Genomic DNA, 45,324 nt, shown 5'->3' with positions numbered 1-45,324 from the left:
GTTCGGGGGAACGGCCCGCGCCCGGGGGATCAGTCCTCGGCCAGCTTCTTCAGGTCGCCGACGCTGCCCTGGAAGTGGTTCTGGTCGACCGAGCCGTTCACGCCGGAGACGGTGCCGTCCTCGGTGTACTGCCAGAAGTTCCAGTCCTTGAAGCCCTTGGGCACGGTGGGCTCGTCGACGCCGTAGGAGGCGAGCCACAGCGGGTGGTCCGAGTAGCTGTCGGTGCCGCCCATGCACTCGTTCCAGAACGAGGGGTTGGCGTAGATGATCGGGTCGGTCCCGGTCTCGGCCTTCACCTTGCCCGTGAAGGTGTCGGTCCACTCGTGCATCTCCGGCACGGACAGGCCGTAGCAGCCACCACCGGACGGGTCGACCTCCAGGTCGAGCACCGGGGGCAGGCTCTTGCCGTCCCGCTGGTAGTCGGCCACCTTCAGCAGCTTGTCGGCCTGCGCCTCGGCGGACTCGTCGGGGCGGGCGAAGTGGTACGGCGCGGCCAGCAGGCCGGCGTCCTTCGCGCCGTGGTACTGCTCGGCGTACTTCGGGCTGGTGAAGTCGGTGCCGTCGGTGGCGAGCACGAACGTGAAGTTCTGCCCGGACGCGGCGACCTTCTTCCAGTCCACGGATCCGTTGTGGTTCGAGACGTCGATGCCCTTGGCGGGCGGGCCGGGCACCGGGCCCGAGTCCTCGTCGGAGTCGTCGTCGGGGGTCTCGTCGAACAGGTCCGCCGGGTTCTGACCGGCCTGGTTCGAGGACGCGGGGATGTCGTCCACGTGCGCGGCGGCGCGGACGTCGTCGTGCGTACCGGTGCTCACGCTGAGCACCGCGACGCCCACCACGCCCAGCGCGGCGAGTCCGGCACCGGCCTTCATGGCCCGCAGCCGCGGCTGCTGGGTGCGGTGCTGCCCGCCGTGGCCCTGCTCGCGGAACTTCGCGGCGGCGCGGTCGGCCCAGGGTCCGACGGTCTGCTCGACGCGGCGACCGGCGGTGGAGTTCCGCGCCTTGCTCAGCAGCGGCAGCACCGCCAGCCACAGCCGGCGCAGCAGCGGCAGGATCTTCTGCCAGACCTGGTGGGCGTAGGGCCGCACCCGGTCCACACCGGAACGCACCGCGCGGTCGGCGCCCAATGCCGTGTCCCGCCATGCGTTGCTGTTCGCCGAAGCGGCCCGCGTCGTCTCGGGGGTCTGGTTCTCGGGGGTCGGGGTCTCGGGGTTCTCGTGTCGATCGGGGGGTGTCACGTGGACCCACACTCCGGAACGGAGCGTGTACGTGCATCGCGGTTTCTACGTAGGGAGGTACCTGGTTCCGGCTCTTCAGGCCACCGCCACCCCGGCGGTCCGTCACCCACGGTGCAAATTCCCGGGCGATCCGGAGAGGTGGCTCACTTCCGGGGGAACTCGGCGAGCCGCTCCGGAGGGCCACCGGACCGTACGATCGACCGGCGCGCCATCACCCTATCGGACGACCCCGATCGTTACGCGGAGCGCCGCCGGACCCAGCCGGCGAGCTCGTCCCGGTCGGCGAAGCCGAGCTGCTCCAGCACCTGCTCGGCCTCCACCTCCCCGGCCAGCGGTTCGACGCCGAGCCGCTCGGCGATCTCCGCCGCGGTCATCCCGGCCGCGAGCAGCACCGCCGTCTCCACCTCCCGCGGCGACAGCTCGGCCACCCCCGCGCCGAACGGCACCTCGGGCGGGGAGCCGCCTTCGCCGAGCGCGTAGGCGACCATCTCCGGCAGCTCCCACCCGGCGCCCTCGCGGGTGGCGGCCCGGAACTCCTCCTCGCCGAGCACCTGCCACGCCCACGCCATCGCCACCGCGTCGTAGTCGTCGAAGTACACCGAGTCGCCCATCTCGCCGCCGTTGGCCTTGCGCAGCGCCTCCGAGGCCCCCATCAGCCGCGCCGCCCGCCGCGGCTGGCCGGTGGAGGTGGCGCACCAGGACAGCACCTCCAGGTACACGCCGAGGCCGGCCAGGTCGTGGGCCAGCTGCTGCAACCGGATCGCCTGCTGGATCAGCAGCGACGCCTCCCGCGGGTCGCCGCCGCGCCAGCGGTGCAGGGACACCACCCACAGCACGTAGCTCTTGGTCCACGGCGCCCCGAACGTCTCGCACAGCCGCAGGCACTCGGCGGCCGATTCGGCGCCGCGCGGGTCGTGCCGGTAGAACCCGAGGCAGGCCAGCAGGATCATCGCGTTGGTGTAGCCGAACAGGTTCCCGGTGGCGGTGTTGCCGATCGCGGCGCGCTCCAGGTAGCCGGCCGCCTCGTCCAGCCGCCCGCGGAGCATCACCACCATGCCCCGGGTGCCGTCCACCCTCGCCTGCAGCCCGCGGTCCCCGATCCGCTCGGCGATCTCGACGGCCTCGGCCAGCGCGGTCTCCGCCGCGTCGAGGTCACCCACGTGCAGCGCGAGGAACGCCAGCGTGGACAGGCAGTCGGCGCGTTCGGCGACGGGCTCGGGCACCGCCGCCACCGAGCTCCGCAGCCACTCGTACCCCTCCCGCAACGCGTTGCCGGAGAACCAGAACGACCACAGCTTCGCCGCGGTCGCCGCCGCCACCCGCGCCCGCTCCGGGTCGGCGAGGTCGTGTTCCAGGACCAGCCGCAGGTTCGGGTGCACGTGGATCATGTGGTGGATCCACTCCAGCTGGCGCGGCCCGAACACCTCGTTGCTGTAGCGGTCGGCGAGCCGGTGGAAGCAGACGGCGTGCCGGGCGCGGACGGCGGCCTCCTCGCCGGTGTCGTGCAGCCGGGACAGGCCGAACTCCCGGATGCTGTCGAACATGCGGTAGTAGTCGGTGCGCGCCATCTCGTCGTGCTCGCGCACCACCACCGATTTGGACACCAGCACGTCCAGCGCCTCGTCCACGTCGGTCGCGGTGAGCCGTTCGTCGCAGCACACTTCCCGGACGGCGGCCGCGTCCCACTCGCCGACGAAGCAGGACAACCGCGCCCACAGCAGCTGCTCGCCCGGGGTGCACAACCCGAAGCTCCAGCCGATGGACTCCTCCAGCGCCTCGTCCCTGGAAGGCTGGTCCCCGCTGGTGAGCAGGGCGAACCGGTCGTCGAGCCGGTCCAGCACCTCCTCGGGCGTGGATTCGCCGAGCTGGGCGGCGGCGAGTTCGATGGCCAGCGGCATCCCGTCCAGCCTGCGGCAGATCCGCACCACCGCGTCCCGGTTCCCCTCGTCGAGGCGGAAGCCGGGAACGACGGCGGCGGCCCGGTCGGTGAACAGGCTGACCGCGTCGGCGAACACGTCGCCGTAGGCGCGGTCGGGCGCGTCGGTCTCGGCGGGCAGCGACAGCGGCGCCACCGGCAGCACCAGCTCCCCCGCCACGCCCAGCGCCTGCCTGCTGGTGGCCAGCACGTGCACGTGCTCGTGCTCGGTGAGCAGCTCGCGCGCCAGCCGGGCGGCCGCGCCGAGCACGTGGTCGCAGTCGTCGAGGATGATCAGCACCCGTTCGCCGCGGAGCCGGGACACCAGGCCCTCGGCGGGGTTGCCGGGGCCCGGCCTGCCGCCGAGCGCGGCGGCGACGGTCTGCGGCAGCAGGGCCGGGTCCTGCACGTCAGAGAGCCCGACCAGCACCACCCCGTCCGGGTAGGCCCGGCGCAGCTTGCGCGCCAGGCGCAGCGCCAGCCTGCTCTTGCCGACCCCGGCCGGTCCGGTGAGCGTGAGCAGCCGTCCCGAGTACATCTGCCTGCGAGCCTCGGCGAGCTCCCGGCGCCTGCCGATGAAGCTCGTCGTCTCGGGAGGCAGCCTGCCCCGGGAGCCACGCGTGACGTCCGCAGCTTCCACGTGCCCACCTCCCGCGCCGAGCGTATGCCCCCGCGGCCCACCGCACCGGGTGCGGAACCGCAGGCCACGGGCCGTGCCGACACGCCGACGCGCGCACCGGGCGGGCTTGATCGGGACGTCGGGCAGAATGCACGGACGGTTCTGGGCGGAGATCAGGAGAGGTGTCGGGACATCGTGACGACGGCTGTGCATCAGAGGATCGCCGAGGAGCTCGGCGTGCGGGAGCGGCAGGTCGAGGCCGCCGTCGGCCTGCTCGACGGCGGCGCCACGGTGCCGTTCGTCGCGCGGTACCGCAAGGAGGCCACCGACGGGCTCGACGACGCGCAGCTGCGCACCCTGGAGGAGCGGCTGCGCTACCTGCGCGAGCTGGAGGAGCGGCGCAGCACGGTGCTGGAGTCGATCCGCTCGCAGGGCAAGCTCGACGCCGAGCTGGAGGCCCGCATCAACGCGGCCGACTCGAAGGCCCGCCTGGAGGACATCTACCTGCCGTACAAGCCGAAGCGGCGCACCAAGGGCCAGATCGCGCGGGAGGCCGGGCTCGAACCGCTCGCCGACCTGCTGCTGTCGGACCCCGAGCAGGACCCGCAGGCCCGCGCCGCCGAGTACGTCGACGCCGACAAGGGCGTGGCCGACGCGGGCGCGGCGCTGGAGGGCGCCCGGTCGATCCTCGTGGAGCGCTTCTCCGAGGACGCCGACCTGGTGGGCGAGCTGCGCGAACGCATGTGGACCCACGGCCGGGTGACGTCGCGGGTGCGCGAGGGCAAGCAGGACGAGGGCGCGAAGTTCGCCGACTACTTCGAGTTCGACGAGCCGTTCGAGCAGCTGCCCTCGCACCGCATCCTGGCGCTGTTCCGCGGGGAGAAGGAAGAGGTCCTGGACCTCGGCCTGGAACCCGACGACGGCAGCGAGCAGGAGGGCCCCACCCCGTACGAGCGGGAGATCGCGCGGCGCTTCGAGATCTCCGACCTGGGCAGGCCCGCCGACCGCTGGCTCGGCGAGGTGGTCCGCTGGGCGTGGCGCACCCGCATCCTGACCCACCTGGGCATCGACCTGCGGCTGCGGCTGCGGCAGGCCGCCGAGGACGAGGCGGTGCGGGTGTTCGCGGCGAACCTGCGGGACCTGCTGCTGGCCGCCCCGGCGGGCACCCGCGCCACGATGGGCCTGGACCCGGGCTTCCGCACCGGGGTGAAGGTCGCCGTGGTCGACGGCACCGGCAAGCTGGTGGCCACCGACACCATCTACCCGCACCAGCCGCAGCAGCGCTGGGACCAGGCGCTGGCCTCGCTGGAGAAGCTGGCCCGGGCGCACGGCGTGGACCTGATCGCCATCGGCAACGGCACCGCCTCCCGCGAGACCGACCGGCTCGCCGCCGACCTGATCAAGCGGCACCCGGACCTGGGGTTGACGAAGATCTCGGTGTCCGAGGCCGGCGCCTCGGTGTACTCGGCGTCCGCCTACGCGTCCCGGGAGCTGCCGGAGCTGGACGTGTCGCTGCGCGGCGCGGTGTCCATCGCGCGCCGGTTGCAGGACCCGCTGGCCGAGCTGGTCAAGATCGACCCGAAGTCGATCGGCGTCGGGCAGTACCAGCACGACATCACCGAGACGAAGCTGTCCCGCTCGCTGGACGCGGTGGTGGAGGACTGCGTGAACGCGGTGGGCGTGGACGTGAACACCGCATCGGTGCCGCTGCTGACCCGCGTGTCCGGCATCGGCGAGGGACTCGCCGAGAACATCGTGGCGCACCGCGACGGCAACGGGCCGTTCCGCTCCCGCAAGGGCCTCAAGGACGTGGCGCGGCTCGGGCCGAAGGCGTTCGAGCAGTGCGCGGGCTTCCTGCGCATCCCCGACGGCGACGACCCGCTGGACTCCTCCAGCGTGCACCCCGAGTCCTACCCGGTGGTGCGGCGCATCCTGGAGTCGACCGGCGCCGAGCTGGGCGCGCTGATCGGCAACGAGCGGGTGCTGCGCGGCATCAAGCCCGCCGACTTCGTCGACGACTCGGTGGGGTTGCCGACGGTCACCGACATCCTCTCCGAGCTGGAGAAGCCGGGGCGCGACCCGCGGCCGACGTTCAAGACGGCGACCTTCGCCGACGGCGTGGAGAAGATCGGCGACCTGCAGCCGGGGATGCGGCTGGAGGGCGTCGTGACGAACGTGGCCGCGTTCGGCGCGTTCGTGGACGTCGGGGTCCACCAAGACGGCCTGGTGCACGTCTCGGCGATGTCGAAGAACTTCGTCAACGACCCGCACGACGTGGTGAAGTCCGGCGACGTGGTGAAGGTGAAGGTCCTCGACGTCGACGTCCCGCGGAAGCGGATCTCGTTGACGCTGCGGCTGGACGACGAGGTCGGCGCCGAGCGCGGTCAGAGCTCCGGCGGCCAGAGCTCCGGCGAGCGCCGCGGCGGTCGCCCCGGTGGTGGCGGCGGGAACGGCCGTGGTGGCGGTAACGGTGGCGGCGGGAACGGCCGTGGCGGCAAGGGCGGCGGTCAGCGCAAGCGCGACTCCGCTCCCGCGGGCGGGGCGATGGCGGACGCGCTGCGCCGCGCCGGCTTCAACAACCGCTGAGCGGGTTCGCGAGCACCGCGCGGCGCTCCACCCCGGAGTGCCGCGCGGTCCGCGCGACCGTTCCTCGTCAGCGGCGGAACCGCTGCGCCGCCGACCGGGTTCGCAGGCCGACCACCGGCGGGTTCTCAGCCGTGCCCCCGCGAGGACGGCGGATCACCCTGCGGCGCCGGGGTCCTCCTCGTCCCGCAGCAGGGCGACGAGCCGGTCGCCGAGGATGTCGGGGATGACGCGTTCCGCGGACCGGGCCGCCGCCGCGTTCAGCGCGGACATCGCCAGCGGCCGCAGCCGCCGCACCACCTCGGTGTAGCGCTGCACCTCCGAGTCGTCCCAGGCGGTGTCCGCGGGGGCGAGGACGTGGGTGCGCACCAGCGACACCAGCGCCTCGGAGACGTGGTCCACATCGGACTGCAGCTGCTCGGCGAGTTCGAGGACCTCGGCGAGCGGCACTCCGAGCCGCACCAGTTCGCTGCCCGCGTCGAGCAGCTGCGGGCTGGGCGCGACGAACCGGGCACCCCACCGCTCCAGCAGGCCCAGCTCGATGGCCCGGCGGATGTTCTGCTGGTTGAGCTGGCCGCGGAACATCTCGCGCAGCTGCGACAGCGAGTAGACGCGCGGCGACTGCTCCGCCCACGACTCCCCCATGACCTCTTCGAGGCCGAGCACGTCGGCGAGGCTGCGCCCCGATTCCCACGCCGAGAGCATCTCGCGGATCTGCGCGAACGCGTAGCCGCGGCCCAGCATGTTGATGATCATCCGGAGGCGGACCAGGTGCGCGTCGGAGTAGATCGCCAGCCGCCCTTCGCGGCGGGGCGCGGGCAGCAGCTCCCGGTCCTGGTAGACCCGCACGTTGCGCACCGTGGTGCCCGCGGCGCGGGCCAGGTCGTCGATCCGGTATTCGGCCACCAGCCGGAGTGTAGTTCGTCCGATGATCGTTCGGGGGCGGGTGACGGAGGTCCGCGCGGCCGGGGGTGCGGCGCGGACCTCCGTCGGGAGCGGAGATCGTTCCGGGGTCGCTAGACCTCCGCCCGCTCCTCCTCCCGCTCGCCGCCCTGCTCAGCCACCTGGCGGCGGGGCAGGAAGCGGGCCAGCAGCGGCCACGCCAGGATCAGCAGGACCACGGCGTAGACCCCGATGGAGAACGGGGTGTTGATCAGACCGGTGACCTGACCGTCACTGATCTGCAACGCGCGCCGCATCTGCTGCTCGGCGGTCGGCCCCAGGATCACCGCGATGATCGCGGGCAGCACCGGCAGCCCGTAGCGGCGCATCGCGAACCCGATGAGCCCGATGATGAACAGCACCAGCAGGTCCAGCGAAGACCCACCGACGGCGTACGCCCCGATGCTGGCGAAGAACAGGATGCCCGCGTACAGGTAGGGCCGCGGGATCTGCAGCAGCTTCGCCCACACCGGTGCCAGCGGCAGGTTCAGCACCAGCAGCAGCACCGAGCCGATGAACATGCTGGCGATCAGCGCCCACACCAGGTCCGATTCGCGTTGGAACAGCAGCGGTCCCGGCTGGATGCCGTACTGCTGGAACGCGGCGAGCATGACCGCCGCGACCGCCGTGGTCGGCAGGCCCAGCGTCAGCATCGAGACCATGGTCCCGGCAGCGGAGGCGCTGGCCGTGGCCTCCGGCCCGGCGACACCTTCGATGGCGCCCTTGCCGAACTCGTGCCGGTTGCGGGACAACCGCTTCTCGGTGACGTAGGACAGGAAGGTGGGGATTTCCGCGCCACCGGCGGGGATCGCGCCGAACGGGAAGCCGATCAGCGGACCGCGCAGCCACGGCTTCCAGGAGCGCCGCAGGTCGTCCTTGCCGAGCCACGGCCGCCCCACCGGGATCGGCTTGCCGGAGGTGTGGCGCAGGTGCGCGGCAACCCACAGCGACTCGCCGATGGCGAACAACCCGACCGCGACGATGACCACGTCGATGCCGTCGGCCAGCGACAGCAGCCCGAAGGTGAGCCGCTGCTGCCCGGTCATCTCGTCCAGGCCGATCAGCCCGATGGTGAGACCGATCAGCAGCGAGGCGAACCCGCGGATCCGGGAGTTGCCCAGCACCGAGGTGACCGCGATGAACGCGAGCACCATCACCGCCAGGTAGTCCGGCGCACCGATGTTCACCGCCGCCGAGGCGACCGTCGGGGCCAGCAGGGTGAGCAGCGTGATGCCGATGACGGCGCCGATGAAGTGCCCGATGGCGGCGGCGGCCAGGGCTTGCGATCCGCGGCCCTTGCGGGCCATCGGGTTGCCCTCCATGGCGGCGACGACGGCGGCGCTCTCCCCCGGCGTGTTCAGCAGGATGGAGGTGGTGGAGCCGCCGAACATGCCGCCGAAGTAGATGCCGGCGAACATGATGAACGCCCCGGTCGGTTCCAGCGCGTAGGTGACGGGCAGCAGCAGCGCTACGGCCATCGCCGGGCCGATGCCGGGCAGCACGCCGATGGCGGTGCCCAGCAGCACGCCCAACGCGGCCCACACCAGGTTCATCGGCGTCAGCGCGGTCGCGAACCCCTGCATCAGCAGGTCGAACGAGGATTCCACTTCACAGCACCCCCATCAGCGGTCCGCCGGGCAGGGGCACACCGAGCAGCTGGTCGAACACGACGTAGGTGGCGACGGAGAGCACCGCGGAGATCAGCGGGTCGCGCACCGGGTTCCGGCTGCCCAGCGCGTACGCGGAGCCCCAGAACAGGATCATCCCGGACAGCGGGAATCCGATGATGTTGATCAGCACGGCGTTCGCGAGGAACGCCGCGGTCAGCAGCAGCACCGTGCGCCAGTCGCTGGGTGCGTCCAGGTCGACGTCCTCGCCCGCCTCGGCCGAGCCGCGTCCGCCGCGGAGCACGTCGCGGGCGAGCAGGGCGGCCACGACGAGCAGCAGCCCGCCGACGAGGAACGGCACCGTCTTCGGGCCGATCGGTCCGCGCTGGGTGAAGTCGGTGGCGATGGTGGCGGCGTCCACGAGCACGACGACGCCGAGCGCGGCCAGCAGCACGCAGATGCCGAGTTCGGAGTGGTCCTTGAGCCACTGCCTGCGGGAGGTTCCGGTGGTGTTCATGCCAGCCCCAACTCCTCCAGCACCGAGACCACGCGGTCGTTCTCCTGCTCCAGGAAGCGGCCGAACTCCGGGCCGGGCTGGAACGCGGGCGTCCAGCCGTTGCGGCGCATCGCCTCCTGCCACTCCGGGGACCCGTTGAGCCGGGTGAACAGGCCGACGAGCTTCGCCCGGTCCACTTCGGACAGCTCGGGCGGGGCGACGATGCCGCGCCAGTTGGTGAACAGCACGTCCAGCCCGGCTTCGCGCAGCGTCGGCGCGTCCACCCCGGGCAGCCGGTCCGGTCCGGTCACCGCGAGCACCCGCAGCTCCCCGGCCTCGACCTGGTCGCGGTACTCGCCGATCCCGGAGACGCCGAAGTCGACCTTGCCGCCGAGCACCGACGCCAGCAGTTCGCCACCGCCGTCGAACGGCACGTAGTTGACCTGCTTCGGGCTGAGCCCGATGGCCTTGGCGATGAGCATCGGCGCCAGGTGGTCGGGCCCGCCGGGCGAGGAACCGCCGCCGACGGGCGTCTGCCCCGGATCGCGCTTCCAGTCCGCGACGAGCTGGTCGAACGTCCGGTACGGCGAATCCTTCGCGACGACGACCACTTCGGGTTCCTCGACGAGCTTCGCGACCGGGGTCGTGTCCTGCAGGGACACCGGCGAGTGGTTGGTGTAGACGCTGCCGACGACGCCGAGGCCCATGGACATGGCGAGCTTGCCGTTGCCCCGTTCGCCGACGACGCGGCCGAGGCCGACGGTGCCGCCCGCGCCGGGCAGGTTGAACACCTCGACGTTGCCGTTGAGCTTCGCGTCCTCCATCGCCTTCACGGCGGTGCGGGCGGTGATGTCGTAGCCGCCGCCCGGCGAGTTCGGCACCAGCATCCGCAGGCCGCGGATCTGCTGTTCGGTCTCGTCGCCGGAACCGGTGCTCACCAGGGGTGGCACCAGCAGCACGAGCAGCAGGGATGCGGCCACGGACAGCGCGCTGCGCAGGCGCACGGGGATCCCGCCTCTCCGTTGTGGTGGGAAGTGACCCGGATCATGCTGCACGGCGGGGTGTGCGATGTCCTCCTTGCGAACCTAACGGTGGTTGTGTTCGTTGTGTCACCGTTCCGAAGCCACCCTTCCACCCGCCGACGCAGGTCAGCGGGTTAGCGTCGGTCGGACCACGCGACGCGGCGAGGGAGGTGGAGGATGCGCGGACCGCTTTCGCGCCAGCTCCTCGGCTGGCAGCTGGCGATCATCCTGGTGCTGCTGGCCTCGGTCGCGGTGTTCTCGGTGTCGCAGTCCAACGCCGCGTTCCGCGCCACCGAGGGCAGGCGGATGCTGTCGGTGGCCGAAGACCTCGCCGCGACCGGCGGGGTGCGGCTGAGCCTGCAGGACCCGGTGAACCGGGACGCGCTGCCGATCTTCGCGGAGAGCGCGCGCAGCCTCTCCGGCGCCGACCAGGTGATCATCACCGATGGCCGGGGCGTGGTGCTGACCTCACCGGATCCCGGGCAGCGCGGGCAACCGCTGCCGATGGGCGCGAGCACCGCGCTGCGCGGCCAGGCCTGGGTCGGGGACGTGCGCGGCGCCGACGGCGTCGACTCGCTGGTGGCGCACGTGCCGGTGATCGGCGACGACGCCCGCATCATCGGCGTGGTCGCGGCGGGACGCGAGACTCCCGACTTCTTCGCGGGCATCCGCCGCGCGCCCGGTGATCCGCTGGTGCTGCTGGCGTTCGCGACGTTCCTGGCCGTGGCCGGCTCGATCCTGCTGGCGCGGCGGGTGAAGCACCAGACGCTCGGCCTGGAACCGCAGGAGATCACGCGGCTGGTGGAGCACCGGGAGGCGATGTTGCACGGCATCCGGGAAGGCGTGCTGGGCGTGGACCAGCAGGACCGGATCACGCTGGTGAACGACCAGGCCCGCGAGCTGCTGTCGCTGCCCGCGGACTGCGTGGGCAGCCGGATCGACGCCCTGGATCTCAACGACCGGGCGCGGGACGTGCTCACCGGCCGCACCTCCGGCGTCGACCAGATCGTGCTGCGCCGCGGACGCGTGGTGGTGCTCAACCGCATGCCGATCTCCACGGTCGGCGCCGTGATCACCATGCGGGACCGGACGGAACTGGTGGACCTGCGGGAAGAACTGGCCGCGCACCGCACCACCACCGACACGCTGCGGGCGCAGGCGCACGAGTTCAGCAACCGGCTGCACACCATCTCCGGGCTGCTCGAACTCGGCGAGCACGAGGAACTGGCGCGGTTCGTGGACCGGATCAGCCACCGCCGCGGCCAGTGGCAGGCGGAGGTCTCCTCCCGCATCGCCGACCCGGCGACCGCGGCGCTGCTGATCGCGAAGGCCAGCCTCGCCGCCGAACGCGGGGTGGGCCTGCGGCTGAGCGAGGGCAGCGCGCTCGGCGAGCTCGACGAGCAGCTGTCCGCGGACGTCACCACGGTGCTGGGGAACCTGGTGGACAACGCGCTGGACGCGGTGGACGGCGCCTCCGGTGACGACCGGATCGAAGTGGACCTGCGGCACGCGGGCGACGTGGTGACGCTGGTCGTGCGGGACTCCGGCCCGGGAGTGGCGCCGGAGATCGTCGAGGAGGTCTTCCGGCACGGCTTCAGCACGAAGGCGGCCCGGGACGGCGACCGCGGGCTCGGCCTGGCGCTGACCCGGCGGATCTGCCGCCGCCGCGGCGGATCGGTGCAGGTCCGCAACGAGCACGGCGCCGTGTTCACCGCACGGCTGCCGCTGGACGCGGAGGTGACCAGGTGATCACGGTGCTGGTCGTCGACGACGACTTCATGGTCGCGAAGATCCACAGCGGTTACGTGGACCGCGTCCCCGGGTTCGAGGTGGTCGGCGTCGCGCACACCGGCGCGGAGGCGCTGCGCGAGGTGGAGCGGCTGCGACCCGACCTGGTGCTGCTGGACATCTACCTGCCGGACGTGGACGGGCTGAGCGTGCTGCGCTCGATGCGCACCGGGGCGCGGCCGTCGGCCGAGCCGGACGTGCTGGTGATCAGCGCGGCGCACGACCTGGACACGGTGCGCGGCGCGGTGCGCGGCGGGGCGCTGCACTACCTGATCAAACCGTTCAGCTTCGACGCGCTGCGCGAGCAGCTGGAGCACTTCCGGGCGCTGCACGACCGGCTCAGCGAACTGCCCGGGGACGCCCCCGCCGCGCAGCAGGACGTGGACCGGCTCTTCGGCGCCCCCCCGCGGCCGGTGGTGACGCCGAAGGGGCTGGCGAGCGAAACGGCGGGGGTCGTGGAACGGGTGCTGCGCGAGGCAGCGGGCGGCGGCGAGGACCTGTCGGCGACCGAGTGCGCGGGGCTCGCCGAGCTGTCCCGGGTGTCGGCGCGCAAGTACCTGGAGCACTTCGTGGACACCGGGCGCGCCGAGGTGCGGCTGCGCTACGGCGGCACCGGCCGCCCGGAACGCCGCTACCGCTGGCTCTGATCCGGGCCGTCGTCCTGCTCGGCGGAGCCGACGGCGTGCGGGTGGCCGGCGCTCAACGACCGCCGGTGAGCGGGCCCGGGGCCGCCGGTCCGCCCCGGCCGGGGTTCGCCCGGTGGCGGGGCCTGCGTTGCGGGTGGGTGCTCGGCGGCCGAGACTGCGGCGTGGTCGAGGCGCTGGGAGGTTGCGGGATGACGCTCACCGAGGCGGGCACGGCGTGACCGCGGTGTCCGAGGACCTGCCCGGCGCCACCGGGCCCGCCCCGGAACCCGCGTTCACCGTGGTCGCCGCCGAACCCGCCCGTTCCGGATCGGGCCCCGCGCTGCGGTTCCAGCTCGCCGTGGACGCGCCGCCGGAGGTCCGGGTCCGCTCGATCAGCCTGTCCGCGGCGGTGCGGATCGTCCCGGCCCGGCGCCGCTACGACACCGCGGAGGCGATCCGGCTGGCCGAGGTCTTCGGCACCCCCGACCAGTGGTCCACCACGATGCGCGCGCTGCCGTGGGGCCGGGTGAGCACGGTCGTCGGCCCGTTCCTCGGCAGCACCGGCGCCGGCCTGCCGGTGGCGTGCGCCGCGGATCCGGTGGCCGCCCAGTACTTCCACGCGGTGCGGGACGGGGAGGTTCCGCTGGAGTTCCGGTTCGGCGGAACGCTGTTCTACCTCGGCGCGGCCGGGACGCTGCACGCCGCCCGGCTGTCCCGGTCCGCGGTGGCCGCGTTCGCGCTGCCCGCCGCGCTGTGGCACGCCGCGGTCGCCGGGCCACCGCGGCGCAGGCTCTCCCGGCCCCGCCTCGACGAGCACCGCCCGCGGCCGGAGCGCGGTGCGACGCTGGACGAGCTGCTCGGGCGGCCGGAGCGGTGAGCGGCCGCGGTGAACGCGTCCTCCCCCGGCGGGGTTCCGTGGTGTCCGGTCCGGCGCTCGCCGCGGCGGTGCTGCGCGCGGAGTTCGGCGGTGCGCCGGCCGCGCCGCCGTGCCGGGGGCCCGTGCTGGTCACCGATTCGTTCTCCTGCGCACCGCTGTTCTTCCCCGGCGGGAGCATCGGCGACCTGGCGGTCAACGGCACCGCGAACGGGCTCGCGGTCGCCGGTGCCGCACCCCGCTCGGTGTCGGCGCGGTTCGCGGTCGAGGTGGGGTTTCCGGTCGCGGAGCTGCGGCGGGTGGCGCGGGCCGTGGTGGCGGCGGCCGCAGCGGCGGGCGTGCGGATCGCCGCCGGCGGGGCGTCGGTGGTCGAGCGCGGACGGGTCCACGGCTGCGCGATCGACACGACGGGGGTGGGCGCGACGGCCGGGGCCCACCGGCTCGGCGCCGCCCGTGCGCGGCCCGGGGACGAGGTGCTGATCAGCGGGCCGGTCGGGGACCACGGGATCGGCGTCGCGCTCGGTGCGGGCGTCGTCTCGGACACCGCCCCGCTGCACGGGCTGGTCGCGGCGGTGCTGGCGGCGACCCCCGGCGTGCGGGTGCTGCGGGACGTGACCGGCGGCGGGGTGGCCGCCGCGCTGGACGAGATCGCGCGGGCCGCGGCCGTGCGGGTGCTGCTGGAGCGGGCCGCGGTGCCGGTGCGGCCGGAGGTGCGCCGGGCGGCGGAGCTGCTGGACACCGACCCGCTGCACGCGGCCTGCGCGGGTCGGCTCCTCGTCGTGGTCGATCCCCGCGAAGCCGCCGCGGCGCTCGCCGCCATGCGCGCGCACCCCCAGGGCCCGGCCGCCGCCCGCATCGGCCACCTCGCGGACCCCGCGACCGGACCGGCCGCCTGACCACCTCGGTTCCGGACCGGCGGCGCGGGCGCCGAGCCGCCGCTCGCGGAGGCGGGGTCCGCAGCGGGCGACCCCGCCCCGCGCGGCCCGGCAGGACGGCGGGGCGGCGGCTTGACGAGGCGGCGGGGCTCAGCCGAGGAGGACCGGGGCCAGCTCGCGCCACTGCTCCCGGGGCAGGACCGTCCCCCGGTCCAGCGGCGAACGTCCGGTGAGCACCTGCACGGCGACGTGGTCGGCCCCGGCGTCGTGGTGGGTGCGGACCCGGGCGGCGATGGCGTCGAGGTCGCCCCAGGCGACGAGGGCGTCGATGAGGCGGTCGCTGCCGCCGTCGCCGAAGTCCTCGCCGGTGTAGCCGAGGCGGCGCAGGTTGTTCAGGTAGTTCGGCAGCGCCAGGTAGGGCGCTGCCCCGGTGCGGGCGATCTCGCGCGCCTTCGCCGGATCGGTTTCGAGCACCACCTTCTGCTCGGGCGCGAGCAGCGGGCCGTCGCCGAGGACCTCGCGCGCCCACGCGGTGTGCTCGGGGGTCGTGAGGTACGGGTGCGCCCCGGCGGACCGCTCCCCGGCGAGCCGCAGCGCCTTCGGACCGAGCGCGGCCAGCACCCGGGCCTGCACGGGCAGCGGTTCGGGTGCGGCGTCGAGCTCGTCGACGAAGGAGCGCAGCTTGCTGAACGGCTTCGCGTAGGTCTGCCCGGTCCGCTCGACGATGGGGGCGTGGCTGGTGCCGAGCCCGACGAGCGCGCGACCGGGGGCGGCGCGGTCGACGCGCTGGTAGGCGGCGCCGATGTCGGCGGCCTCGTGGGTCCAGATGTTGGTGATGCCGGTGGCGACGACGAGCTTCTTGGTCCGCTCCAGCAGCCCCTGCACGAGCTGGAGGTCACCCGGGGCCATGCCGAGCCACAGCGTCCCGTACCCGAGCGCGTCCAGTTCGGCGACGGCTTCCCGGTGCTCCGCGTTCTCCAGGTCCCACGTCGGGGCCCCGGTCCACAAGCCGACCCGTCCTACGGCGATGGCCATCGTGCTCCTCCTCCAGCTCGGCGTTCCCCCGCCCCAACCACCCGTCGCGTGCGCTTGTTCCCAGTCCGGAACGGGCGAGCCCGATGCTCACCCGTTCCGGTCGGGTTCAGGCGGTCCTCCTCCTCGGCGTGCGGAGGTCGCGCGCGTCGTGTTCCGCTCACCGTCCGCCACCGTTCACCCGCTCGTGGGACGGGTGACGGGGTGCGGCCAGTCTCGGATCTCCCGCGCGCTGAAGGTCAACTTCCGCACGGGATGTCGCTGATCACTCCAACGGATGGCACTTGTCCTGCGGTTGGGTCACAACGGGCAAAACCGCGATTGGTAACGTGGCGCCGTGCCTGAAGGAACCACTGCGCCCGCACGAGCTCGCTCGGGCACGCGGAGCAACCGCAAGATCAGCTGGGATGTCGTGCGGGCCGGCTGCGTCGGGTTGGTCATGCTGTACCACGCGACGTTCCTGAGCGTGTTCCTGCATCCCGAGCTGATCCCGCGCAAGGTCGTCTTCCCGTACCAGGTCGGGGCGAGCCTGCTGCTGGTCATCTCCGCGTACTTCGCGTGCGTGACGATCGGCCGCGGAACCCTGCTGCGGTACTGGTGGGGCCGGATCGCGCGGTTGCTGCCGCCGTTCCTGGCCGCCGTCGTGCTGATCTACCTGGGGTTGCGGCTGCTGCCGATCGAGGGCTGGTTCGCGCCGACCGGCGAGGACCTGGCGGCGAACCTGCTGATGCTGTGGAACTGGCACCCCTCGGAGTACTTCTACATCGACGGCTCGCACTGGACGGTGCCGCTGCAGCTGATGGGCTTCAGCGCCGCCGCGATGCTGTACGCGAGCCGGTACGGGCACGGCCGCCGCCTGATCGCGGTGCTGTGGGCCGCGGTGCTCATCCCCGCCGCGCAGTGGCCGCTGCGCGTCTCCCAGCCGCCGGAGTGGTACCGGATGGTGGTGGACGGCTTCGGCATGCACCGCTGGCACCTGTTCGTGGTGGGCGTGGCGATCTGGATGTGGTCGACCAAGCGGATCCGCACCCCGCACTTCGCGCTGCTGCTGGCGGCCTGCATGCTCGGCCAGGCGCTGCACAACTACGCCGAGACCCCGGAGGGTCTGGTCGCGGACTGGGGCTCGACGGTGGCGGTGTGCGTGGGCATGGTGGCCGTGGCGCTGACCGCGCGCGGACCGGACTGGAACCGCGTGGTGCCGAAGTGGACGTGGCGGCCGATCCAGTGGTTCGCGGGCATCTCCTACGGCGTGTTCCTGATGCACCAGACCTTGGGCTACGTGGTGGCCCGGATGTTGCAGGACCTCGGGGTGGGGCCGACCTTGCAGACGCTGGCGTTCGTGGTGAACGGGGTGCTGCTGGGATGGGCGTTGACGAAGCTGGTGGAGCGGCCGACGCACAAGTGGCTGATGACCACCTACGACCGGCTCGCGTCGCGGCGCAGCTCGGCCAAGGCCGCCGCCTGAGCATCGCGCGCCGCGCACCCGGCGCGGCGCCTCCGTCCGGCTTCTCCGGGCCTCCCGGCGTCGCGATGCCTAGGACCGGTACCGCTTTCGCCGTGCCCGCGTCGCGCACCCGCTGCCGGGAGGCCGACCAGCTTCCTCCGCGGCCCCTGGCGGCTCCCGGCGAGGCGGGGCACCTGGCGGTGACTGCCACGCTGGAGCCGGGACCGGCCCGCCGCAGCACCACCTGACCGCGAGCACCGCGTCCGCGCAGCCGAACGGCCCACCACCCGGGGAGCCCGGGCCGGTGGGCCGTTCCAGCCGGTGCGACGGGTCAGGGCAGCATCGGCGGCGTGCGGGGGAAGTCCGCCGCGCGGTCCAGCGCGGTGCGGGCCTGCGCCGGCTGCTGGTCGACGCCCGCCCAGCGGCGGACCGTCGCCGCGGCCGCGGCGCGCTGCTGCGGGGGCAGGCCCTCGATCTTGGACCCGTGGTTGCCGCCCGGAACCAGGTAGCTGTAGGAGTCGCGGCTGCCCGGCCCGAGCTGGAACGGTTCCGCGCTCCACGGGTCGGCCTCGCCGTTGACGAACATCAGCTCGGAGCCCTGCGACGCGACCCACGCGGCGACGTCGGCCATCGCGCCCGGCCGGAACCGCATGTCGATCTCGCGCGGGACGAAGTTGCGCGGCTCCCCTATCGAGCGGTTGTGCAGCAGGTCGGCGAGCGGCTCGTCGGACACGTCGGGCCAGCCCAGCTGGGTGCCCGCCTGGTAGTAGTACGGCACGTACGGGTCGAGGCCCTGGTCGGTGTAGGAGAAGAAGTCGGAGGTCACCCCGAAGAACTCCCACAGGTCGTCGAGACTCGCGCCGGGCGCCGGGATCTGCGCGCAGTCCTGCTGTCCCCGGTACTGCCAGAACGCGAACGGCGCGTCGACGACCACGGCTTCCAGCGCCCGGTCCACGTCACCCATGATGCGGTCGAACGTGAACCCTCCCGCGGCCGCGGTGGCGGCGTACCGATCCCGCAGCTCGGTGCGCCGGGTCAGCGCGTCCCGCTGCACGGCCGTCAGCGCGGCGCGGCAGGACTCGTCGCCGACGTTCGCGAGGAACTCATCGTAGCGATCGTGCTCGTTGACGACGTCGTTCGGCGCCACGTACGCGATCGTCGCGTCCACGTCCTCCGGGTAGAACCGGCGGTGGTAGACGGCGGTCATGCCGCCCTTGCTGGCGCCGGTGGTGACCCAGCGGTCGGCGTAGACCGCGCGCAACGCCTCGATGACGCGGTGCTCGTCGGTGGCGGCCTGCCAGATGTTCAGGTCCGTCCAGTCCGGCTGGTCGGGGCGGGACGGGGTGAAGAAGCGGTGCTCCATCGCCACCTGGTTGCCGTCGAGCAGCCGGGTCGGCTCCGTGCGGCTCGCCTGCGCCGGCAGGTTGTAGCCGGTGGTGTAGAGGACCGTGGGCCGCGCGAGGTCGCGGTGCAGCAGCGTGAGGCGCTGCTGGAACTCCCCGGCCGCCGGGTCGCGGTGGTCGGCGGGCTGGGCGTAGGTGAGGTCGAACAGCCGGAACCCGGGTTCGGTGGGCCGTTCGCCGAGCACGGTGAGCCCGGGCACCGCCTCCAGCCGGCCGCGCAGCTCGTCGGCGGCGGGTTCCGCCGCCGCGATCGGTGTTCCCGCCAGCAGCACGCATCCCGCCGCGAGCACCGACAGCCAGCCCCGGATCCGCATCCGCGCCCCTCCCCCTGCTGATCACCGTCGGCGACCAACCTAGTGGGGATGGGGGCGGTGCGGTAGCCCCGCGCTCGCCGGGACCGGGTCGCGCGGCCCCGGGCCCGGCGGTTGCGCTGCCGGATCAGCCGCTGACGACGGCGGATTCCGCTTCGGCCTCGGCGGGCGCCGGCTTGGCGCGCTGGCGCGGGACCTCGACCTCCGGGTCGTCCGCCAGCAGGCCGCCGTGCACCACGCTCGCGGCGTAGGCGTCGGAGTCCTCGGTCAGCGCGCCCGCTTCGACGTCGCCGAGGAAGGGTTCCGCGTCGGCCATGATCTGCTGCGCGGCCCGGACCCGCTTCGCGAGGTCCTGGCGCATCCGCAGCATCGCGTCGGAGTGCTCGTCGGCGCGGCGGATGCGGCGTTCGGCTTCGGCGGTGGCTTCCAGGACGCGGCGGCGGGCCTCGTCGCGGCTGCGCTGCTCGCGCTCGGCCTGGACGCGGTTCGCCTCGTCGCGGCGGGCCGCCATGGAGATCTCGAAGTCGTTCTCCACCTGGGTGCGGCGCGCCTCGGCGTCGTGGTCGAGCTTGCGCCGGTGCGCTTCGGCTTCGCGGGCCATGCGCTGGATGTCGCGGCGGGTCTCGGCGAGCGCCTCGTTGCGCTGCGTCTCGGACTGCCTGCGCCACTGGTCGGCTTCGGCGACGAGGTTCTCGTAGCGGGCGCGCAGCTCGGCGGCGGACTGCTCGGCGCGGGCCCACTCGTGCTCGGCGGCGGCCTGCGCGGAGGAGACGACCTCCTCGGCCTCGTCGTGGGCCAGCCGCACCATGCGGCGCAGCCGGTCGGACAGACCGGCCTCTTCGACGGGCTGCTTGCAGACCTCGTCGAACTGGGCGCGCAGCGCCTCGATCTCGGATCGCGCCTGTTCCAGCTGCTGCGACAGGTCGTCGACCTGGCTGAGCGCGGCGTCCCGGTCCTCGGTGAGCATGCGCACCTCGGCATCGGTCTGCTGGATGTAGAAGCGCACCTGGGATCGGCGGTAGCCGTACCAGACGGTGTCGAAATCGGACTTCAGCGGCACCAGCTCACGATCTTCGTTGTGGTAGCCCACGGTCTCACCCCACTGAGAATGTGTTGATCATCAGTTGTCCTGCTGGGAGCGAGCCACGCCCCGACGCGGCAATGTCCGTTCCACGCCGGTGGATCACCCGTGGACGTGCTCCGCCGGGGGGAACCGGCGGAAACCCGGACATCAGCACGACGACTCTGCTGGGACGACATTGCCCTGTCCGGTCACCCGGCGGGTGCTGGCGAAAAACGGATCGCTGCGCTCCATTGTTCACCCGGAACGCGCATAAGATCAACTGATCGAATTTCCGATACCGGTGGGAAAACCGCGGGGCAGCCCGGCGCGGCGGGGCCGGAAGTCGTTGCTGTGTCAGCGATTTCCGATTGGAAGCAGCACCCGCCGAAAAGTGGTTTCGATTTCGTCTCGACTCGGCACCGACTCGCGGACGATGCCCTGCAGCAGCAGCCCGCAGAATACCGCCGAAAGTGCCCTCCCGGTAACAGGATCGGTATAGGAGGTGAACAGCTCGACCAGCGCCGCGTCCCATTCGGTGCTCACGTGCGCGAGGGCCGGGCGGTGCAGCGCGGCGATGTAGAGCTCGTGCTGCACGACGGTGCGGGTGCGGTGCGGGCCGAGGTAGCGCAGCACCAGGTCACCGAGCGCGGTGGCCAGCTCGGCGCCGCCGTCGATGGCGGCGGCCCAGGCCCGCAGCTCGGCCACGTCGTCCTGCGCGGAGTGCCGCAGCGCCTCGGCGAGCAGGTCGTCGAGGGTGCGGAAGTAGTAGGTGGTGGAGCCCAGCGGCACCTCGGCGGCGGCGGCGACGGCGCGGTGGGTGAGCTTCTCGATGCCGCGCTCGGCGACGACGGTGATCGCCGCGCGGGCGATGCGCTCCCGCCTGGCCGGATCTTTGCGGCGCGGCGCGGACTCCGTCGTCGACATGGCCCCCAGCCTGCCATGCGCGGGATTCGCGGGACGTTGCGGGCCAGGTCACCCTGCTGGTGTCGGCACTGGTCATCGCGCCGGGGAACGCGCGATCCGGCGGACCGGAACCCGCGATGATGTACAGATGTACACAGCCGGTGCTAGTGTCCCCCGGCAACGCAGCCGGTCCGCCGAGCACCGGCCGAGAGCGACCCACCCCGGCTCCCGCCGCCCCCACCGGCGGCCCGCGCGACCACGCGCCGCAGTCGAGACCCGTACGGACGAAGGAACAGCAGGGACACCCATGTCGAACACCGAAGGACCGAACACGCTGTTCATCGACGGAACCTGGCAGCCCGCCGCCGCGGGCGGGGTCCGCGAGATCCGCAGCCCCGCCGACGGCACCCTCGTGACCACCGTGTCCGAGGGCGACCGCGGCGACACCGAACGCGCCGTGCGGGCCGCCCGCCGCGCCTTCGACGACGGAACCTGGCCGGACACCTCCGCCTGGGAGCGCGGTGACCTGCTGCTGCGGGTCGCCGACATCCTGGTCCGCGACAAGGACGAGTTCGCCCGCGCCGAGTCCGGCGACACCGGCAAGCGGCTGGTGGAGAGCGAATACGACATGGACGACATCGCCGCCTGCTTCCGGTACTTCGGCAAGATCGCCGGCACCGACGGCGGCAGCGTCATCGACACCGGTTCGCCCGACTCGTTCAGCCGCGTGCGCTACGAACCCGTCGGCGTCTGCGGCATGATCACGCCCTGGAACTACCCGTTGCTGCAGGTCGCGTGGAAGGTGGCTCCCGCCATCGCCGCGGGCGACACCTTCGTGCTCAAGCCCAGCGAGCTGACCCCGAGCACCGCGGTCCTGCTGATGCGCGCGCTCACCGAGGCCGGGTTGCCCGCGGGCGTCGGCAACCTGGTGCTGGGCACCGGCGCCGAGGTCGGCTCGGTGCTGTCCGAGCACCCCGACATCGACCTGGTGTCGTTCACCGGCGGCCTGCACACCGGCCGCAAGGTCGCCGCCGCGGCGGCCGCCACGGTGAAGAAGGTCGCCCTCGAACTCGGCGGCAAGAACCCCAACGTGGTGTTCGCCGACGCCGACTTCGACACCGCCGTCGACTACGCCCTGATGGCGGTGTTCCTGCACTCCGGCCAGGTCTGCTCCGCCGGGGCGCGGCTGATCGTGCAGGACGAGATCCACGACCGGTTCGTCGACGAGGTGGTGCGCCGCGCCGAGCGGATCCGCCTCGGCGGGCCGTTCGACGCCGACGCCGAGACCGGGCCGCTGATCTCCGCCGCGCACCTGGAGAAGGTGTCGGCCTACGTCGCGAAGGCCGTCGAGGAGGGCGCCGTGCTGCGCACCGGCGGCCGCCGCCCCGAGGGCGAGCAGTACCGCGACGGGCACTACTACCTGCCGACCGTGCTGGACGAGGTGCGGCAGGGCTCGTACGCCGTCGTCGAGGAGTCCTTCGGCCCGGTGCTGACCGTGGAGCGGTTCACCGACGAGGACGACGCGGTGCGCATCGCCAACGACACCCACTACGGCCTGGCGGGCGCGGTGTTCAGCTCCGACGTGAGCAAGGCGCAGCGCGTCGCGCACCGGCTCCGCCACGGCACCGTGTGGATCAACGACTTCCACCCTTACCTGCCCCAGGCCGAATGGGGCGGGTTCAAGCAATCCGGCGTGGGCCGCGAACTCGGCCGCGCCGGGCTGGGCGAGTACCAGGAGGCCAAGCACATCCACCAGAACCTGCGCCCGACCCCGCCGCGGTGGTTCGACGGCCGTTGACCGGGCGGGCCAGGACACGTCACGTCCTACTTGATCTGCGCAGACGACCACCCGCTGTCCTCCCCCGCCGCTGCGGCGGGGGCGGGCGCGGGAAAGGAGTTCGGGCATGAGCGCGCCCTCCGGTGACGCCGAGCTCAGCGAGTTCGGCTACACCAACAAACTGAAGAGATCCCTCGGTTCGTTCCACACGTTCGCCGCGGGAATCAGCTACATCTCGGTGCTGACCGGCACCTTCCAGCTGTCGTACTTCGGCCTGTCCTTCGGCGGCCCCGCCTACTGGTGGTCCTGGCCGATGGTGTTCCTCGGGCAGCTGATGGTGGCGTTGAGCTTCGCGGAGCTGGCTTCGCACTACCCCATCGCCGGTTCGATCTACAACTGGTCGAAGCGGCTCGGCGGCAAGCACGTCGCCTGGCTGGCGGGCTGGATGATGCTGCTGGCCTCCATCGTCTCGATCGCGGCGACCGCGCTGGCCTACCAGCACACGCTGCCGCAGATCTGGGGCGCCTTCCAGGTCGTCGGTGACGGCACCGGCACCAGCCAGGCCGCCAACGGCGTGCTGCTGGCGACCGCGCTGATCGTGTTCACCACGCTGATCAACGCGTTCGGCGTGAAGCTGATGGCCCGGATCAACAGCGCGGGCGTGGCGATCGAGCTGATCGCCGCGGTGGTGCTCATCCTGGTGCTGGCGGTGTTCGCCACCCGCGGGCCGGACGTCGTGCTCGACACCCAGGGCACCGGCGCGGCCTACGGCGGCAGCGGCTACCTGGGCGCGTTCCTGGTCGCGGCGATCGCGTCCTCGTACGTCATGTACGGCTTCGACACCGCCTCCTCGCTCGGCGAGGAGTCCATCGACCCGCACCGCAACGCGCCGAAGGCGATCCTGCGGTCGCTGATCGCGTCGTTCGTGCTCGGCGGGCTGATCATCCTGCTGGCGCTGATGGCCGCCCGCGACCTGACCGCGCCGCAGCTCACCGAGGACGGGCTCCAGTTCGTGCTCACCGACGCGCTCGGGCCGCTGGTGGGCCGGTTGTTCCTGCTGGTGGTGTTCGTGGCGATCACGGTGTGCGTGCTGGCGGTGCACACCGCGGCGATCCGCATCGCGTTCGCGATGGCCAGGGACAACGCGTTGCCCGGCGGGTCCAAGCTGGCGCGGGTCAGCCCCCGGTTCCAGACGCCGGTGGTGCCCGCGGTCGTGATCGGCGTGATCGCGGTGGCGCTGCTGGTGGTCAACATCGGGCAGCCGCAGATCTTCTCCGCGGTGACCAGCCTGGCGATCATCCTGATCTACATCTCGTACCTGCTGGTGACGATCCCGATGCTGGTGGCGCGGCTGCGCGGCCGGTGGTCCTCGGCGAAGCAGGAGGGGCGGTTCTCGCTGGGCCGCTGGGGCCTGCCGGTGAACATCGCGGCCGTGCTGTGGGGCACCGGCATGACGATCAACCTGGCCTGGCCGCGCAACGAGGTCTACAACGCCGAACCGCCGTTCCACTGGTACCTGCAGTGGAGCTCGGTGCTGTTCGTCGGCATCGCCGCCGCCGGCGGCTTCGCCTACTACTGGTTCGTCCAGCGGCACCGCATCGGCGTGCTCGCCGACCACGCGGCGGCCGCCGCCGACGAAGACCCCGACCCGAAACCGGCCTTGTCCTGAGCGGAAACGGAGCTGTGAGCATGACCGAGGAATTCGACTACGTGGTCGTCGGAGGCGGCAGCGCCGGAGCAGCGGTCGCCGCGCGCCTGTCCGAGGACCCGGACACCACGGTGTGCCTGTTGGAAGCCGGGCCGTCCGACGTGGGCGACAAGGCGATCCTGGAACTGGACCGCTGGATGGCGCTGCTGGAATCCGGCTACGACTGGGACTACCTGGTGGAGCCGCAGGAGCAGGGCAACTCCTACATGCGCCACGCCCGCGCCCGGGTGCTCGGCGGCTGCTCCTCGCACAACTCGTGCATCGCGTTCTGGGCACCGGCCGAGGACCTCGACGAGTGGGAGTCGCTGGGCGCCACCGGCTGGGGCGCGAAGGACGTCTTCCCGCTGTACAAGCGGCTGGAGACCAACGACGGGCCCGGGGACCACCACGGCCGGAGCGGCCCGGTGACGATCCGCAGCGTGCCGCCGAAGGACCCGTCGGGCGCGGCGCTGCTGCAGGCCTGCGAGCAGGCGGGCATCCCGATCACCGAGTTCAACTCGGGCAAGACGGTCACCCACGGCGCGAACTGGTTCCAGATCAACGCCCGCGAGGACGGCACCCGCTCCTCGTCCTCGGTGTCCTACCTGCACCCGATCATCGGCGAGCGCCCGAACCTGGAGGTGCGCACCGAGGTGCGCGCCAAGAAGGTCGTGTTCGACGGCAAGCGCGCCACCGGCGTCGCCTACCTCGACCCGGACCTGATCCACACCCGCACGGTGCGGGCGCGGCGAGAGGTGGTGCTGTCCACCGGTGCGATCGACACCCCGAAGCTGCTGATGCTCTCCGGCATCGGCCCGGCCGAGCACCTGCGCGAGGTCGGGGTGGACGTGCTGGTCGACTCCCCCGGCGTCGGCTCCAACCTCCAGGACCACCCGGAGGGCGTCATCGGCTGGGACGCGAAGCAGCCGATGCCGACGGAATCGACGCAGTGGTGGGAGATCGGCATCTTCACCACCACCGAACCGGGCCTGGACCGGCCGGACCTGATGTTCCACTACGGCTCGGTGCCGTTCGACATGCACACCGCGCGGCAGGGCTACCCGACGACGGAGAACGGCTTCTGCCTGACGCCGAACGTCACCCGCAGCCGGTCCATCGGCACGGTGCGGCTGCGCACCCGGGACTTCCGGGACAAGCCGCGCGTCGACCCGCGGTACTTCACCGACGAGCACGACATCCGGGTGATGACCGAGGGCATCAAGCTCGCCCGCAAGATCGTCTCGCAGCAGGCGATGGCGGGCTGGGCCGGTGCCGAGCTGCACCCCGGGCCGGAGGTGCGCACCGACGACGAGATCGCCGACTACATCCGCAAGACGCACAACACCGTCTACCACCCGGCGGCCTCGGTGCCGATGGGCGCCGACGACGACCCGAGCAAGCCGCTGGACGCGCGGCTGCGGGTCAAGGGGGTCGAGGGCCTGCGGGTCGCGGACGCCTCGGCGATGCCGTTCCTGGTGGCGGTGAACCCGAACATCACCACGATGGCCATCGGGGAGAAGTGCTCGGACATGCTCAAGGAGGACAACGCGTAACCGCGCCTCCCGCATGCGAACGGTCCCTCCGGTCCCCCGTCCCGGAGGGACCGTTCGCGCTTCACCCCGCGGCCAGGTCCGCCGCGAAGAAGCGGCCCCGGCACCCAACCACGACGGACCGCCACACCCGACCGACCTCTACGAGCGGTAGGTTGTTGATCACCCGACGGCCCGCGGCCGAACCTGCCCGGCAGAACCGCCGGTGTCTTCCTGTCAGCGGCGAAGCCGCTGAGCGGAGACCACCAGAGCAGCCGGACCACCCGCGGGTTCTCAGCTGCTTCCTCGCGAGGACAGCGTTTTCTCATGTGGCGGAGCCACCTGTGAAAACGATCCCGCAGCGAGGAAGCAGCTGAGGTTCCGCCACCCGCCCCACCCCGCAAACCGAGTGCTCAAGGAGAAAACGTGCGAGTGCACCACCTCAACTGCGGCACTCTGAACCTGCCCGGAGCGCCGCTGGTGTGCCACGTGCTGCTGGTGGAGACCGAGGCGGGTCTGGTGCTGGTGGACACCGGTTTCGGGCTCGCCGACATCGCCGACCCGGCGCGGCGGCTGGGCGCGTTCCGGCACGTGGTGCGGCCCGCGCTGCGCGCCGAGGAGACCGCCGCGCACCAGGTGGAGCGGCTCGGCTTCCGCCGCGAGGACGTGCGGCACGTGGTGCTCACCCACTTCGACATGGACCACGCGGGCGGGCTCACCGACTTCCCGCACGCCCGGGTGCACCTGACCGCGGCGGAGGCGGCGGGCGCGCTGCACTCGCCGTCCCGCAAGGAGCGGCTGCGGTTCCGGGCCGTGCAGTGGGCGCACGGCCCGCGGCTGGTGGAGCACGGCACCGGCGGCGAATCCTGGCGCGGATTCCCAGCCGCGCAGGAGCTCACCGGCATCGCGCCCGGCCTCGTGCTGATCGCGCTGCCCGGCCACACCCGCGGGCACGCGGCGGTCGCGGTGCAGGCGGGCGATCGGTGGGTGCTGCACGCCGGGGACGCGTTCTACCACCGCGGCACCCTGGACGGGAGCGCGCCGGTGCCGATCGCGCTGCGGCTGCTGGAGACCTCGGTGGCGCACGACCTCCGGCAGGTGCGGGCGAACCACGCCCGCCTCGCCGAACTGCACGCGGGCGCCGAACCCGACGTGGACCTGATCTGCGCTCACGACCCGGAGATCTTCGCGCGGCTGCGGTCCTGACCGGTCCGGCGGCCGGGAACCCGTGCTGCGCGGCCGGGGCCCGCGCCCGCTCGCCCGCGGCGCCGCTAGGACACGGTCTGGGTGCCGAGTACCGCCAGCAGTGCGAGCCGGTCGGCGTCCTCCGTGCCGGGATCAGCCGTGTAGACCATGATGCGCAGGTCGGCGCCCGCGACGCCGAGCACGTCGCAGTCCAGCGTGATCGGACCGACGCGCGGGTGGTCGACCGTCTTGCGGGAGGCGTCGTGCTCGGCCACCGCGCCGGAATCCCAGAGCTCGGCGAACCGGTCGCTGCGCCGGTGCAGCTGCGCGATCAGGTCGCGCAACCGCGGGTCCGCCGGGTATCTGCCCGCCGTGGTGCGCAGGTCGGCGACCAGCGCGGCCTCGAACTCGCGGCGAGCCCGCGGGGTGTGGCGGACCCGGCCGCCCGGGCCCACCAGGTTGCGCCACACCGCGTTGCGCTCGTGGCCGCGCCATCCCGACGGATCCCCCATCAACGCCGCGTACAGGGGATTCGCCAGCAGCATCGTCCACGCGGCGTCGAACACCGCGACCGGAGTCCCCGCCAGCCGGTCCAGCATCCGCTGCACGCCGGGCGGGATCCGGGCGGGGACCACGTCGCGTCCCGGCGGTACGAGACCGGCGACCTGGAACAGGTGCTCGCGCTCCGGCCCGGACAGCCGCAACGCCCGGCCCAGCGCCTCCACGACCTGCTCCGACGGGTTGCGCGCCCGGCCCTGTTCGAGGCGGGTCACGTAGTCCACCGAGATCCCGGCCAGCAGCGCCAGCTCTTCGCGGCGCAGTCCCGCGGCTCGCCGCGGGCCACCGGCGGGCAGTCCCGCCGACTCCGGGGACACCCGATCGCGCCAGCGCCGCACCGCCCGCCCGAACTCCTCCGTCGCCATGCCTCCACTGTGCGCCGATCCGCGCCGGGCCACCTGGCACTGGTGGTCCCAGGAAGACCGGACTCCTGGCAGGACCCGGCGGCCGGGCCGAACGTGGAGGCATGACGACGACACTCATCACCGGGGCCAACAAGGGCCTCGGCCGCGAAACCGCACGCCGGCTCGTCGAAGCGGGCCACACCGTGTACGCCGCCGCTCGTGATCCGGAACGCGGGCGGCGGGCCGCGGAGCGGATCGGAGCACGGCCCCTCGTGCTCGACATCACCGACGACGCGTCCGTCGCCGCCGCCGCCGAGACCATCGGAGCCGACGGCGGGCTCGACGTGCTCGTCAACAACGCCGGCATCGAGGACGGTCCGACGCCCACCGCCGAGGTCACGGCCGACCTGATGCGGCCGCTGTTCGAGACGAACGTGTTCGGCACCCTGCGCGTCAGCCACGCGTTCCTGCCGCTGCTGCACGCGTCCGCGAATCCGGTCGTGGTGAACGTGAGCAGCGGGCTCGCCTCGACGACCCTCGTCAGCACCCCGGGGACGCCGACGCACGGGTACCCGGGCCTCGCCTACCCGGCGTCGAAGTCCGCGGTCAACATGATCACCGTGCAGTACGCCAAGGCGTTCCCGCACATGCGGATCAACAGCGTCGAACCGGGCTTCACCGCGACCGACCTGAACGACCACCGCGGCACGCAGACCGTCGAGGAGGGCGCCGAGATCATCGTGCGGATGGCGCAGCTCGATCAGCACGGTCCCACCGGCGGCTACTTCGACGTGCACGGCTCGCTCCCCTGGTGACGGGCGAAACGCGAGCAGCCGTCGCGGGATCCCGGGTCCGGGCGAGCTCGGCCGGGATGCCGCGCGGCTGTTCGCGCGGCCCGGAGCGCCGTTCGCCGCCCACTGCGGCATCTCGGGTCCGGCGGCCGGAAAGCGAGTAGCGCCCGAAGCGAACAATTGCTCATAATCGAGCTGTGACCTGCACGTACGTAGGCCACCGGCGTCGCGAAGGCGCGCTGCGAACCGCACTCGGCAAGGTGGTCCATCCGTGCAGCACCCGATCCTCGACCGCGTGGAGCGGGTCGCCGACGACGTCGTCTCCCTCGTGCTGCGCGGCGCGGACGGCCCGCTCGCCCCCTGGACCCCGGGCGCGCACGTGGACCTGGCGCTGCCGAACCTGCTGACCCGGCAGTACTCGCTGTGCGGCGACCCGGCCGACCGCGGCCGCTACCGCATCGCGGTGCGCCACGACCCGCTCAGCCGCGGCGGCTCGGAGTACGTCCACCTGTTCCTGCGCGAAGGGCGCACCGTGGCGGTCTCCCCGCCGCGCAACAACTTCCCGCTGCTGCCCGCCCCCGAGTACCTGTTCCTGGCAGGCGGCATCGGCATCACCCCGATCGCGCCGATGCTGCGCGCCGCGCTCGCGGCCGGGGCCACCGCGCGGCTGGTGTACGCGGGCCGCAGCACCGCGAGCATGCCGTTCGCCACCGAGCTCGCCGCCGCGCACGGCGACCGGGTCCGGATCGTCGCCACCGCGGCCGACGGGCGGCCCGACCTCGCCGCGCTGGCCGCCGACCTCGGTCCGGACGCGCTGGTGTACTGCTGCGGCCCCGACGCGATGCTCACCGCGGCCGAAGCCGCGTTCCCCGCCGACCGGCTGCACGTCGAACGCTTCCGCCCCGCCACCAGGACCTTCGCCCCGAACGCGGAGTTCCAGGTGCACTGCGCCCGCTCCGGGGACAGCGTCCGGGTCGCCGCCGACGAGTCGATGCTCGACGCGTTGCACCACGCCGGGCACCCGGTGCCGAGCGGCTGCCGCGAAGGGGTCTGCGGCAGCTGCGAACTCGTCGTCCTCACCGGCGAGCCCGAACACCGCGACGACATCGGCGCCGCACCCGGCACGATGTACCCCTGCGTGTCCCGAGCGTCGTCCCACCACCTCTCCGTGGATCTCTGAACAGAAGGGACGAACTCGTGCTGCCCAAGATCCGCACGCCCGAACACCGCACGATGATCACGGTGGAGGTGCTGGCGAACACCGCCACCTCGCCGAACTTCGCCACCCTCACCCTCGGCGGCCCCGAGCTCGAACACCTCGACCACGGCGGCCACGACCAGGCGGTCCGGCTGTTCTTCCCGCGCGAAGGCCAGGACCGGCTGCGGATGCCCACCAGCTCCGGGAACGCGTGGATGGCCGAGCTGCTCCTGCTGCCGAAGACCCGCCGCCCGTGGGTGCGCAACTACACGATCCGCCGCAGGCGCCCCGAACGCGGCGAGGTCGACGTCGAGTTCGCGCTGCACGACGACGCCCCCGCCGCCGACTGGGCTCGCCGCGCGCGGCCCGGCGACCCGGCCGGGATCTTCGACATCGGCGTCAGCTACCTGCCGCCGGACGACGCGCGGCACCAGCTGCTCGTCGGCGACGAGAGCGCGGTCCCCGCGATCCTCGCGATCCTCGAACACGCCCCCGACGACCTGCGCGCCGACGTGGTGCTGGAAGTTCCCGAGACCGCCGACATCCGCTCCGACGTCACCGCGCCCCCGGGCGCGCGGGTGCGCTGGGTGGCCCGGGACGGCTCCGGGGACGTGCCCGGGGTGCTGGCGCTCGCCGCGGCGAAGGAGTGGTCGCCGGGGCCGGGCCGCGGCTACGCGTGGGTGGCGGGCGAGTCGAAGCTCGCCACCGGCCTGCGCAGGCACCTGGTCCAGGAGCACGGGATGCCGAAGCAGGACATTGCGTTCTTCGGCTACTGGCGCCACGGCCGCTCCAGCCCGGGCTGAGGTGCCCGGCCGCGGCGCGCCCCGGGTCGCCGGGGTCCGCAGGGCGCTGGGGTCCACCGGGGGCACCGGGTCCGTCGGGCACCAGGTCGCCGGTCCGTCGGGCACCGGTCCGTCGGGCACCGGTCCGCCGGGCACCGGTCCGCCGGGCACCGGTCCGCCGGGCACCGGGTCGCCGGGCACCGGGTCGCCGGTCCGCCGGACCCGTTGGATCGCCGGACCCGCCGGATCATCGGATCGCCGGGCACGCCGAGGGCGCCGAGGGCCGACCGGCACGTGCTGGCACGATCCCGCCATGATCGATCCGGTCGACGGCAAGGTCCTCCGCGCGCTGCAGTGCTCACCGCGCGCCTCGTTCCGGCGGATCGCCGACGTGGCCGGGGTTTCCGAGCAGACCGCCGCCCGGTGCTACCGGGCGCTGCGCCGCGACGGCGTGGTGCGCGTCGTCGGCCTGGTCCGCCCTGGCGGGCCGGGCGACGCGCGCTGGCTCGCCCGCATCCGCTGCCGGCCGGACCGGGTGGAGCCGCTGGCGGGATCGCTGGCCCGCCGTTCCGACGTCGCCTACCTCGCGCTGGCGTCCGGCGGCTCCGAGATCGTGTGCATCGTCCGCTCCCCCGTCGGCGCCTGGCACGACGACCTGCTCCTGCAACGACTGCCCAGGGCTTCGTCCGTGCTGGACCTGAGCATCGACCTGCTGCTCCACCCGTTCGGCGAGCCCGGCACTGCCGAGTGGACCGGGTTCGCCCCGGATTTCGCACCGGACGGGCTCCGCCGCCTCGCCGCCGGTGCCTCGGGCGAACCGAGCCCGGACGGTTCGACCTCGGGCGAACCCAGCCCTGACGAGCCGAGCCCAGGCGGTTCGAGCTCGGCCGGTTCGAGCCCCGGCAGGTCGAGACCGGCCGGTTCGAGCCCGGGCGGCCCGTCCGATGCGGACGCGCCGCTGCTGGCGGCGCTCGCCGAGGACGGCCGGGCCACGCGCGCCGAGCTCGCCGCGACCACCGGCTGGCCGCCGAACCGGGTGGCCCGCCGGATGGACGTGCTGCGGTCGTGCGGGGCGCTGGCCTACGGCGTCGACCTGCTCCCCGACAAGCTCGGCTTCCACCTCCACGCCACGCTGCTGCTGCGCGTCGCGCCCGCGGACCTGGAACGGGCGGGGACGGCGCTCGCCGGTCACGCCGAGACGGCGTACGCCGGTGCCATCAGCGGGGCGCACAACCTCGTCGCGATCGTGGTGTGCCGGGACGCCGAGCACCTCTACCGCTACCTGACCTCGCAGGTCGCGGCCATTCCCGGGATCCTCGGCCACCAGGTGAGCATCCGGGGCAGGCGCGTCAAGCAGGCGGGATCCCTGATCACGCACGGCCGGTTGGTGCCGATGTGACCCGGTGGCGGATTCCCTCCGCGCGGGCCGCTCGCGCAGCGGAACACCACCGCCCCCGGCCACCGCGGTGGAGGTTCCGGCCCGATCGGCACCGCGTCGTGGCGATCACGCGGGTCCCCGGCCGATCCTCGGTGGGTGACGACACCCAGCCTGCAAGACGGCATCAACGAGGCGGGTTCACCCGTCGACCTGCTGTGGCGCCCGGACGACGCACCGTGGACACCGCCGGTCGTCGAACCCGAGCACGCGGGCTGGCGGCAGGAGCAGCACGCCTGGCATTCCGCCGTCGCGCTGTCCGACCTCTCCCACCACATGTCCGACACTGTGGTCGAAGGACCGGACGCCACGCGCCTGCTGTCCGAGGTGAGCGCGAACGACTACCGCGACTTCGCGGTCGGGCGGGCCAAGCAGTTCGTCCCGGTGGCGCCGGACGGCAACATCATCACCGACGGCATCCTGCTGCGCGAAGCCGAGCAGCGCTACCTGCTCAGCGGGGTGCCCGCCGCGCAGAACTGGGTCGGGTACCACGGTGCGCGCGGCGGGTACGACGTGGAGTTCAGCACCGACCCCGATTCCCGGCATCGGGGCGGCGGCCCGCCGCGGCTGTTCCGGTACCAGGTCCAGGGGCCGCTGGCGGGCGAACTGGTGGCAGCGGTGTTCGGCGGCCCGCTGCCGCCGATCAGGTTCTTCCACACCGCCCCGGTGGAGCTGCGCGGGCGGCGGTTCCGCGCCCTGCGGCACGGGATGGCCGGGCAGCCCGGCTTCGAGTTCTTCGGCGAGTGGCGGCACGGCGCGGCCGTGGAAGAGGCGCTGCTGCGCGCCGGTGAGCGGTTCGGCCTGGTCCGCGTCGGCGGGCTCGCGTACCCGACGGCCAGCATGGACAGCGGGTGGATCCCGAGCCCGACCCCGGCGATCTACACCGCTCCGGAGCTGTCCGGGTACCGCGAGCACCTGCCGCTGCGCAGCTACGAGGGAGTCCGGCCGCTGACCGGCAGCTTCTTCTCCCCCGACATCGAAGACCACTACTGCACGCCCTACGAGCTCGGCTACGGCCGGTCGATCTCGTTCGACCACGAGTTCATCGGCCGCGACGCGCTGCGGGCGGCGAAGGACGACGTCCGCCGCACCAAGGTCACGCTGGAGTTCGATCCGGCCGACGTGCGGGCGGTGCTCGGCGACGGCTTCGTGCACGGCTACGCCCGCAACCGGGTCGAGGTGGACGGCGCGCTGGTGGGCGTCACCCACCAGACCGATTCCTTCGACCCGGCCGGAACGGTCCTGTCGCTCGCGCTGGTCGACCGGGAGCACGCCCGGCCGGGCACCGGAGTGCACGTCGCCTGGGGCGAGCACCCCGGTCCCGGTACCGATCCCGACGCCGACCTCGGCTTCCCGCGCATCCGCGCGACGGTCCACCCGGCGCCCTACGGCGAGCACGCCCGCACCCGCTACCGGCTGAACCCCTGAACCGCGCGGCCGCTCCGGGACGACCGCCGCGCTCCACCTCGTCGGCGGGCTCGCCGGACGGCGGCGCGCCGGGAGCGCCGATTACGCTGCCGCGCATGGACTTCCGCGACGAGGCGCTGGACCAGCTGGACCTCTACTGGGAGCAGTGGCGGCCGCGGCTGGACGGCCTCACCGACGAGGAGTACTTCCGCGAACCGGTCCCGGGCTGCTGGTCGGTGCGCGAGACCGGGCGCGGCTGGGAGTTCGACTTCTCCTTCCCCGCTCCCGATCCGCCGCCGTTCACGACGATCGCGTGGCGGTTGTGCCACGTCGCCGACCACGTGTTCGCGATGCGGGTGTCGAACCACTTCGGCGACGGCTCGTACCGGATCGACCACCACGACTACCCGGCTTCCGCGGCGGCGGCGCTCGCCCACCTGGACCGGCAGCACGTGCTGTGGCGGGACGGGATCGGCTCGATGCCCGCCGAGCGCTGGACGCAACCGGTGGGGCCCGCGGAAGGCCCGCACGCCGACCGGACCTACCTGACACTGGTGCTGCACCTGAACCGGGAGCTGTTCCACCACGGCGGCGAGATCGCCCTGCTGCGCGACCTCTACCGGTCCGCCGCGTGATCTCCCGCGCACGGCGGTACTGCCCGATGGCGCTCCGTGATCGAATGGGCTGCGCACAGCAACATCGGAGCCGGAGCGAGCATGTCGACAGGACAACAGAAGAAGCAGCGGACGCCGGTGTGGATCACCGTGGTGTCCGCACTGATCATCGGACTGGGCTGGTTGGTGTTCGAGTCCGGTGCGCTGGACAAGGTGCTCGCCACCGACTCCGGGGCGCCGTCCACCGCATCGGCGGGTGCGGCGTCCGAGCAGCTCGCGGACCTCCAGGTGAAGCCGGCCGGTTCGATGGACGGCTACTCGCGCAAGAGCTTCGAGCACTGGATCCCAGCGCCCGAAGCGGGGAAGAACTGCAACACCCGCGAAGCGGTGCTGGTCCGCGACGGCACGGACGTGCAGGTGGACAACTCCTGCGAGGCGACGTCCGGCAGCTGGGTCAGCACCTACAGCGGGGAGACCGTGGCCGACGACTCCGACGTGGACATCGACCACATGGTTCCGCTGGCCAACGCCTGGCGCAGCGGGGCGAACGAGTGGACCGCCGAGCGCCGCGAGCAGTTCGCCAACGACATGGACCTGCCGCAGCTCGTCGCCGCAGACAAGAGCTCCAACCGGTCGAAGGGCGACAAGGACCCGTCGAAGTGGAAGCCGGTGGAGGCCGCGTGGTGCGAGTACGCCACCGACTGGGTCACCGTGAAGCACGGATACGGGCTGTCGGTCACCGCGGAGGAGAAGTCGGCGCTGGAACAGATGCTGGCGACCTGCGGCTGATCCGCCTACCGCGGAGAGGAGCGCGAAGATGCGCCTGGGCCTGGGACTACCGCAGTTCGGCGCGTTCGCCCACCCCGACCACGTGCGCACCGTCGCCGCGGAGGCGGAGGCGATGGGCTACGAGAGCCTGTGGGCCGGGGAACGGGTGCACGCCCCGCACCGGCTGCTCACGCCCTACCCCGGCGGGGACGGCACGTTGCCGCCGCAGATGCGGGCCGCGCTCGACCCGCTGCTGACGTTGAGCATCGCGGCGCAGGTGACGAGGTCGCCGCTGCTGGGCACCAGCACGCTCAGCGCGCCGCTGCACCCGCCGATCGCGCTGGCCCGCGCCCTCACCGGCCTGGACCTGCTCAGCTCGGGACGGCTCATCGCCGGTCTCGGGCTGAGCTGGTCCAAGGACGAGTACCTGGCGGCCGGGGTGCCGTGGGCGGAGCGCGGCGCCCGGCTGGACGAGACCCTCGACGTGCTCGCCGCGCTGTGGGGACCCGATCCGGTGCGGCACCGCGGCCGGTTCTGGACGATCAGCCCCGGCGAGTTCCAGCCGAAACCGACGCGGAAGGTGCCGGTGTACCTCGGCGGCGGTTCGGAGGCGGCGCTGCGGCGCATCGCCCGCCGCGCGGACGGGTGGCTGGCGATCGCCCTGCCGCTGGACGCGCTGCGCCGCCAGCTCGCCGCGCTGCGGGAGCACCCGCGGGAGGCCGGGCTGGACCCGGTGCGCACGGTGCTGCGCGTCAACGCCGAGTTCGGGCCGCCCGGGGACCGCCCCGCGCGGGGTTCGGTGGAGCACATCGCCGAACACCTGCACGCGGTCGCCGAGCTGGGCGTGGAGGACGCCTTCGTCGACCTGCAGTTCACCACCTGCGACACCCTCCCCGAACTCCTCGACCACGCGGCCCGCCTCCGCACCGCCTTCCCCACCTGACCAGCCCGGCGCCCCGCCTGTCAGCGGCGAAGCCGCTGAGCAGCGACCACGCACGCAGCAGGACCACCCGCGGGTTCTCAGCTGTTTTCTCGCGAGGACAGCTTTTTCCCTCGTGGCGGAGCCACTCGGGAAAAAGATCCCGCAGCGAGAAGGCAGCTGAGGTTCCGCCACCCCACCCCTCGAGCAGGCCGACCACGATCCGCGGGAAGGGTCTAGCGGACATACCGGCTAGTCGGTACGGTCCGGTGCATGGCCTCCTCGATCCAAGCGGTGATCTTCGACTACGGCGGGGTCCTCACCACGCGGGGCCGGGACGCGATCGATGCCTGGACCCGCGCCGAACGGATCAAGCCGGAGACGTTCTCCGCCGCGCTGAAGGAATGGCTGTCCCGCAGCGCCCCCGCAGGCACGCCGATCCACCGGCTGGAGACGGGCGAGCTCTCCGGCGCCGAGTTCGACCGGCTGCTGGCGTCCCGGCTGCGCACCGTGGACGACGAACCCGTCGCGCCGGACGGCCTGATGGCGCGGATGTTCTCGCACATGCGCCCGGACGAGGCGATGCACCGGCTGGTCGCCGACCTGCGCGCCGCCGGGGTGCGCACGGCGATGCTGTCGAACAGCTGGGGCAACAACTACCCGTGGGAGACCTTGGAGGGGATGTTCGAGCTGGCCGTCATCTCCAGCGAGGTGGGCCTGCGCAAACCGGACCCCCGGATCTACGAGCTCACCCTGGACCGGCTCGGCCTGCGCCCGCAGGAGGCCGTGCTCGTCGACGACGGCGCACCGAACGTCGAGGTCGCCGAGCAGCTCGGCCTGCGCGCGGTGCTGCACACCGACGCCGCCAAAACCCGCGCCGAGCTCCGCGGGCTGCTGCCACGGCTGGGACTCGACACCGCGGAGGAGACATGAGCGACGACCTGCCCGGACTCGACCTGACCCGGCTGCGCGAGCACCTGGACCGGGAGCTGCCCGGCCTGGTCACCGGGCCGCTGACCGGCGAACTGGTGCAGGGCGGCCGGTCCAACCTCACCTACGTCGTCGGTGACGGCGCGCGGCGCTGGGTGGTGCGCCGGCCGCCGCTGGGCCACGTGCTGGCGACCGCGCACGACATGGGCCGCGAACACCGGGTGATGTCGGCGCTGGCGGACACCGCGGTGCCGGTGCCGCGCACCTACCTGATGTGCCAGGACGAGGACGTGCTCGGCGCCCCATTCTACGTGATGGAGCACGTGGACGGCACCGTGTACCGCTCCCCCGAGCTGACCGAGCGGCTCAGCACCGAGCAGCGGCGCGAGCTGTCGATGCGGTTGGTCGACGTGCTCGCCGACCTGCACTCGCTGGACCCGGAACAGGTGGGGTTGGGCGACTTCGGCCGCCCCGAGGGGTTCCTGGAGCGGCAGGTGCGGCGCTGGAGCAAGCAGCTCGCCGCCTCCCGCAGCCGGGACCTCGACGGCATCGAGCGGCTCGCCGAACTGCTCGGCGCCCGCATCCCGGCCACCCGGCGCACCGGCATCGTGCACGGCGACTACCGGCTGGACAACGTGCTGGTCGGCGACTCGCTGGAGATCGGCGCGGTGCTGGACTGGGAGATGGCCACGCTCGGCGATCCGCTCACCGACCTCGGGTTGCTGGCGGTGTACTGGGAGGGGCTGGACGGCGTGCAGCAGAACCCGATCGCGAAGGGCATCGGCCCGGAGTACGGGTTCCCGCCGGTCCGCGAGCTGTGGCAGCGCTACGCCGAGCGCAGCGGCACCGACCTGTCCGACGTCGAGTGGTACCGGGCGTTCGGCTTCTTCAAGCTCGCGGTGATCAGCGAGGGCATCCACTACCGCTTCACCCGCGGGCAGACCGTCGGGGACGGCTTCGAGCACATCGGGGCGCTGGTCCCGCACCTGGTCGCCCAGGGCCTGTCCGCTCTCGACGAGGAGGCATGACATGGAGTTCGGCTACGACGCCCGCACCGAGGAGTACCGCGGCAGGCTCGCGGAGTTCGTGGACGAGCACATCTACCCGTCCGAGCCGGTGCTGCACGAGCAGCTGGCCGCCGCGGGCGACCCGTGGGCGCACGCGCCGATCATCGAGGACCTGAAGGCGAAGGCCAAGGACGCGGGCCTGTGGAACCTGTTCCTGCCCGGGAAGCACGGCGCTGGCCTGACGAACCTCCAGTACGCGCCGCTCGCCGAGATCATGGGCCGCAGCCCGCACCTGGCGCCGGAGGTGTTCAACTGCTCGGCGCCGGACACCGGCAACATGGAGGTGCTGGCCGAGTTCGGCACCGACGCCCAGCGGGAGCGCTGGTTGCGGCCGCTGCTGGACGGCGAGATCCGCTCCGCGTTCTGCATGACCGAACCGGACGTGGCCTCCTCGGACGCCACGAACATCGGCACCCGCATCGTGCGCGACGGCGACCACTACGTGATCAACGGCCGCAAGTGGTGGTCGTCGGGGGCGATGAGCCCGCGCTGCAAGATCCTCATCGTGATGGGCAAGTCCGATCCGGACGCCGAACGGCACCGGCAGCAGAGCCAGATCCTGGTGCCGGTGGACACGCCGGGCGTGCGGATCGAGCGCGGGATGCACGTGTTCGGCTACCACGACGGCGACCACGGCGGGCACGCCGAGATCGTGTTCGAGGACGTACGAGTCCCGGCCGAGAACATCATCTCCGGCGAGGGCGAGGGCTTCGCGATCGCGCAGGCCCGGCTCGGGCCGGGGCGCATCCACCACTGCATGCGCGCCATCGGCATGGCCGAACGCGCGCTGGCGCTGATGTGCCGGCGCGCGCTGGCCCGCTCCGCGTTCGGCGGCCCGATCGCCGACCAGGGCGTGGTGCAGCAGTGGATCGCCGATGCGCGCATCGCGATCGAGACGAACCGGTTGCTGACGTTGAAGACGGCGTGGCTGATGGACACCGTCGGCAACCGGGGCGCGCACACCGAGATCCAGGCGATCAAGGTCGCGGTCCCGCAGATGGTCACGTCCATCATCGATCGCGCCATCCAGGCGCACGGTGCGGCCGGGGTCAGCCAGGACACGCCGCTGGCCTCGCTGTACGCGCACGCCCGCACGCTGCACATCGTGGACGGTCCGGACGAGGTGCACCGCCGTTCGCTGGCCCGCCGCGAGCTCAAGCAGTACCGCTGAAGAACTCCCCCGACGACGAAGTGAGGGAACCACCCATGTCGAACAAGACCGCGATCGTCACCGGCGCCGCCCGCGGAATCGGCGCGGCCACCGCGAAGCGGCTCGCCCAGGACGGGTTCGCCGTCGCGGTGATCGACCTCGACGAGCAGGCCTGCGCCGACACGGTCTCGGCGATCGAATCGGCGGGCGGGAAGGCGCTGGCGGTGGGCGCGGACGTCAGCGACGCCGACCAGGTCGCGGCCGCCGTGGACCGGGTCGCCACCGAGCTCGGCGCCCCGACGGCGCTGGTGAACAACGCGGGCGTGCTGCGGGACAACCTGCTGTTCAAGATGTCCGATTCGGACTGGGACACGGTGATGTCGGTGCACCTGCGCGGTGCGTTCCTGATGAGCCGGGCCGTGCAGAAGCACATGGTGGAGGCCGGGTGGGGCCGCATCGTGAACCTCTCCAGCACGTCCGCGCTGGGCAACCGCGGGCAGGCGAACTACTCGACGGCGAAGGCCGGGTTGCAGGGTCTGACGAAGACGCTGGCCATCGAGCTCGGCAAGTTCGGCGTCACCGCGAACGCGATCGCACCCGGGTTCATCGCCACCGACATGACGAAGGCGACGGCGGAGCGGGTCGGCGCGAGCTTCGAGGACTTCTCGAAGGCGGCCGTGTCCACCATCCCCGTCGGCCGGGCGGGCGAGCCGGACGACATCGCGAACGCGGCGTCGTTCTTCCTGGACGAACGGTCCGGTTTCGTCTCCGGCCAGGTCCTCTACGTGGCGGGCGGTCCCCGCGACTGATCTTCCGGGGTGGGCGCCTCGCGGGGCGTCCACCCGCTCGTCGGGGGTTCGCTTGCTCAGGTATCCGGGGGCAGAAGGAGTGCTGAGATGACCGATGCGGACGAATTGCGCACCGCGGTGCGGGATTTCCTCGCCGAGCACGATCCCGGCGGTGACCGGCTGGAGTTCCTGCGCGCCCGGTTCGACGCCGGGCTCGCGTGGGTGAACTACCCGGTGGGCCTCGGCGGCCGGGACGCGCCGCGGGCGCTGCAACCGGTGGTGGACGCCGAGTTCGCCGCCGCCGGCGCACCGGACAACGCCCCGTCCCGCAACGGGATCGGGCTCGGCATGGCGGCGCCGACGATCCTGCGCTTCGGCACCGACGAGCAGCGCGCCCGCTACCTCCGTCCGCTGTGGACCGGCGAGGAGGTGTGGTGCCAGCTGTTCAGCGAGCCCGGCGCGGGTTCGGACCTGGCGGCGCTGGCGACCCGGGCGGTGCGCGACGGCGACGACTGGATCGTCGAGGGCCAGAAGGTGTGGACGTCGTTCGCGCACCGCGCGCAGTGGGCGATCCTGGTGGCCCGCAGCGATCCGGACGTGCCGAAGCACCAGGGCCTGACGTACTTCGTGTGCGACATGACCGATCCGAACGTGGACGTGCGGCCGCTGCGCCAGATCACCGGTGAGGCCGAGTTCAACGAGGTGTTCCTGAACGGGGTGCGCATCCCCGATTCGCAGCGGCTCGGCGAGGTCGGCCAGGGCTGGCAGGTCGCGATGGGCACTCTGATGAACGAGCGGGTCGCCATCGGCGGCGGCAGCGCGGGCCGCGAGTCCGGCATGATCGGCGTGCTGGCCGAGCAGTGGCGCGCGCACCCGGAGGCGCGGACTCCCGGCGCGCACGACCGGCTGCTGCGGCTGTGGGTGGAGGCGGAGGCGACCCGGCTCACCGGGCAGCGGCTGCGCCAGCAGCTGGCGGTCGGCACTCCTGGCCCGGAGGGTTCGGCGGTGAAGCTGGCCTTCTCCCGGCTGAACCAGGAGATCTCCGGTTTCGAGGTGGAACTGCTCGGCGAGGAAGGCCTCGCCTACGACGACTGGACGTTGCGCCGCCCGGAGAACGTCGACTTCACCGGCCGCGGCCCCGGCTACCGGTACCTGCGGGCGAAGGGCAATTCCATCGAGGGCGGCACCTCGGAGGTGCTGCGCAACGTGATCGCCGAACGGGTCCTCGGGTTGCCGCCGGAGATCCGCACGGACAAGGACGTGCCGTGGAAGGAGCTGCCGCGATGAGCGCCGACCTGCTCTACACCGAGGTCGAGGAGGACCTGCGCGCGGCGGTGCGTCGCGTGCTGCGGGACCGCTGCGAGATCGGCTCGGTGCTCGCCCGCTGCGAATCCGGCGAGCCCTACGACCTGGCGCTGTGGCGGACGCTGGCCGGGGAGCTCGGGGTGGCCGCGCTGGCGGTGCCGGAGGAGTCCGGCGGTTCGGGCGCCGGGGTCCGCGAGCTGGCGGTGGTCGCCGAGGAGCTCGGCCGGGCGGTGGCGCCGGTGCCGTTCCTCGGGACCGCGCTGGCCACGGCCGCGCTCGACGCGGCGGGGGCGACCGGCCCGGTCCCGGACATCGCCTCCGGGGCGCGGGTGGCGACGGTCGCGGTCGGGCTCACCACGGCACCGTCCGCGCCGCTCCCGTCCGGGGTGCGCGTCGAGGGCGGGAAGCTGACCGGCTCGGTGACCGCGGTGGTCGACCTGGAGGTCGCCGATCTGGTGCTGGTGCCCGTCAGGGGCCCGGACGGCACCGGACTGCACCTGGTGGACACCGCCGATCCCGGTGTCGTGCGGACTCCCGTGACGCCGCTGGACCTGACGCGCCGGTTCGGCACCCTGGAGCTGTCCGGAGCGCGCGGCGAGCTGATCGCCGCGGACGCGGAACCGGTGCTGCGCCGGGCGTTGCTCACCGCGGCCGGGGTGCTCGCCGCCGAGCAGGTCGGCCTCGCCCAGCACTGCCTCGATTCCACTGTGGACTACGTGCGGACCCGGCACCAGTTCGGCCGCGCCATCGGGTCGTTCCAGGCCGTCAAGCACCGGCTCGCCGACCTGTGGTCCGGGGTGAGCACCGCGCGCGCCACCTCGCGGGCCGCCGCCGACGCGCTGACCCGCGAGGAACCGGACGGCGAGACCGAGCTGTCCGTCGCGCTCGCGCAGGCGTACTGCTCCGACCTGGCGGTGCTCGCCGCCGAGGAATCGTTGCAGCTGCACGGCGGCATCGGCATGACCTGGGAGCACCCCGTGCACCTCTACCTGGGCCGGGCCAAGAGCGCCCAGCTCACCTTCGGCACCGCGGACCGCCACCGCGCCAGGATCGCGGAACTCGCCGACCTCCCCGCCTGAGAACCCCTCGAACAGGAGCGACCATGCGCGTGTTCACCAGCGCCGATGAAGTCCGCGCGGCCACCGGGTCCGAGCTGGGCACCAGCGACTGGCTCACCATCACCCAGGAGCAGGTGGACGGGTTCGCCGACGCGACCCTGGACCACCAGTGGATCCACGTCGACACCGACCGTGCGCAGCAGGGGCCCTTCGGCGGCACCATCGCGCACGGCTTCCTCACGCTGAGCCTGCTGTCCGCGCTCAACGCGCAGACCTACCGGTTCGAGAACGTGAAGATGGGCATCAACTACGGGCTGAACAAGGTGCGGTTCCCGAACCCGGTGCGGGTCGGGGCGCGGGTGCGGTCCCGGACCCGGCTCGCCGAGGTCACCGAGATCGACGGCGGCGTGCAGCTCACCGTCGAGTCCACGGTGGAGATCGACGGCGCGGAGAAGCCGGCCTGCGTCGCCCAGGGCCTCACCCGCGTCCTGTTCTGACCCCGGGGTGGGCGGCCCCCCCCGGGCCCCCCCCCCGCGCGGCTCAGGACGTTCTGCCGAGCATCGCGGGGACGTCGCGGTGCAGCCGCTCGCCGAGCCAGGTGCCCGCGGCGGCCAGCGCGTCGGCGTCGAGTCCGGTGTGGACGCCCATCCCGGTCAGCAGGTAGGTGAGGTCCTCGGTGGCGACTGTCCCGCCGAATCCGGGCGCCTCGGCCGATCCGCCGATGCCGCCGATGCTCGCGTCGAGCGCCGCCACCCCTTCCAGGAAGGCGGTCGCGGCGTTCGCGTAGCCGGTGTTGCGGGTGTTGTGGAAGTGGCAGCGCACCGGCACTCCCGGCGCCTCCTCCCGGACGCGTTCCAGCACCCGCACCACCTGCGTGGGCACGCCGATACCGGCGGTGTCGGCGAGCACGATCTCGGCGGGCCCGGCGTCGGCGATCCGGCGCGCCAGCGCGGCCACGTGCTCGGCGGACACCTCGCCCTCCAGCGGGCAGCCGAACGCGACCGCGATCGTGGCGATGGGCCGCAGCCCGTGGCGGTGCGCGCGGGCGGCGAGTTCCGCCCACCGGGCCAGGTCCTGCTCGGTGCTGCTGCGCCGGGTGCGGGCCGCGTGGCCGTCGGTGGCGGCGACGATCGCGTTCACCTCGTCCACTCCGGCCACGGCGGCCCGGTCGAGCCCGGGTTCGTCCAGCACCAGCGCGAGGTACCGCACCCCGTCCGGCCGGGGCAGCGCCGCCAGCAGCCGTTCCGGTTCGCCGGAGTCCGCGCCGAACGCCGCGACCTCGATGCGGCGCAGTCCGGCGGCGAGGGCGCGTTCGACGAGCTCGACGCGGTCCGGTGCGGCGATCGCGGTCCGCTCGTGCCGCAATCCGTCGCTCGGGCCCACCTCGACGACCTCGATCCGGGCCGGGACACCCGCCTGCTGCATCGCGCTCGCCTCCTGCCGCCGGGAACGGTGCGCCCGGAGGGTTCCCCGCGGCGGCGCTTCACAACCTGATGCCCATGCCCGGCCCCAGCGGCAGGTCCGCGAAGTAGAAGGAGGTCAGCACCAGGGCCCACAGCAGCCAGAACGGCACCACGAACGGCGCCATCCGCGCCACCAGCGTGCCGAGCCCCGCCTGCGGTTCGTAGCGCCGCAGGTAGCCCAGGATAATGATCATGTAAGGGTTGAGCGGCGTCATGATCTGCGTCGCCGAGTCGCCCACCCGGAACGCGGCCTGCGCGAACCCCGGTTCGAAGCCCAGCAGCGCGAACATCGGCACGAACACCGCCGCCATCAGCGTCCACAGGCTCGACCCGGAGATGATGAACAGGTTCAGCACCGACGCCAGCACCATGAACCCGAGGAACGCCGGGAAACCCGCCAATCCCAGCGCCCGCAGCAGATCGGCACCGCCGACGGCGAGCGCCGCGCCCAGGTTCGTCCAGTTGAACAGGCCGATGAACTGGCCGAGCATGAACGCCAGCACCAGGAACCCGGTCAGGTCCCGCAGCGCCGCCGCCATCAGCTTCGGCACGTCCCCGGCGCCGGTGACCGCCCCGGACGGCACGCCGAACGCGATGCCGGGCACCAGGAACGCCAGGAAGATCAGCGTGGTGACCGAGTCCAGCAGCGGCGACTCCGGCAGGAACCCGCCCGCGTCGTTGCGCAGCGGCGAACCGGCCCAGAGCACCAGCGCCAGCACCGCCACGACGAGCACGGCGGCGGCGATCCCCGCCCAGCACAGCCCGCGCCGCTCGGCGGCGGACAGGGTGGCGGTGAGCTGCTCGGGCGCTTCGCCGCCGGTCCCGGTCCCGCTCTCCTCCCGCGGCACTCCGGCCCGCACCATCCGCGGCTCGATGATCCGGTCGATCAGGAACCCGGCCAGCAGCGCCAGCACGATCGAGGACACCGCGTTGAAGTAGTAGTTCGACACCGGCGTCACCGCCGTGCCCGGGTCCGGCAGGATCGAGGCGACCTCGTTGCTGATCCCGGAGAACAGCGCGTCCAGGCTCGTCACCACCGGCGCGGTCGAGTACCCGGCGCCCGCGGCGGCGAACCCGCCGAGCAGCCCCGCCACCGGATGCCTGCCCGCCGCCTTGAACACGAGCGCGGCCAGCGGCGGCACGATGATCATCGCGGAGTCGGCCATCACGCTGGAGGTGATCCCGACGAACCCGACCGCGTAGGGAAGCACCCAGCGCGGTGCCCCGCCGAACGCGGCCCTGATCAGCGCGGTGAGCAGCCCGGTCCGCTCGGCCAGCCCCACCCCGAGCATGATCGTGACGACGGTCTCCAGGGGCGGGAAGCCGATGAAGTTCGCCGGCATCTCGGTGAACAGGAACCGCAGCCCCTCGCCGGACAGCGCCGCCCGCACCGGCGTGTCCTCGGCGGCGCCCGGGATCCGCACCGAGACGCCGAACGCGGCGACCGCGGTGGAGACCACGGCGACGAGCACGAACAGCAGGGCGAACAGCAGGAACGGTTCGGGCAGCCGGTTTCCCGCCCGTTCGACGAGGTTGAGCACCCGGTCCAGCCGGGTCTGCTTCGCGGATGCGGCGGTGTCGGCCATGCGATCTCCAGCTGCGCGGCGGCGGTCGGCTCCCCGGCACGGCCGGAGGACGCTGGGGGGAACCTAGTCCTCCGGCCGCGCGCGGTGAAGCGTTCCGGGTCGATCGCGACGCCGTCGGCCCCCCCCCCCCGCGCCGGGGGGCCCCCCCCCCCCGGGGCCCCGGGGCCCCCCCCCCGGCGCGGGGGCGCCCGGCCGCACGCCCCGGCGGCGGGGGCCCCGCCCCCCCCCCGCCCCCCCCCGCGCCC

38 protein-coding genes are annotated in these 45,324 nt (G+C 73.0%); 25 read left to right on the top strand and 13 right to left on the bottom strand.

What is annotated here, in order from left to right; all coding sequences use genetic code 11:
* Positions 1–29: 29 nt before the first annotated feature.
* Both LCD33_RS17490 and LCD33_RS17485 read right to left on the bottom strand, forming a co-directional pair.
* On the bottom strand, positions 30–1,235 hold the full coding sequence (locus LCD33_RS17490) for a GH25 family lysozyme (protein ID WP_224967282.1): 1,206 nt from the start codon (positions 1,233–1,235) through the stop codon (positions 30–32).
* Positions 1,236–1,471: 236 nt separating this feature from the next.
* Complete coding sequence (locus LCD33_RS17485) at positions 1,472–3,790, bottom strand: AAA family ATPase (RefSeq protein ID WP_224978043.1); 2,319 nt, start codon at positions 3,788–3,790, stop codon at positions 1,472–1,474.
* 186 nt (positions 3,791–3,976) lie between these two features.
* Between LCD33_RS17485 and LCD33_RS17480 the strand changes: the two genes are divergently transcribed.
* Entirely contained in the window at positions 3,977–6,355 is a 2,379-nt protein-coding gene (locus tag LCD33_RS17480; RefSeq protein WP_374228504.1) for a Tex family protein, read from the top strand.
* Between the two features lie 153 nt (positions 6,356–6,508).
* Here the strand turns inward: LCD33_RS17480 and LCD33_RS17475 are convergent, their stop codons facing one another.
* From LCD33_RS17475 to LCD33_RS17460, 4 genes are all read right to left on the bottom strand, one after another.
* Positions 6,509–7,258, bottom strand: a complete 750-nt coding sequence (locus LCD33_RS17475; protein WP_224956498.1) for a MerR family transcriptional regulator — start codon at positions 7,256–7,258, stop codon at positions 6,509–6,511.
* A gap of 110 nt (positions 7,259–7,368) precedes the next feature.
* Positions 7,369–8,877 (bottom strand): tripartite tricarboxylate transporter permease, encoded by a 1,509-nt coding sequence (locus LCD33_RS17470; RefSeq protein WP_224956528.1) that lies wholly within the window; start codon positions 8,875–8,877, stop codon positions 7,369–7,371.
* A gap of 25 nt (positions 8,878–8,902) precedes the next feature.
* The gene (locus tag LCD33_RS17465; RefSeq protein ID WP_224956499.1) at positions 8,903–9,418 is read right to left on the bottom strand and encodes a tripartite tricarboxylate transporter TctB family protein; all 516 of its coding nucleotides are present in this window, start codon (positions 9,416–9,418) and stop codon (positions 8,903–8,905) included.
* Positions 9,415–10,401: a tripartite tricarboxylate transporter substrate binding protein gene (locus LCD33_RS17460; RefSeq protein ID WP_224978041.1), complete on the bottom strand. Its 987-nt coding sequence runs from the start codon at positions 10,399–10,401 to the stop codon at positions 9,415–9,417. The genes LCD33_RS17465 and LCD33_RS17460 overlap by 4 nt, the downstream gene beginning before the upstream one ends.
* A gap of 195 nt (positions 10,402–10,596) precedes the next feature.
* Here LCD33_RS17460 and LCD33_RS17455 point away from each other — a divergent pair, with 195 nt between their 5' ends.
* From LCD33_RS17455 to LCD33_RS17440, 4 genes are all read left to right on the top strand, one after another.
* A complete protein-coding gene (locus LCD33_RS17455; RefSeq protein WP_224956502.1) occupies positions 10,597–12,168 on the top strand; it encodes an ATP-binding protein in 1,572 nt (523 codons plus the stop codon).
* The gene (locus tag LCD33_RS17450; protein ID WP_224978040.1) at positions 12,165–12,854 is read left to right on the top strand and encodes a response regulator; all 690 of its coding nucleotides are present in this window, start codon (positions 12,165–12,167) and stop codon (positions 12,852–12,854) included. Before LCD33_RS17455 ends, LCD33_RS17450 begins: the two co-directional genes overlap by 4 nt.
* Before the next feature lie 214 nt (positions 12,855–13,068).
* Positions 13,069–13,710: a DUF6084 family protein gene (locus tag LCD33_RS17445; protein ID WP_224956504.1), complete on the top strand. Its 642-nt coding sequence runs from the start codon at positions 13,069–13,071 to the stop codon at positions 13,708–13,710.
* A gap of 41 nt (positions 13,711–13,751) precedes the next feature.
* On the top strand, positions 13,752–14,603 hold the full coding sequence (locus LCD33_RS17440) for an AIR synthase-related protein (protein WP_224956505.1): 852 nt from the start codon (positions 13,752–13,754) through the stop codon (positions 14,601–14,603).
* A gap of 129 nt (positions 14,604–14,732) precedes the next feature.
* Here LCD33_RS17440 and LCD33_RS17435 read toward each other — a convergent pair whose 3' ends face one another.
* Positions 14,733–15,617 (bottom strand): LLM class F420-dependent oxidoreductase, encoded by an 885-nt coding sequence (locus LCD33_RS17435; protein WP_224956506.1) that lies wholly within the window; start codon positions 15,615–15,617, stop codon positions 14,733–14,735.
* 334 nt (positions 15,618–15,951) lie between these two features.
* Here LCD33_RS17435 and LCD33_RS17430 point away from each other — a divergent pair, with 334 nt between their 5' ends.
* A complete protein-coding gene (locus LCD33_RS17430) occupies positions 15,952–17,079 on the top strand; it encodes an acyltransferase (RefSeq protein ID WP_224956507.1) in 1,128 nt (375 codons plus the stop codon).
* Between the two features lie 310 nt (positions 17,080–17,389).
* Here the strand turns inward: LCD33_RS17430 and LCD33_RS17425 are convergent, their stop codons facing one another.
* From LCD33_RS17425 to LCD33_RS17415, 3 genes are all read right to left on the bottom strand, one after another.
* Positions 17,390–18,775, bottom strand: a complete 1,386-nt coding sequence (locus LCD33_RS17425; RefSeq protein WP_224978039.1) for a S28 family serine protease — start codon at positions 18,773–18,775, stop codon at positions 17,390–17,392.
* A 124-nt stretch (positions 18,776–18,899) separates the two neighbouring features.
* Positions 18,900–19,862: a cellulose-binding protein gene (locus LCD33_RS17420; protein ID WP_224956509.1), complete on the bottom strand. Its 963-nt coding sequence runs from the start codon at positions 19,860–19,862 to the stop codon at positions 18,900–18,902.
* A 327-nt stretch (positions 19,863–20,189) separates the two neighbouring features.
* The gene (locus LCD33_RS17415; protein WP_224956511.1) at positions 20,190–20,759 is read right to left on the bottom strand and encodes a TetR/AcrR family transcriptional regulator; all 570 of its coding nucleotides are present in this window, start codon (positions 20,757–20,759) and stop codon (positions 20,190–20,192) included.
* A gap of 286 nt (positions 20,760–21,045) precedes the next feature.
* On the opposite strand from LCD33_RS17415, the gene LCD33_RS17410 reads away from it, so the two are divergent.
* The 4 genes from LCD33_RS17410 (at position 21,046) to LCD33_RS17395 (ending at position 26,937) form a co-directional block, all read left to right on the top strand.
* Complete coding sequence (locus LCD33_RS17410) at positions 21,046–22,536, top strand: aldehyde dehydrogenase family protein (protein ID WP_224967278.1); 1,491 nt, start codon at positions 21,046–21,048, stop codon at positions 22,534–22,536.
* Between the two features lie 106 nt (positions 22,537–22,642).
* A complete protein-coding gene (locus LCD33_RS17405; RefSeq protein ID WP_224956515.1) occupies positions 22,643–24,184 on the top strand; it encodes an APC family permease in 1,542 nt (513 codons plus the stop codon).
* A gap of 20 nt (positions 24,185–24,204) precedes the next feature.
* Positions 24,205–25,755 carry a GMC family oxidoreductase gene (locus tag LCD33_RS17400; RefSeq protein ID WP_224956517.1) on the top strand — a complete coding sequence of 517 codons (1,551 nt, stop codon included), beginning with the start codon at positions 24,205–24,207 and terminating at the stop codon, positions 25,753–25,755.
* A 402-nt stretch (positions 25,756–26,157) separates the two neighbouring features.
* On the top strand, positions 26,158–26,937 hold the full coding sequence (locus tag LCD33_RS17395) for an MBL fold metallo-hydrolase (protein ID WP_224967277.1): 780 nt from the start codon (positions 26,158–26,160) through the stop codon (positions 26,935–26,937).
* Positions 26,938–27,002: 65 nt separating this feature from the next.
* Here LCD33_RS17395 and LCD33_RS17390 read toward each other — a convergent pair whose 3' ends face one another.
* Positions 27,003–27,839: a helix-turn-helix transcriptional regulator gene (locus tag LCD33_RS17390; protein ID WP_224967276.1), complete on the bottom strand. Its 837-nt coding sequence runs from the start codon at positions 27,837–27,839 to the stop codon at positions 27,003–27,005.
* A 101-nt stretch (positions 27,840–27,940) separates the two neighbouring features.
* Between LCD33_RS17390 and LCD33_RS17385 the strand changes: the two genes are divergently transcribed.
* The 15 genes from LCD33_RS17385 (at position 27,941) to LCD33_RS17315 (ending at position 42,527) form a co-directional block, all read left to right on the top strand.
* Positions 27,941–28,633: an SDR family NAD(P)-dependent oxidoreductase gene (locus LCD33_RS17385; RefSeq protein WP_224967275.1), complete on the top strand. Its 693-nt coding sequence runs from the start codon at positions 27,941–27,943 to the stop codon at positions 28,631–28,633.
* A gap of 247 nt (positions 28,634–28,880) precedes the next feature.
* The gene (locus tag LCD33_RS17380; protein ID WP_224956521.1) at positions 28,881–29,789 is read left to right on the top strand and encodes a PDR/VanB family oxidoreductase; all 909 of its coding nucleotides are present in this window, start codon (positions 28,881–28,883) and stop codon (positions 29,787–29,789) included.
* A gap of 17 nt (positions 29,790–29,806) precedes the next feature.
* The gene (locus tag LCD33_RS17375; protein ID WP_224956522.1) at positions 29,807–30,610 is read left to right on the top strand and encodes a siderophore-interacting protein; all 804 of its coding nucleotides are present in this window, start codon (positions 29,807–29,809) and stop codon (positions 30,608–30,610) included.
* 292 nt (positions 30,611–30,902) lie between these two features.
* Complete coding sequence (locus tag LCD33_RS17370; protein WP_224956523.1) at positions 30,903–31,988, top strand: winged helix-turn-helix transcriptional regulator; 1,086 nt, start codon at positions 30,903–30,905, stop codon at positions 31,986–31,988.
* Between the two features lie 135 nt (positions 31,989–32,123).
* Complete coding sequence (locus LCD33_RS17365; protein WP_224956524.1) at positions 32,124–33,452, top strand: aminomethyl transferase family protein; 1,329 nt, start codon at positions 32,124–32,126, stop codon at positions 33,450–33,452.
* Between the two features lie 95 nt (positions 33,453–33,547).
* Entirely contained in the window at positions 33,548–34,066 is a 519-nt protein-coding gene (locus LCD33_RS17360) for a DinB family protein (protein ID WP_224956525.1), read from the top strand.
* 81 nt (positions 34,067–34,147) lie between these two features.
* Complete coding sequence (locus LCD33_RS17355; protein ID WP_224956526.1) at positions 34,148–34,834, top strand: HNH endonuclease family protein; 687 nt, start codon at positions 34,148–34,150, stop codon at positions 34,832–34,834.
* A gap of 28 nt (positions 34,835–34,862) precedes the next feature.
* Positions 34,863–35,756 (top strand): TIGR03619 family F420-dependent LLM class oxidoreductase, encoded by an 894-nt coding sequence (locus tag LCD33_RS17350; RefSeq protein WP_224956527.1) that lies wholly within the window; start codon positions 34,863–34,865, stop codon positions 35,754–35,756.
* 249 nt (positions 35,757–36,005) lie between these two features.
* On the top strand, positions 36,006–36,665 hold the full coding sequence (locus tag LCD33_RS17345; protein WP_224967274.1) for an HAD family phosphatase: 660 nt from the start codon (positions 36,006–36,008) through the stop codon (positions 36,663–36,665).
* Entirely contained in the window at positions 36,662–37,690 is a 1,029-nt protein-coding gene (locus tag LCD33_RS17340) for a phosphotransferase family protein (protein WP_224956530.1), read from the top strand. The genes LCD33_RS17345 and LCD33_RS17340 overlap by 4 nt, the downstream gene beginning before the upstream one ends.
* Position 37,691: 1 nt before the next feature.
* Positions 37,692–38,900, top strand: coding sequence for an acyl-CoA dehydrogenase family protein (locus LCD33_RS17335; protein ID WP_224967273.1), 1,209 nt, complete (start codon positions 37,692–37,694; stop codon positions 38,898–38,900).
* 35 nt (positions 38,901–38,935) lie between these two features.
* Entirely contained in the window at positions 38,936–39,688 is a 753-nt protein-coding gene (gene fabG, locus LCD33_RS17330; RefSeq protein ID WP_224956534.1) for a 3-oxoacyl-ACP reductase FabG, read from the top strand.
* An 87-nt stretch (positions 39,689–39,775) separates the two neighbouring features.
* The gene (locus tag LCD33_RS17325; RefSeq protein ID WP_224956535.1) at positions 39,776–40,954 is read left to right on the top strand and encodes an acyl-CoA dehydrogenase family protein; all 1,179 of its coding nucleotides are present in this window, start codon (positions 39,776–39,778) and stop codon (positions 40,952–40,954) included.
* Positions 40,951–42,051 (top strand): acyl-CoA dehydrogenase family protein, encoded by a 1,101-nt coding sequence (locus LCD33_RS17320; protein ID WP_224956536.1) that lies wholly within the window; start codon positions 40,951–40,953, stop codon positions 42,049–42,051. The genes LCD33_RS17325 and LCD33_RS17320 overlap by 4 nt, the downstream gene beginning before the upstream one ends.
* Positions 42,052–42,074: 23 nt before the next feature.
* Positions 42,075–42,527, top strand: coding sequence for a MaoC family dehydratase (locus LCD33_RS17315; protein WP_224956537.1), 453 nt, complete (start codon positions 42,075–42,077; stop codon positions 42,525–42,527).
* 43 nt (positions 42,528–42,570) lie between these two features.
* Here the strand turns inward: LCD33_RS17315 and LCD33_RS17310 are convergent, their stop codons facing one another.
* The gene (locus LCD33_RS17310) at positions 42,571–43,455 is read right to left on the bottom strand and encodes a hydroxymethylglutaryl-CoA lyase (protein WP_224978038.1); all 885 of its coding nucleotides are present in this window, start codon (positions 43,453–43,455) and stop codon (positions 42,571–42,573) included.
* 58 nt (positions 43,456–43,513) lie between these two features.
* Complete coding sequence (locus LCD33_RS17305) at positions 43,514–45,079, bottom strand: AbgT family transporter (protein ID WP_224978037.1); 1,566 nt, start codon at positions 45,077–45,079, stop codon at positions 43,514–43,516.
* Between the last annotated feature and the right edge of the window lie 245 nt (positions 45,080–45,324).

Source organism: Saccharopolyspora sp. 7B (assembly GCF_020177435.1).
GTDB lineage: Bacteria > Actinomycetota > Actinomycetes > Mycobacteriales > Pseudonocardiaceae > Saccharopolyspora_C > Saccharopolyspora_C gregorii.
This window is presented reverse-complemented; position numbering and strand designations above follow the sequence as displayed.

Excerpts from the sequence above, each read along its gene's own strand:
- LCD33_RS17470 (WP_224956528.1), bottom strand. The coding sequence starts at position 8,877 with ATGCAGGGGTTCGCGACCGCGCTGACGCCGATGAACCTGGTGTGGGCC.
- LCD33_RS17465 (WP_224956499.1), bottom strand. The coding sequence starts at position 9,418 with ATGAACACCACCGGAACCTCCCGCAGGCAGTGGCTCAAGGACCACTCC.
- LCD33_RS17455 (WP_224956502.1), top strand. The coding sequence starts at position 10,597 with ATGCGCGGACCGCTTTCGCGCCAGCTCCTCGGCTGGCAGCTGGCGATC.
- LCD33_RS17435 (WP_224956506.1), bottom strand. The coding sequence starts at position 15,617 with ATGGCCATCGCCGTAGGACGGGTCGGCTTGTGGACCGGGGCCCCGACG.
- LCD33_RS17425 (WP_224978039.1), bottom strand. The coding sequence starts at position 18,775 with ATGCGGATCCGGGGCTGGCTGTCGGTGCTCGCGGCGGGATGCGTGCTG.
- LCD33_RS17415 (WP_224956511.1), bottom strand. The coding sequence starts at position 20,759 with ATGTCGACGACGGAGTCCGCGCCGCGCCGCAAAGATCCGGCCAGGCGG.
- LCD33_RS17410 (WP_224967278.1), top strand. The coding sequence starts at position 21,046 with ATGTCGAACACCGAAGGACCGAACACGCTGTTCATCGACGGAACCTGG.
- LCD33_RS17405 (WP_224956515.1), top strand. The coding sequence starts at position 22,643 with ATGAGCGCGCCCTCCGGTGACGCCGAGCTCAGCGAGTTCGGCTACACC.
- LCD33_RS17400 (WP_224956517.1), top strand. The coding sequence starts at position 24,205 with ATGACCGAGGAATTCGACTACGTGGTCGTCGGAGGCGGCAGCGCCGGA.
- LCD33_RS17390 (WP_224967276.1), bottom strand. The coding sequence starts at position 27,839 with ATGGCGACGGAGGAGTTCGGGCGGGCGGTGCGGCGCTGGCGCGATCGG.
- LCD33_RS17385 (WP_224967275.1), top strand. The coding sequence starts at position 27,941 with ATGACGACGACACTCATCACCGGGGCCAACAAGGGCCTCGGCCGCGAA.
- LCD33_RS17370 (WP_224956523.1), top strand. The coding sequence starts at position 30,903 with ATGATCGATCCGGTCGACGGCAAGGTCCTCCGCGCGCTGCAGTGCTCA.
- LCD33_RS17360 (WP_224956525.1), top strand. The coding sequence starts at position 33,548 with ATGGACTTCCGCGACGAGGCGCTGGACCAGCTGGACCTCTACTGGGAG.
- LCD33_RS17355 (WP_224956526.1), top strand. The coding sequence starts at position 34,148 with ATGTCGACAGGACAACAGAAGAAGCAGCGGACGCCGGTGTGGATCACC.
- LCD33_RS17350 (WP_224956527.1), top strand. The coding sequence starts at position 34,863 with ATGCGCCTGGGCCTGGGACTACCGCAGTTCGGCGCGTTCGCCCACCCC.
- LCD33_RS17345 (WP_224967274.1), top strand. The coding sequence starts at position 36,006 with ATGGCCTCCTCGATCCAAGCGGTGATCTTCGACTACGGCGGGGTCCTC.
- LCD33_RS17340 (WP_224956530.1), top strand. The coding sequence starts at position 36,662 with ATGAGCGACGACCTGCCCGGACTCGACCTGACCCGGCTGCGCGAGCAC.
- LCD33_RS17335 (WP_224967273.1), top strand. The coding sequence starts at position 37,692 with ATGGAGTTCGGCTACGACGCCCGCACCGAGGAGTACCGCGGCAGGCTC.
- fabG (WP_224956534.1), top strand. The coding sequence starts at position 38,936 with ATGTCGAACAAGACCGCGATCGTCACCGGCGCCGCCCGCGGAATCGGC.
- LCD33_RS17325 (WP_224956535.1), top strand. The coding sequence starts at position 39,776 with ATGACCGATGCGGACGAATTGCGCACCGCGGTGCGGGATTTCCTCGCC.
- LCD33_RS17320 (WP_224956536.1), top strand. The coding sequence starts at position 40,951 with ATGAGCGCCGACCTGCTCTACACCGAGGTCGAGGAGGACCTGCGCGCG.
- LCD33_RS17315 (WP_224956537.1), top strand. The coding sequence starts at position 42,075 with ATGCGCGTGTTCACCAGCGCCGATGAAGTCCGCGCGGCCACCGGGTCC.
- LCD33_RS17310 (WP_224978038.1), bottom strand. The coding sequence starts at position 43,455 with ATGCAGCAGGCGGGTGTCCCGGCCCGGATCGAGGTCGTCGAGGTGGGC.
- LCD33_RS17305 (WP_224978037.1), bottom strand. The coding sequence starts at position 45,079 with ATGGCCGACACCGCCGCATCCGCGAAGCAGACCCGGCTGGACCGGGTG.